The sequence below is a fragment of the Pricia mediterranea genome (genome assembly GCF_032248455.1).
Taxonomy (GTDB): domain Bacteria; phylum Bacteroidota; class Bacteroidia; order Flavobacteriales; family Flavobacteriaceae; genus Pricia; species Pricia mediterranea.
This window is the reverse complement of sequence record NZ_JAVTTP010000001.1, coordinates 1362501-1420171: the sequence shown is the minus strand read 5'-3', so window position 1 is coordinate 1420171 and position 57671 is coordinate 1362501. Positions and strand designations below refer to the sequence as shown.

The following is a 57671-nucleotide window of genomic DNA, read 5'->3' as shown; positions in this document are numbered from 1 at the left end:
TGTGCACATCGGTTAACCTTTATTTGAAGATGTTGGATTCCACTTGAAGCTTTCACCTTTCCTTTCGACCTTTCCAATACCTGGAAATGGCAAATGACATGAAAATAAGGTCAAGTTTTCCTTTACCGCCCTGTTTAAGGTTTCCTTTCTCACTTGAACCGCATTTTCCTTTGAATATTCATGGCTCATAGCCCAATCGGGGTATTCGAAATGTAATTCGTGACCAAAAGTATCTCCGACATATAACATTTCTTCACCATCGGATCGAATCATTAAATGGATGTGCCCAGGCGTATGCCCGTAAGCTTTTAGAACTTTTATGCCCTTTGAGATTTCTTGCCCATCCTGGGTCGTTTCTAATTTTTCCTCGATGCTTTTCAGTCTTTGGGCCTCCCATCCGGATGCCTCTTTCAGTGATTCATATTCCTTGCGATCCATATAAAAAGTTGCATTCGGATAGCGAATTTCACCATTTTCATTGCACACTCCCCCAAAATGATCAAAGTGCTGGTGGGAAATGACCACTTTTTTTATGTCGTTGGGGTCAATCCCCATTTCGATCAATTTATGCCTTAGTCTTCCTGCCTGGTCGCCTTGTTCCTTGGCCATATCGCCGGCACCGGTATCGACCAATATCAATTCTTCCCCCGTATCGATCAAGAGGAAATGTAAGGAAACCTTGATATTCGTCGGGCTAAGGTTAAACTCTTTCGCTTTTTGGTTAAGGACAGCAGTAGGGGCCCCGTGGAACAGAAGTTCCAAGGAGGCATAGGGCCAAATGCCATCAATTATTGAATAGCACTTGAACTTTCCGACCTTGAACGGGAATATTCCTTCAATAAAGTGGGGAAGGCTTGCGCCGAATAGTTGAAACGGCACGAAAAGTGCGCCTCCGAAAAAGGATATGTTGGTTATGAAAGTTCTTCTCTTCATTTTGCATCTGTTTTGCGTTGGTGATCAACCGGTCATATGTTAAAATCTTGTCTGCCAACAATACAGGATCGGTAGCGGGGGTAATTATCCATTCTGTCTCATGTTTTTGATTTTTATGTTACATATTGTCCGTAATCATTCATATCATACTGTCGCCGTGAGCGTAGTCGAGAGGTTATTAGATAATATCTATCTAAAATGAGGTCTCGACTGCGCTCGACCTAACATCGAAATTGTTTAGTCGACAGATTGCGTACATTCAATTATTATTCTTTCATTTTATAAAGTGGCACACTAAATTGCGAATCCATCGTTCCATCGTTTTTATACCGCATGATTGGCAATTCTTGAGGCGGACTTTTTTTTCAACCCAAGCCTCAAGTGCCGTTAACGGATCCACGCTGTTATCGGTTATTCCAAGATTGCTAAACGCCGTACAATGGTCCATACCGGGAATGAGGAACAAACGGAAGAAATCCATAGTCTCATGTCCATAAGCCTCATAATTCTTTTTATAATAATCGACCGAAGATTGGTAAGGGATCATCGGGTCGGCCAAACCATGGTATAGCAACAATTTCCCACCCTTATCTTTAAAGGATTGCATGGAAAGATGGTTTACATTCAATAAGCTCCCCATAAACTCTAAACGCTCAGGGTCTGCGTCGAAATCAAAATCAAGTACGGAATAGCTAGCCCCTGGGTCTTCCTTGAAAATTAAATATTGGAATATTTCATTCCATGGCGTAAACTCATCAAATGGTTCCGTGGATTCCCCAAGAAACCAAAAGCCCCAAAGTGGTTCTGAACCCAGGGAAAGACCAGTAGGCAAAAGCTTTTCCCCACTCTTGTTTATGGGTCCCTCGTACCATTTTTTCAATACTTCTATTTTTTCCCTGCTCAGACAATTCGTTTTATCCTCGCAAATCAGCACTTCCGGATCAAATGCGCAATTAGAAGGATCACTGACCAGACCGTCCACTTTTCCATCCACTTTATCGCAGGCATCGTATACGGCCTTTTTGATTTTTGAAAGATCCTCCTTGGCAAGGATATCCTTGCCATCCACTCCCGTATTGGCCTGACGAAGCCAGGCAGCTAATACCGCCCAACCCGAAAAATTAAGGGCGGGCGCCTCTGAGATAATCCCATCAAAATCTTCTGGATAACGTGCGGCTTCCATAATGCCCTGCCGACCACCGCCGGAACATCCCCAGAAATAGGAAAGAAGAGGTTCTTGATTATAAAAGACCTTGATCAATTCCTTGGTAGCCCGAACCGTTTCATGAAGAGCCCTATATGCATAGTCCTTTTCTGCCTGAGGATTGTTATAGGCCCAGGTTAAATCGCGATTGCTGGATCCCCAATGACCAGAGTTCATAGTGGCCGTGGCATAGCCACGTTGCAAGGCTTTCTTTAATTTCCCCGAAATATCGGCTGGTAAGGTGCCACATCCCAATCCGCAGCCGTTCATAAATAATTTCGTGTTCCAGTCATCCACCGGAAACCGCATCAGAAAATAATTGGAGGGCATGGTATAGCCCCGTATCAATATATGTTTCGGAATGTCTTCGGAACGTTCGATCACTGCAGTAGACAGGATAACAACATCGTGTATGAAGGCCTCCTCGACCTTCGTTCTTTGTCTGTCTATTTCCTCGCCGCTCTTTTGGGCATGTAGCGGCATGAAAGTGAGAAACAGTAGTATCGGGATTAATTTTGAGATTTTCATAAGGTAGTTTTATCGGGTTATTCTTTTGAAAAAAATTACTTTATGGATTACTTTCCCCATCCTCCCTTCTTGTCTTGGCAACACTTAAAATAAAGCCTTTGATGTCGATGATGTCATCATTCGAAAGCCTATCCCCAAAATTGGGCATACCAAGACCTAGTAACGTACCATCACCTACAATTTGTTGGAAAGAATCAAAAATAGCTGGCGGGGAGTAGGTCAGGTCGGGAATAGATCCCCCGCCCGGGAACAGCATCATCTGATGACAACTGGCACAATAGCGCTGAAACAATTGTCCACCATTTTCCAATTGTTCGGGAACGGCTTCAAATTCAAGATCGACCAATTGCTTTTTTGGCTGTTCAGGAAATTCGGGCATTTCGGCATTGCCACCTAAGGAGAAGGTATACAACGTGCCTGGGTTGATCTGATCGGTGAACTTTGACCAGAGCCCCCTTACACCGCCCCATCCTACTAAAATGGATACATATTGCTTTCCATCGATTGCATAGGTCATAGGTGCTGCTATAATCCCGGAGTTCAAGGGAAACGACCATACCTTTTTGCCGGTCGCCGCATCAAACGCTATAAACTCCCCTTCCGCATTTCCCTGAAAGATCAAGTCGTTTGAGGCCAGTACGCCAGCGTTCCAAACTGACTTTTGCCAATAGTTCCACTTCTCTTTTCGGGCGATAGGATCCCAGGCTATCAATTTCCCAAAATTTCTATTTGCCATCGAGTCTATATGGGTCTCGTTGGACGGATCGAACCCTATTGCCGTATTCCATGACCTTGAGTCGTTCAAATGTTTCCAATTCGAGGGCTGGCCAAAGAACATACCTTCTTCGCTTGCCGGAATATAGACGAGTCCAGTTTTGGGATTATAGGCCATGGGCTGCCAATTATGCCCTCCGGAGGCAGTAGGGGAGATTTGGGAATTCATATTGGGATATCGTGCAAACTCCGATTCAACAGGCCGACCCGTTGTTTTGTCTATTTTCTTGGCCCAATTCGTATACACATAAGGTTCGGCCGAAATAAACGATCCATCGGTACGGTCCAATACATAGAAAAAACCGTTCTTAGGGGCCTGCATCAACACTTTCCTTTTCTGACCATCGATGGTCAGATCGGCGAGAATAATATGTTGTGTGGCGGTGTAGTCCCAAGAATCGCCAGGGGTAGTTTGATAATGCCAAAATAGCTTTCCATTGTCAGGGTTCAGGGCCAATATTGAAGATAGATACAGGTTGTCGCCTCCTTCGGGACTTCTTATATCCCTGTTCCAAGGTGAACCGTTTCCTGTTCCAATGTATAGCAAGTCTAGTTTTGGGTCGTAAGCCATGGCATCCCAAGGGGTACCGCCACCTCCGTATTTCCACCATTCACCCGTCCACGTCTTTGCAGCGGTTTCCATGGCCTCGTTTTCAAATCCATCTTCCGGATTTCCCGGTACGGTATAAAACCGCCATTGCTGCGCTCCTGTCTTTGCATCATAAGCGGTAACATATCCTCTAACACCGAAATCCGCACCGCCATTGCCAATAATAACTTTGCCCTTAACAATTCTTGGGGCTCCTGTAATGGAATAGGGTTTGTTTTGATCTACCGTTACGACCTCCCAATTTTTTTGACCGCTCTTGGCATTTAACGCAATCAACCTACCATCAAGCGTTCCCACAAAGATGTTGCCTTGGTATATGGCTACCCCTCTGTTGACAACATCGCAGCAGACCTTTTCACCATATTCTTTGGGCACTTGCGGATCGTATTCCCAAAGTATCCCCCCATTTCTGGCATCTACAGCGTACACCTTGCTCCAAGTTCCCGTAAAGTACATGATACCGTTAGCCACAATCGGTGTTGCTTCTAAACCGCGTTTGGTGCCCAGCACAAGGCTCCAGGCCAGGCTCAGACTATCGACGTTGTCAGCATTGATTTGATGTAAGGGACTATAGCGGTTTTCCGAATAATTGCGGCCGTAGGATAGCCATTCCGCGGGGCTCTCGTCGGCCTGGACCAATCGTGCATCGTCGATTGGACCCGAATCTTTATCAGTGTCAGCACAGGCAATACAGCTTAAAATTATAAGGGTACTTGCTAGAATTCGGATTGAACGTTTGGTTGATAGGTAATTCATATATAGTGGTTTTAAGCCATGGATTAGAGATAGCAAGGATGTGCAAATCCGTACTGTACTGGTTACCCAATGCATAATTTTAAGGAATTGTTATCATTAGTCGATCTAATCCAAAACCCATACATCCAAGGCTCGTCTTTCAGTCTCCGAATCAATTTTTCATGTTCCTGCGATAATAAAAAGTTTTTATTGAATACTACAGTAGCATGATTAAACCGTGGACCTGGTTTTATGGCAGAACGTTGCTCTCGACAATTATAGCCATCTTCGCTAGACCAGATTTTCAAATTTTCTTCAAAGCGCACATGAATATTATCGATTAGTTTCTCATTTGTACTGATGGTGAATGGCCCTTGCATGGCCCTGTTTCAGTTGTCATCTTGTTCGGCCATCTTTTTACCGACATGGGAGATTACTTCGTCGAATTCCTTTGATGGGTTAAAATCAATGAACTTGATGTCTTTTTGAACGATGGCCGTATGGCCGGCCGGTAAATAGAAAACATCACCTATTTCAAGTAGTTCTTCGGTTCCGTCATCATATTTTATGAGCATTGCTCCCTCGAGAACATAGCCCCAATGCGGACAATGGCAGCTGTCATTGGTTAAGCCTTTCAATAGGGGGGTGAAATCCGTTCCTTTTGGCAATTCGTTGAAACATACGGTCATACCACCATAATCGGGTAGTGCGCGCATCACGGTACCTGGCGCTTCCATGGTGACCGGAACGTCATTTTTGTTGATTTTCATACTATTTTAGTTTTAAGTGCTTTGTGTTTCATTAATCCAAAGCAATAAGAGTTAAATATAGTGAACACATCAACTTGAAATACTGTACAAATCAGCCATTAAACCGAAAACCGTTGTGTCTTCAGATAATCTTTGGTCATGGGTGAGGTGTTTTTTCTAAATGAAGAAGGTGCTAAACCAGCTTTTTCGCGAAAGTCCCTTGCAAGATGTGCAGTGTCATAATACCCGGCCTTAAACGCAATTTCATCAAGACTCGATTGAGGGTATATTTGAATTAAGCGCATGGTATGTTCGATTTTCCAAATTTTGGCATAAGCCTGCGCCGAAAGCCCTACCTTAAGAAGAAAATGGCGGTTCAAAGTACGTTCGCTCATGCAAAACCGGGAAGATAGTTCATGAATCCCGACGCATCCATCTCTATTTTTTATAAAATTGACGGCGTGATAGATAGGGTCTAGGATATACTTGGATTTTTCGGGTAGAATGGAACTAAAAAAATCCCTTAAGTGGGTATCGTTCAATGAAGTGATTTTTTCCGAAATTTCAATATTTCTTAGAAAAACCCCTTCCGTTTCAAGCAAATGACTGATTTGAACTTGTTTGTCGACCAATTCATGCATAGGAAGTTTGAGTAGGTGATAGCCGATTACCGGATGCACTTTAATGGCGTAAGCCGCACCCTTTCCGTTTTGCTGAAGTTCAAGAGCACCCTGTGAATATAGGCCTGAAATGTATAGCTTATTAGTGGTCGCCCAAGGTGTATTGTAATTAATAATCCTGTTCCTAAAACTATCCCCGACATAGAGATTTAGAATAAGGTCTCCACTTCGGGGAAAGATAGTTCTATGACAACCATGTATTTCCATTTGGCCCAGGCCGTAGGGTATTCTAAAGTCCTTTATTTTGTACACCCCCAGATTAAATACCATATTTAGTGGTGAGGCTAGTATTTGTGGCTCCATCTTCTAAATCTATTTTTAATGGTTTTCCTAAATGCTTTCGGGGATGCTGTAAGTTAAAAAATTATTCGAAGATTTGTGAGCTATTCAATTGGTTCACAGCATCTTTATTTCTGTTCTCACCTGATTGGACATCGAATTGTGTTTAGCATAGCCAATATTGTCAATAAGGCAATTACTTTTTAACGGCCGTTTTGATACACTTCCTAAAAATGGATTTAGAAAATCATTATCAGTGCCATTTTCCGTCTTCTTTAATATTTTCGGAAATAAACCTTCCACGGGTCTAAAATCTTCAGAAAATAAATTTGAGTTCCGACCTAGAATTGAGCGCCCTTTCGGGCGCTTTTTTGTGGATAGGGGGAAGGAAGAGAAAAGTGACTTCTTGCGAAGGCAGGGTGAAGAATTTTCAATACCTGTCCGAATCTACCACGAAAATCGACGGGATTGAAATTAAACTCCGTTAATTCAAGGAAACGGGATTGGCAAGATTTTTCGATGAATCCGCCGAATTGTTTTAGGTATGTTTTAGGAGGAAAATTAAAAAGGAGAAATTTTTTCTAGAATGTTCTGTCGCCATTACCGTTTTAGAAAGGATTAAAATTTTGCACTTGGGTTTCAATAGGACTTCTAAAGAGTCAAAATGTTGTACATATGTTGTACAGTAGGAATAAAAAAAGGCCCCCGATCTCTCGGAAGCCCTGTCTTTTCTAGTAGCGGGGACTGGACTCGAACCAGCGACCTTCGGGTTATGAGCCCGACGAGCTACCTACTGCTCTACCCCGCGATATGGGTTTTCTCACTTGCCTTGCGACTTCGGAACATAACCTCCGACGAGAATATCGAAAACGCCTTTTTACGCTAACGGATGACAAAGATACAACGCTTTTTCCATTTAATAAAATATGTACTTAAAATAATAAACCCTTATCCGGACTAATTGCCTAGACGTCAAAATAACATAAGTCCGTGACTAGGCCGGAGGCCCTGGATTTCGAATTCTATCTAACAATCAAGCATTTTATAAGTTTATGAGTTTATAATTAGTTAATTATATGATAATCAGCTGATTGTTCGTTTTGCTAGATGATAGACTTTAGAACTAAAAAACAAGACGGCTGATTTGGCATAAAAACGGACCGTTTTTTCAAAATTTTTCAATCCTCTGTCCTGAGTCTTATAGTCCTACGTCGGGTTTAGGTTTCGAAACGAATAGGCATACAAGATTATTCTCAGACGCCACGGTCCCTAAAACTCCTAAAATCCATATCTTCGGAGCTTACCCAAAACTATGGACACATTTAATGATGTATTGCTGAGCTCGATTTCCTTTCTCGAGGTAATCATGTTGGTCTTAGTGGTCGGAGGTGGACTCTTCTTGATGTTTTATTCCCGCTTGATTCCCTATCGTTATTTTCGGCATGCCATTGGTATTACCGCCGGCAAATATGATGATCCCGACGATCCAGGGGAGGTCAGCCATTTGCAGGCACTTTCGGCTGCCGTGGCAGCCACGGTCGGCCTGGGCAATATATCCGGGGTTGCCATTGCCATCTATAGAGGCGGTCCCGGGGTTGTTTTTTGGATATGGATGACGGCCTTGATCGGTATCTGCATTAAATTTTATTCCTGTAGTCTTGCCATTATGTATCGGGACAAAGACGAGGAGGGAAAACTTCAGGGCGGCCCCATGTATTACATCACGCAGGGAATGGGCCCTAAGGCAAAACCCTTGGCCCAGTTTTTTTGTATCGCTGGCTTAGTGGGGTTTCTAGGGGTCTTTACTGTCAACCAGTTTACCCAGACTTTCTGGAATGTAGTGGAACCTAACGAGACGATCGCCAACATCGGCGAGTTCAACTGGAAGCTCATTGTCGGAATTGTACTTTCCGTCATTACCTCGTTCGTAATCTTCGGGGGATTGAAAAAAATCGCTAATGTGGCCTCCACCATCGTGCCCTTCATGGTTATATTGTACTTTTTGGCCGTGACTATTGTTATGGCAACCAATCTAGGTGGAATTATACCCGCATTCAAACTTATTTTTTCCGAAGCTTTCAACCTAGAAACGGCAATAGAGGGCGGATTCTGGGGGCTTGTCATGCTCGGTGTCCGACGGGCGGTGTTTTCCAATGAAGCCGGTCTGGGCAGTGCGCCCATGTTTCACGGGCAATCGAAAACAAAGGAACCGGTTCAGGAAGGTCTCGTGGCCATGCTGGGTCCTTTTATCGACACTATTGTGGTATGTACGTTGACCGCAATTGTCATCTTGCTGAGCGGGGCATATCTCGAAGCCCAGAACGATGGTATTTTAATGACCTTGATCGCTTTCGAAAAAACCCTTTTCGGGTATGGTGACGTGCTCTTGATGGTCATCGTTACCGCATTTGCCCTATCGACCTTGTTCACCTATTCGTATTATGGAGTGAAGTGCCTTTCTTTCCTGACCAATTCCAGGGTTGGCAAGTGGTTTAATTATTACTACGTCGCCAGTATTACATTTGCCGCTATAGCCCCTGTGGCCGTTGTAATCAATCTAATCGATTTGGCCTATGCGTTGATGTGTATCCCCAATATGTTGGCGGTCTTATGGCTTGCTCCCAAGGTCAATGCAGCGACCAAGGTCTATTTTGCCAAAATGAAAAGCGATAGCTTATTTAGTTGATGAGGTTGTATCTTTGCGCCTATGGATAAACAACACAAAGCCGGCTTTGTAAACATTATCGGGAACCCTAACGTGGGCAAATCCACTTTAATGAATGCCTTTGTGGGCGAAAAACTCTCGATCATTACGTCCAAGGCCCAGACCACCCGCCATCGTATTTTAGGAATCGTTAATGGGGATGATTTTCAGATGATCCTTTCGGATACCCCAGGGATCATCAAACCGGCCTACGAGCTGCAATCGAGCATGATGGATTTTGTAAAATCCGCCTTTGAGGATGCCGACGTGCTGCTCTACATGGTCGAGATCGGGGAGAAGGCCCTGAAGGATGAGCGTTTTTTTGATAGGATAAAGAACAGTAAGGTCCCCGTTTTATTGCTGCTCAACAAGGTCGATACCGCCGATCAGGAACTTCTGGAAAACCAGGCGGAATATTGGCAAGAATTGCTTCCTACGGTGGAACTGCATCCCATTTCGGCGCTGACGAATTTCAATATCAAGAATGTTTTCCAGCGGATTATCGAACTGCTTCCCGAAAGTCCTGCGTACTATCCAAAGGACCAGTTGACCGATCGACCGGAACGCTTTTTCGTGAACGAGACCATCCGGGAGAAAATCCTAATACATTATAAAAAGGAAATTCCCTATGCCGTAGAAATCGAAACGGAAGAATTTTTGGAGGATGAGGATATCATCCGCATCCGCTCCGTCATCATGGTCGAGCGGGATTCCCAAAAGGGCATTATTATCGGCCATAAGGGCAGCGCCCTGAAAAGGGTAGGGGTAGAGGCCCGGAAGGACCTGGAGAAATTCTTTGGCAAACAGGTGCATATCGAACTCTACGTCAAGGTCAACAAGAACTGGCGCAGCGATGCCCGGCAGTTAAGGCGATTTGGTTACAATGGTTAACGACTGAATCTTGAAGGTATTTTGGCACACTTGAATTTTGAACCAGCCCCGACAATCATGCTTCCCTTTAACACGGATTATTCGACATCATTCAAGTAATAGTCTAACTAAACGCCGGTACTTTTCAACTCCTAAACCAATAAACCTTACATTTGTTCCCCAAAAACATCGGCCATGAGCGCAATAGTTGCCATTGTAGGACGTCCCAATGTAGGGAAATCCACTTTTTTTAATCGATTGATCCAACGGCGGGAGGCCATTGTCGATGCCGCTAGCGGGGTGACCCGGGACCGCCACTATGGCAAGAGCGACTGGAACGGAAAAGATTTCTCCTTGATCGATACCGGCGGTTACGTAGTGGGCAGTGATGATGTGTTCGAAAAGGAAATCGACAAGCAGGTCGAACTGGCCATCGAAGAGGCCGATGCAATCATTTTTATGGTGGATGTGGAGACCGGAGTGACCGGTATGGACGAAGATGTCGCCAAATTGCTGCGCCGAGTCGATAAACCTGTTCTATTGGCAATTAATAAGGTCGATAACGCCAAGCGCGCCGCCGATGCCGTGGAGTTCTATGCTTTGGGATTGGGGGAATATTATGGTATTTCAAGTATCAACGGCAGCGGTACAGGGGAGTTGTTGGATGCCTTGGTCGAGGTGCTTCCGGAAAAGAAAGCGGATGACAGCGAACTGCCCCGGTTTGCCGTGGTCGGAAGGCCCAACGCCGGAAAATCGTCGTTTATCAACGCTCTTCTCGGGCAGGAACGTTATATCGTAACCGATATTGCAGGAACTACCCGTGATAGCATGGACACCAAGTACAACCGCTTCGGGTTCGAATTTAATCTGGTCGATACGGCGGGCATCCGAAGAAAGGCGAAAGTGAAGGAAGATCTGGAGTTCTATTCCGTGATGCGTTCCGTCCGCGCTATTGAGCACAGCGACGTCTGTCTCATCCTGTTCGATGCCACCAGGGGGTTTGACGGGCAGGTCGCCAATATTTTTTGGTTGGCCCAGCGTAACAATAAGGGTGTGGTCATTTTAGTGAATAAATGGGACCTGGTTGAGAACAAGGAAACCAATACCTTAAAGCAATACACGCAAGACATTAAACAGAGTATCGAACCGTTTGTCGATGTCCCGATTATTTTTATTTCCGTACTAACGAAACAACGTATTTACAAGGCCCTGGAAACAGCCGTGGAAGTTTATAAAAATCGGTCGAAAAAAATCAAGACCCGTAAGCTGAACGATGTGATGCTGCCGATTATACAGCATACCCCTCCGCCGGCGTATAAGGATAAATACGTCAAGATCAAATACGTGACCCAGCTGCCGACGCCCTATCCGCAATTTGCGTTCTTCTGCAACCTGCCCCAGTACGTCCGGGAGCCGTATAAGCGGTTTTTAGAGAATAAACTGCGGGAAAATTTTGATTTTTCGGGAGTCCCGGTGACGGTGTTTATGCGGAAGAAGTGAATCGGCTCAGTACTGGATAACCGCTTTCTGCTTTCAAACTTTTTTACTTGGCAATCTGAGCTAACCCCTGACAGTTGCATTTCAAGATCCAGTTCTTAAGGATGTAACTTAGGACGCCGGACACCCAGCTCCAAGAACCGTCTACCGAGCACCTAACACCTAGCCCCAAAGCACCTAACAATCCTAAACCTTTGTTAACCGCCAACTAACCCTTTAGTTGTTATTGTATTTTAGTGCGGTCATTCCGAATATCCAATTACCAAGCTATTTCATGTCCAAAGTTTTACCGAGTATCCTTCTCTGTGTTTTACTTTTTTCCATTTCCCATGCCCAAGAATTCAAAGTGACGGGCACCCTTATCGATGTTCAATCGAAAGAAGCCTTGGAAGCAACTACGATTTACGCCGAATCGCCCCGGGACAGTTCTCTGATTGCCTATACGATATCGGATGGAAACGGATTTTTTGAACTGGAAGACCGCACGAATCTAAAGCAACTGAACCTTTTCTTTTCCTTCAACGGCTACAGGCCCTTGCGGATGAAGGTAGATGTAAAACCGCTTATAAAATTGGGGAAGGTTCATATGGAAGAACAGGCGCGTGAACTAAAAGGTGTAAATGTAGTAGGGGAGCGGGTGCCGATAAGCATAAAAAAGGACACGATGGAGTTCAATGCCGATTCCTTCAAGACCCGTCCCGATGCCACGGTCGAGGAAATGCTCAAAAAATTACCTGGGGTACGGGTCGATAGCGACGGCAAGATTACCGTTAACGGCAAGGAGGTCAACAAAGTATTGGTCAACGGACAAGTATTCTTCAGCAACGACCCTAAAGTGGCAACAAAAAGCCTTCCCAAAGAGGTCATCGACAAAATACAGATCACGGATACCAAGACTAAGATCCAAGAATTCACCGGCGAGGAAGGCGACGGCGAGAATAAGACCATTAACCTGACCATCAAAAAGGATAAGAATAAAGGCTACATCGGTAGACTGGCCGCCGGCTACGGCACCGATGAACGCTACCAAGTCAATGGATTGTTGAACTATTTCAACAATAAAGAAAGGGTCAGTTTTATTGCCAGTTCCAACAACATCAATAATTCGGGGTTTTCCTTTGACGAAATCTACGATATGGTCGGTAATACCCGTGGCGGGTATGACGGTGCGAGAGAAGCGGGACTTATCAACAATTTCGGCAACGGCATTACCACTTCCTCGAATCTGGGCGGCAGCTACGCCAATGCAGAAAAAGGTAAATATGAAATTGATGGTAATTACTTCTTCGGCTACAGCGATTCCTTTAACGACCAAAAGACCAGTAGGGAGAACATTCTGCCCGACCGAAGGTTCTTTTCCGAAAACGAGAGTAATTTTACGGGCTCGACCAATTCCAACAGGGGCGCTGCCAATTTGGAGTTCGATATCGACTCGACCCTTCGAATTTCCGTACAGCCTTCTATGAGCGTCAACCGGACCAACTCGCGGCGCGTCAACACATCTTCGACTACCAATGATGATGGTGAGCTGATCAACCGTAACGATAGAACACGAACGGAAGATGGCTTTCAGCGAAATTTTTCTAACCGCTTCAACCTCATCAAGAAATTCGGAACCTTGGGCAGGTTCGTAAGCGTTTCGTTCTCGAATGCCAATGTTGAAAATCAGAGCCTGTCAAACCTAAATTCATTACGGGAAGTTTTTGGGAAAAATCCCGACGAGCAAATTTTAGATCAATTATCCGAAGTAAGCAACAAAAGAAATTCCTATGAATTGGAGGTCGACTATAGACAACCGCTGATGGAAAAATGGTTCTTGGACCTGGGATACGAATATAGCAACGATAAGCGGGACAACATCAAAGATGTGATGGATTTTGACATGGACAATAAAGGGTATACCTTGTTCAATGAGGCCTTGAGTTCCGATTTTAATTTCAAGAGCGTACAGCAGACCCCTTCCGTAGGTATTCGCAGAAGAGGTGAAAAACTGAACCTGCGTTTTGGGGCTTCCTATAGATTCACAGACCTGAACAACCGTGATTTCCTGCAGAATACTTCATTTTCCAGATCCTATAAAAATTTACTCTTTAGGGGAGGACTGCGCTATACCCTGGGCAAGAACAAGCGGTTTTATGCGAGTTATCGTACACGGTTAAATCTGCCTTCGGTCAACCAATTGCAACCCGTACCCAACGTGAACAATCCCTTGAACATCGTCATTGGCAATCCCGATCTATCGCCGGCGGTCAATCATGGCATCAACTTCAATTACAACGATTATAATTGGAAGGAACGTACCGGGGTCTACGTGTATTCCAATATCGACATAGAAAGAAACCGCGTTTCGGCCGTATCCACCACCGACGAAAACTTTTTAAGAACTACCCGATATACCAACATAGATGGAAATTACAGGGGGAATGCCGGTTTTGGCTATTCCAGGGAAATAAAAAAAGATAGCGTGTTCTCGGCCAAGTTCAACTTGCGGCCCAGTCTTAGTTTCGGCCGACAGGTAAGTTTTACCAACGGGATCGAACTGAAGGCCAATAGTTTCGATGTATCGCCCTATTTTTCCACCACCCTTAATTATAGGGAATTGGTGGAGTTTGAACCGGGCTACGGTATTTCTTTCAACAGCACCAAGTACAATTTGGACAACATAGAGGATATTAAATATACTTCCCAAAATTTCAACCTTAGGTTGACCACCTACTGGCCCGAGAACCTCGTCTGGGGCAATGATATCCGATATACCTACAACGGCGACGTCGGCCCGGGTTTCAGAAAGAACGCACTGTTTTGGAACATGAGCCTCGGGCTGGATGTATTCGACAAAAAGGCCACGATCAAACTATCGGCCTATGACCTTTTGAACCAGAACACCAACGTAAGAAGAACTACAGGTGAAGATTTTATACAGGATTTTCAGGGTACTGTGCTGACCCGTTATTTTATGGGAAGCGTCACTTTTAAATTCGATCAGTTTGGCGGTAAGAAACCGGGCCGGAACAGTTCTCGAGGGAGGTAAACTGCCTTGTAATCACCACCCCCCCGACGCACCGCCGCCACCAAAACCACCGCCGCCGAAGCCACCACTGAATCCGCCCCCGCCTCCAAAGCCCCCACCACCGCCAAAGCTGCCGGAGCCACTGCTACGACCCATGTTGCTAAGAATAATCATATCCCAAATATCCAGTCCACCAGAGCGTCGCCCGCCATTTTTCCCGCCGCCCCTGCGATTTTTTCGGGATAGGATAATCAGGATAACAAAGAAGATGACAATGGGCAAGATGGAACTGAATGGAAAACCAGATCCTTTATCGTCGAAAGTCCGTTCTTCTTCGAACTGGCCGGTCAACACCTCAAATATGGCCTCGGCACCGTCGTTTAGTCCCCCGTAATAGTTGTCCTGCCTGAATTGGGGTAGAATTATTTTCTCGATAATCCGTTTGGACATGGCATCGGTCAGGTCGCCTTCCGTTCCGTAGCCTGTATTGATTGCGATACGCCTGTCATCCCTGGCCAGTAGTATTAAGACACCATTGTCCTTGTCCGCTTGGCCAATACCCCATTTCTGGCCCCATTGGGCCCCGAGGTAATTGATGTCCTCTCCTTCGGTGGAGCTAATAAGGGCCATTACAATCTGGGTAGAGGTACTGTCGGAATACCGGATGAGTTTTTGTTCCAAGGCCTCTTCCTGTTCCTGGGGAAGCAGGTCGATAAAGTCGTAAACGCTGGTTTCCTCCTTGGGCTTATCGGGAATTTGAAACTGCGCGAAAATACCTCCGCAGAACAAGGAGAAAAGAACCAAAAGCCCCCGCCTTAAGAAGGACCTCACGTAATGGGGGCCGCTTTCCGCTGCGGGGAAGAGCACCAAAAGAGCCTGTATCAAACCGTTGGCATTCCATAAATTCAAGTATGGTGGAAATGAAATTCTCATTTATGGAATTTTATGATAATGAGCGTCCCTTGGAGATTTCGTCACTGAGTTCATTTTTGTCGTCGGATTGCCAAGGGAAATGGGCCTGTAGTTCCTTGCCGGCCTTCAGGATGCCGTCGATAATGCCCTGTTTGAAGCTGTTTTTTTTGAATTGTGCCTGAATGGCATCGCGGGTGGAATCCCAAAAATCGTCGGGCACCACCTTGTCGATACCCCGATCGCCGTAGATGGAGAACTTTCGATCGTTGACCGCGACGTAGATGAGCACACCGTTCTCTTCCTTGGTGTTGCCCATTTTAAGCATCTGGAATACTTCTTTGGCCCGGTCCATAGGATCAAATTCGGTATGGGCCTCGATATGGACGCGGATTTCGCCCGAGGTTTTCCTTTCGGCCGTAAGAATGGCCTGTACGATTTCCTGTTCTTCCTCAGCCGTTAAGAAATCCTCTACTCTTGACATAAAATAGTTTCAAAAATTGACGTAAGTCGATAGGAGGTTGGATCGTTATTCAAAATCAAAGTCCACATCGGGTGCCGTTTCCGAACCGGGATCGGCACTATAGCGGGCCATTTCCTCAAAACCGAAGGTGTCGGCCAAGAGTTTGCCGGGAAACTTGGTGGTATGGATGTCGTATTCGTTGACTTCTTGGTTAAAGCGGTCCCGGGCCACGTTAATGCGGTTTTCGGTGCCTTCCAGTTGCGACTGAAGTTCGAGAAAATTTTGGTTCGCCTTAAGTTCCGGATAGCGTTCCACGACGACCATCAACCTGCTCAAAGCGCCGGTGAGTCCGCTTTGGGCCTGCTGGAAAGCTTCCATGTTCTGGGGGGTCAGATTGTCGGCATCGATTGAGGTCGAGGTGGCCTTGGCCCTGGCTTCGATAACGTCGGTCAAGGTACCGCGTTCGAAATCGGCCGCTCCCTGTACGGTCTTGACCAGGTTGCCGATCAGGTCGTTACGACGTTGATAGGCGCTTTCTACGTTCGACCAAGCGGTCTTGGCATCGGCCTCCAGTTCAACGGCGGTGTTGTTGAAGCCAACGGCCCATTGATATACGGCAAACCCGATTATGGCGAGGATAATTAATGCGATAATTCCTTTTTTCATTTCAGTGGTTTAAATTGCTAAGTTAATCGTTGTTCTAAAGCTGTTCCTTAATCTTGATCAGTTCCGACTTTACGCGCTCGAGCTTATCGATAATCTCAAATGTATGAAGCGTTTTTTGACGGTTTTCCCTTAAGTGCAGTTTGGCACCTTCGAGGGTAAAGCCGCGCTCCTTGACCAGATGATAGATAAGTTTCAGGTTTTCGATATCCTGGGGGGTGAACTTGCGGTTTCCCTTGGCGTTCTTCTTAGGCTTCAGGGCGTCGAACTCTTTCTCCCAAAAGCGGATGAGCGAGGTATTCACATCGAAGGCCCGGGCGACCTCGCCGATACCGTAATAGCGTTTTTCGGGAAGCTCTATTTGCATGGTTTAATCTAGGGATTGATTTTCTTGCTGGGCATGTTTTAACATATTCTCGAATTCTTTCGCGCTCAAACTGCCATAGTAAAAGTTAATGGGATTGATACGTTCCCCGTCTTTCCAGACTTCGTAGTGTACGTGTGGGGCCTCCGAGCGACCGGTACTGCCCACGAATCCGATGAGGTCACCGCGTTTCACCTTTTGATTGCGCTTAACATTGTAGGCGCTCATGTGGGCGTAGAGGGTCTTGTAGCCATATCCGTGGTCGATGCGTACGTGCTTGCCGTAACCGGATGAATTGTTGTCGGCCCGTATCACCTTTCCATCCCCCGTGGCGTAAATCGGTTTTCCTTTGGGGGCCGAAAAATCCATGCCTCGATGCAACTTCCGCGCCTTGGTGAAGGGGTCGGTGCGCCATCCAAAGCCTGATGCCATATGTTTTAGGTCTTCATTGCGTACGGGCTGTATCGCAGGGATGGCCATCAACAGTTTTTCCTTTTCCTCGGCCAATTTGGTGATTTGGTCGAGGGATTTGGATTGTATGGCCATCTGTTTTTTGATGATATCGAGGCGCTTCGTAGTTTCGATGATCATCTCTGAATTGTTGAAGCCCTCAAGCGATTTGTAGCGGTTCACCCCCCCGAAACCGGCAAGCCGCTGTTCTTCGGGAATAGGGTTGGCCTCAAAATATAATCGGTAGATGTTGTTGTCCCGATTGGCAATATTGGCCAGCACCTCTTCCATTTGTCCCATTTTGCGGTTTAACAGCTCGAACTGCAGTTCGTAGTTGTTGACTTCGCGCTGAAGGGACAGTTCTTGGGGCGTATTGATGAGGTTCGTGTTCATTAAAAGAATGAGCGCAAGTAATCCGAAGAAAAAAGAACCGAGAATGAAAAAGGCTATGTTTCGATAGCGCCGTGATTTTTTCGGCTCTATCTTTCGGTACGATAGCGTGTCGGGATCGTAATAGTACTTTACTTTAGACATGGTTTTTGTTTCTGCTTATCCATTTCGGAGCGTCACCTTGAGGTACAATTCTGAGGCGTAAGCCAATTCTATCGCTTGCTTTAAAGATCAATCCTAGAAAATGATGGGCCGGACTTGCTACCTCCAATTGTCCCAAGTCCACCCCGATGGTCCTGCCATTTTCCGTATCATCATTGAATTTTATCCTATTTTTGTGGCATTTCGCCGAATCACACAAATATAAAGATAGTTTCTTTTATAACGTTACTATTTGCATTACCTTATATATCGCAATGATTTCCAAACAAATCAGACAGAAATTCCTGAATTTCTTTAAAGAAAAAGACCATAAGATTGTGCCCTCGGCGCCCATGGTGACCAAAGATGATCCTACGTTGTTGTTTACAAACGCGGGCATGAACCAATTCAAGGAATTTTTCCTGGGGAACAGTATCGCGAAACATCCGCGGGTAGCCGATACCCAAAAATGCCTACGGGTCAGCGGAAAACACAATGATTTAGAAGAGGTGGGGAAGGATACGTACCATCACACCATGTTCGAGATGCTGGGCAATTGGAGTTTCGGGGACTATTTTAAGGAGGATGCGATCCGCTGGGCCTGGGAATTGCTGACAGAAGAGCTCAAGATCGATAAAGAAAGCCTGTATGTCTCCGTTTTCGAGGGCAGTACCGAGGATGGTTTGGAAGTGGATAAACAGGCTTATGAACTATGGAAGGCCATCGTACCCGAAGACCGCATCCTTTTGGGCAATAAAAAAGATAATTTTTGGGAGATGGGCGATCAAGGTCCCTGTGGCCCCTGTTCCGAAATCCATGTCGATATCCGTTCGGATGCCGAAAAGGCCAAGGTTCCCGGGGCAACTTTGGTCAATCAAGATCATCCCCAAGTGGTCGAAATTTGGAACCTGGTCTTTATGCAGTACAACCGCAAGGCCGACGGCAAACTTGAAGACCTGCCCGCCAAACACGTGGATACGGGAATGGGGTTCGAACGTTTGTGTATGGTGCTGCAAGGGAAGCAATCCAACTACGATACCGATATCTTTACGCCGATTATTAGGGAGATCGAACAGATTACCCAGTGCGAATACGGTAAGTCCGGAGCCGTGGGAGAAGAAACCGACATCGCCGTTCGGGTCATTGCTGACCACATCCGGGCGGTCGCCTTTTCAATTGCTGACGGACAGTTGCCCAGTAATACGGGTGCCGGCTATGTCATCCGTCGGATTTTACGTCGGGCGGTGCGCTACGGCTTCACATTTTTAAATACCAAAGAACCGTTCATGTTCCGGTTGGTCAACATCTTGACCGATACTATGGGCGATGCCTTCCCCGAACTGATCGAACAGCGGCAATTGATCGAGAACGTTATCAAGGAAGAAGAGCAGTCCTTTTTAAAGACCTTGGAACAGGGGCTGGTTTTGCTAGATCAGGTGGTCGCAGGAACCAAGGGAAAACAGGTCGATGGCCGAAAGGCCTTTGAGCTCTATGATACCTACGGCTTTCCCGTTGATCTTACCGCCTTGATCCTTCAGGAAAAAGGATATTCGTTGGATGAACAAAGCTTCGAGGCGGCGATGCAAGAACAGAAAAAACGTTCGAAATCGGCCTCAAAATCCACCAAGGAAGATTGGACGGTACTTTCCGACGACCCTGAGCAGGAGTTCATCGGCTATGACTATCTGGAAGCCCAGGTCAATCTGGTCAAATACCGGAAAGTAACCTCGAAAAAGGAGGGCGAGCAGTATCAATTGGTCTTTAACCTGACTCCGTTCTATCCCGAGGGCGGCGGACAGGTGGGGGATAAGGGCTATTTAGAAGCCCCCAACGGCAACGTGACCTATATTGTGGATACGAAAAGAGAAAACAACGAGATCGTACATTTCTCCAAGACCTTGCCCGAGAATACGGGCGCGACCTTTAAGGCAAGCGTGGACAAGCAACAGCGACGGCGTACACAGGCCAACCATACGGCAACGCATTTGTTGCACCAGGCCCTACGGGAAGTTTTGGGTACCCATGTGGAGCAGAAAGGCTCCGCGGTACACTCCAAATACCTGCGTTTCGATTTTTCGCACTTCGCTAAGCTCACGGATGAAGAGCTTCGATCGGTCGAGAATTTCGTCAATGCTCGTATCACAGGGCATTTGGACCTGGAGGAACAAAGAAACGTGCCGATGGAAAAGGCCATTGCAGAGGGTGCTGTGGCCCTGTTCGGCGAAAAGTACGGCGATGCGGTACGGACCGTCCGATTTGGGAAGTCCTTCGAGCTCTGCGGCGGAACCCATGTCAGGAATACGGGCGACATCTGGTATTTCAAAATACGGTCGGAAGGTGCTGTGGCGGCAGGTATCCGCCGTATAGAGGCGATCACTTCCGATGCGGTCAGGGACTATTATGAGGAAAACGACCGCAAACTTGCCGATATCAGGTGGAAACTCAATAACCCCCAAGATCCGATAAAAGCGGTAGCGACCTTACAGGAGGAAAATGCCATGCTCAAAAAAGAGGTAGAAAGCCTGTTAAGGGACAAGGCCAAAAACCTGAAAGGTGAACTACAAGCCGAGCTGGAAGACCTTAACGGGGTGCAGTTTCTAGCCAGAAAAGTGGATTTGGACGCGGCCGGCATAAAGGACCTTTGTTTTGAAATGGGCAATGCCCAAGACGACCTGTTTTTATTGTTCGGCACCGAGCAGAACGGCAAGGCCCTGCTCTCGTGCTACATTTCCAAGAACCTTGTCGCGGAAAAGAATCTGAACGCCGGAAATATCGTCCGTGAACTCGGAAAATACATTCAGGGCGGCGGCGGTGGCCAACCGTTTTTCGCCACTGCCGGTGGCAAGAACCCCGCCGGGATCGACGCCGCTTTGGAGCAGGCGCGGGGCTATTTGGATTAGCGAAATAGAAGACCCCAAAGGTTTCGGCGCTAAGGTAAATCAGTACTACTGAAACTCTCGACTAGAACTTGGCTTTATCGAAAATTTGGAAAAAACCTTTGGGGTCTTTACCTAACAAATTAGATGTTCCATCGGTTAAGTCCCCTGTCCCTTCCGGAATGAGATGACCCCCGAATCCGCGATTAAATTGTATTTTTATAGGAATATGTATCCGTTAAGCCGTAAAAGCAAATTCGATGAAGGTGTCCTTTAGAACCAAGGAAGAAAGCAACCGGGAGCAGCGAGATGAATTTCTGAAACTTCCTCCCGTAGAGCGTATCTACGCTTTTTTAGATTTGATGGACCGTCTAAAGGACTATCCTACAAAGGCCGCTCCTAAAAATAAAGATAATTTTTTGATTGAGATAACCTCGAAGAAATTTTGAATAATTGGAAGGATCAAATAGATGGGTTTATCAGGCTCTGTAATGACTGCGATGTCAGAATGTTGATGGTAGGCGGCGGGGCAGTAAATTTTCATGGTTATCAGCGGCATTCCGCCGATGTAGATTTTTGGATCGACATGAATCCTGAAAACTTAAAAAACCTGGTCCGCGTTTTTCGTGCAATGGATTATGAAATTGACGATTTTCCGAACGATGTCAAAGAACAAAGACAAAACATATCGATTAAATTTTCACCACTGGATTTAGACCTAGAGTTGATTACCAATTTCTCGGTCAACAAAACCTTTGAAGAGGCCTATCGAAACTCGGAAATCGTCTCCAAGGAAGAAAACTCGGGCTTAAAATGGAGGGTTCTTTCGTTTGACGACTTGATAACAAGTAAGATAAAATCGGGTCGCCCAAAGGATTTGCTGGATGTTCAGGAACTGCAAAAGGTGAAAAGAGGCTAACGGGAAGCCTGATTCTACCGATAAGACCGTGTCCCATCCCGGCATTACCGCGAAACGCCCCCAAACTTTATTTTTTTAATTTCACCCCATGAAGAAAATTCTGATCGGTGTTGTAGTTGCTCTAGCGGTGGTCTTCGTCGTTCGATCTTGTGCGGATGATAAAGCGGAAAATTCCATCCTCGAGGAAAACTCCATGCTGATCCAGCAACAGATCGAGAACGTGTCCAAATTGGTAGTTACCGAAGGCCATTTTGCGGAGGTTTATAATTATAAGGATTCCAAGGCCGTTTTCGGCCCCTTGGTCTCTGCCCATAAAAAGGCCTTGGTGGTCGTAAACGCCGACGTGACCGTGGCTTACGACCTGTCCAAAATCGAATTTGAAGTCGATCGGGAGACCAAGACACTGCGGATCGAGAGCATTCCCGATCCCGATATTAAAATAAGTCCCGATTTTGAATATTACGATGTGACCTCCGATTACCTGAATATGTTCGACGCTTCGGACTATAACAAAATCAAGAAAAGTGTTAGGGCGTCGTTGATGAAAAAAGTCGAGCGCTCTTCGCTCCTCAACAATGCCGACAACCGATTGATCAGCGAACTGCAGAAATTCTATATTCTGACGAGTTCAATGGGATGGACGTTGGAGTATGGCGGGCAAACCGTTAAGGACAATGTGGGGGTAGAGGGGCTGCAAGAAGTTTTCTTGAAAGATTAATGGACGCGACCGAATCGAATTTACCGAATCTAGAGTCCGGGGCCACATCTTTTAATCATTAAAATTCCCCGAGGCTCTGCCCTGGGCGTAGCATCCAGATACTTAAGTTGTGCACAAAGAGCCAGGGGCCTAGAATCATGAGTCAAGACAGAAAGTCTTGTTTCTTGGCTCTGGTAGCGCAGCGGTCTTGCTTCTGATACCTCGCGGCGAACTTGCTCCGAGGTAGTTCATTCTTCTTTCGCAACAAACTTTTTCGCCCACGAAATATACTGCTCCCAATCGTACTCGGTCACATCATGCTTTCCGGTCCGGATGTGATAGGCTACCGTATGGTGAACGGGGGAACCGGTTTGGGGCATTTTGGTCCGAGCGAGTCCTTTTTTACCGTACAGTTGGTACACGGGCGTGACATAATGTGCCGATAAATACTCCCCCCTGGGATCTGCCCATTGATCATCTTCGGCACTGGCCACATAAAGTGGTCTTGGCGCTATCTGGGCCAGCAGTCCGTGCTGATCAATGGCTAGGGCTTCTTCATTATCGTTGTACGCGGTAAAGGTGTCGCTGAACCAGTGAGGAAAACGGGCATTGATGCGGCCAACGGTCTCCCCGAATTTCCGTTTTGAAAGCGCCGCCCCGCCGCATCCGGAATTGTTGCTGATCACTGCGGCAAAACGCTGGTCGCTGGCTCCCGCCCATAGGGCCGCCTTTCCCAGACGGGAGTGCCCGAACGAAATGACGCGGTGCGCGTCGACGTCCGAATCGGTTTCCAAATAATCCAAGGCGCGGCTCATGCCAAAAGCCCAAGCCGCGATGCTGCCCCACTCGTCCGCTTTGGGATTGGTCTGGCCCTCTTCATAGAACAAGCGGTGCAGCCCGTCCGAGAAATCGTTTTTATCAGGATCGACCTCGCCGTAGTAGATGGTAGCCAGTCCGAATCCGCCATCAATTATCTTTTCGATGGCCCAGCGATGGGTACGGACTCCGCGCGATGCTTTGGTGAGGGTGTTATCGGAGATACCGAAGTCCTCGTTGTCCATCGCCCACGCATTCGATATGATGACATTGGAATCATCGGTGATTGTATGGTTTCCGTAGAAATTATAGCCGAGGAAAATTGGGGAGGCCTTCCCATTGTTCGGTAGGTAGAGGAGGATGTGGAAGCTGAGGGACTTCCCGTTTTTAAACATATCGACCTCGATTTGTTTGCGGATGGCCTTTCCGCCTAATGCCTCGGTCGATCCCTCGACCACCTCGAAGGATAAGCTATCCAGTTTCCCCGGAACTTTGCCGTATACCTGCTCCTCAAAGAAGTGATAAAGCTCCGGTCGGCGTGTGTTCTCCCATCCTGAAGTATCGTTGACCTTTTTCCCATCAAACGTGGTCAAAAGATCGGAGGCCTCGAATTTTGGGACTTTGGTTTCGTCATAATTGGGTTCGAACTGTGCAGTGGCCATACAAATGGGATAAGTTATAAGGATGTAAAATAGGATGCGCTTCATGAAAGCAAGATAGGGAAAAGTATGGGATTCTCTAGACGGAAGACCGATGACCGAAGACAGCTGGCAAAAGGTTGAAGAAGGAAGGGCGAAACATCGATGACGAAAGGAGAGAGGAGGAAGATTGTATCGGGAGAACGGAAAGTCAGCTACGGATGACAGCTGGCCGATAACCTAAGGTGGAGTAAAAAACTAGGTTACCGAAGAAGGTGCGTGACTCACGAGATTCCTACTGGTAAAAAACCCGATCGGGATGGGCTTAAGTATTCACCTTTGAATTACGAAATTATCCTCCACCAACTCCACCCCGTCATCGATCAGATGCCCGACTTTCGGATTTCCCCGTTTGACATCCTCCAAGTGACTAAGGATTTCTTCTGCAAATTCAATGTCACCGTTCGCTTTGGCGAGCTCGTAAAGCTCGACGGACAAGAGCCAATCGTTTGGATATTCGTTTTGTAGGGCGTCAAGCACTTTATGTCTTGAGATTGTAGTATTCTTCCCCTCCCTAAAATGGCGTATTTGGTCATAATATTGTTCCAAACGGGTCTGTTGCTCCGAAATCTCAGGTTTGATGGTCGTCGACGAAATCTCGTGGGTAATAAGGTCAAAGCTGTTGACGTCGGCGGGGCCGTTAAAGGCCGAAACCACGCTTTCGCCTACGGCCATGCTATAGGTTTCCTCTTTTGACTCGAATAAAAGTTCGTCATTGTGGGTAACCTTGCAATCTTTAAAGGTGACCAAGAGAATGGCCCCACTGAGGTTGCGGGTTCCGGTAACAATTTCGCCGGCTACCTTGATTCCACCTTCGAAATCCAATTCAATCTTACGTCCCTCAAATATATTGTAGGCTTTCAGGTCACGGGGGGCCATATTTTCGATGGCCAGATTGATGCCTTTTAACTTTCCTACGGGCGATCCAAAACCGGATGCGTGCTGTTCGATGCCATGGCCGACGAGCTCTTTTTCACGATAGGCGAGAGCGGTCTTTCCTTTGGTCTGAAAATAAACGGGATTGCCCTTGTGTCCGATGACGCTCTCGAAATTGCCCGAGATCTGCAAGCCCGTACTCAGTTCGATGCTGCCCAATTCCTTGGAGGCGATCAGTTTTTGAAGTCCTGATAACCCTCCGGTACGCAAGGCCATAGTATCGGCAAAATCTTCAAGTACCTGATTCAGAAAAGCAAAATCGGGAGTCACGAAAAGTTGGGGCTGCGGCTGGGTAATATCAAAGGAAGTGTAGGCCGCCTCAATGGAATAGGGCACTTTCTTGACCTTCTCCTTCATGCACCAGGCACTTTCCCCGATGGAGGAAAGCAGTCCCGCGCCATAGATTTTCGGGTGCTCGGGCGTACCGATAAGTCCGTACTCGACCGTCCACCAGTGGAGGTTACGGATCAGGGCGATTTCGCTGGGTTCGCCCATGTTATCCTGTAGCTTTTCGATACGTTTCTGGGCGGCATCGATTTCTTCCTTCGGGGTTCCGGCGGCCTCCTTGATGATGGAGAGGTGCCGCACCGCCTCGTACAGCTCAAAATCCTTGGCATTGGAGATGGCCTTACAGCCGATTTCCCCAAAGCGACGCAGGTATTCGGCGTATTCGGGATTGGCGATGATCGGCGCATGTCCGGCCCCTTCGTGAATGATATCGGGTGCGGGGGTATATTCAATATGGTCGAGCTGACGGATGTCCGAGGCGATGACCAACACGTTATAGGCCTGGAACTCCATAAAGGCCGAAGGAGGGATAAACCCGTCCACGGCCACGGCGGCCCATCCGATTTCCTTGAGAATACGGTTCATGCCGTACATATTGGGGATATGGTCTACCGATATCCCCGTTTTTTTCAATCCGTCCAGATATGACCCGTGGGCGACCTTACTGAGATAATCCACGTTCTTCCGCATGACATACCGCCACACGGCCTGGTCAATGGCCGAGTAGTCCCCGTAATTCTGGGGCTTGATATACTGCCTAAGGTGTTCGGGCAGTTTATCGAGTACGGGATTGCTTTTGTAGGACATGATATGGGATACTATCTAGCCGCTACCTGATTCGGCGGATACTGCATCAAAATTTCGGACACGAATTCGCGGATACGTTCCTCTTTCTTTTCGATATTCTCAATATTGCCCAAATTGCCGACCCCTTTGCCTTGCCAGACCAGTTCCTTACTGTCTGCGTCGATCAGGTCAATATAGAGTGACCCTTCGGTACGGGTGCTGGCATAGGCGCCACGACCGTAACCGGGACCCCAGTAATAAGGACTCCAGCCCCATCCATAATAGCCATAGCCGCCCCAATAGTTGTTGTAAATATCGACTTGCTCTTTCTCTTTTGTGAAAATACTGACCAACAGATCAGGATTTTCGGACTTCACAAAACCGCGTTGGGACATCTCCGCCTCGATGGCCCTTAAAATCCGTTTTTTATCCAGATCGGATATCTGTACTTTGTCTATGCCCGTTTTATAGAAAGCATACGACTTGTACTCGTTGAAGTTGGCCTGTCTGTCGTAATCGGAAAGCACCTTGACCGAAGAACACGCACTTAAAAAAAGTACGGCCAGCATCGGCATCACTAGCGTTTTTATAGTTTTCATACATTTGTTTTTATACGGATTAATAAAAATCAAAAATCATGCCGAATCATCCGAAATCGCTATTGGTGATTTGTTTTAGGGTCATAGCCGTAGGGGCAATGCCTACATCCGCTTTCACAGCAATAGCCGCGTTTTAAATGATATGCTTCGGTAAATACCCTGTAGCCTTTTTCAGATAGGTAAAAGTCGTCTGTCTCCATAGAATTCCTCCTTCTCATCGTTCCAAGCAATCGTACGGCAATTGGTTCTACCCTATGCATCTCCGCTATATGCTAATTAAAGATACTACAAATGTTTGTAAAAGACCATAAACCGATCATAAACCGTAACTTTCACGGGTAATTCAGACGGTTGGCCGAGGTGGTGCCATCGCTGTCGATAAGTTCGTGTTAACGATTATAGTGTGCTGTTGACAATTATCTGCGCAGACGCTCGTTTTATAGCTGGATCATGATTGTAATATTCAAACATTTATTCTATAAGAATTACGTCGGCCTGTCTCTTTGGCCCTTTATTATCTTGAAAGACGGTGCTCTAAAAGACGATATGGTGCTGATCAATCATGAGCGGATCCACCTAAAGCAACAACAAGAGCTGTTGCTTGTTTTCTTTTATCTTTTTTATTTTTCGGAATGGCTGATGCGGACGTTGTTTTATTTGGATAGCTATAAGGCCTACCAGAATATAAGCTTCGAACGGGAGGCGTACGCCAACGAAAAGAACCTCGACTACCCCCAAAATAGGAAGCTTTTCGGATTTTTAAAGTATTTTTGAGGGATAAGATAACGTCTGGGAGCCCGTGCCGGGTTAGGGTTTTCTATCTCGTCGATTTAATGGGTGCAGAAAGTTTAGAGGTGTAGGAGTCCGGAATTCAGGGAATGGGAAAGTTCAGAAATACCGATAGCATTCATGCTCCAACCTTGGAGGAAAAAGGGAAGGTCCGTAATCAAGCGGTTACGCTCCCAATACTTTCCGAGAAGCAAGTTTCCCTTACGATAAAGAGGGAAGATTTGATACATCCCCTGATTTCGGGGAACAAATTCCGAAAGCTCAAATACAATCTTATTGAGTCACATCGTAAGGGATTCGATACCGTCCTCACTTTTGGGGGTGCCTTTTCCAACCATATCGCGGCCACGGCCTATGCCGGAAAATTGCAGGGTCTGAAAACGGTGGGCATCATCCGGGGGCATGAACTGGCCGAAAAATGGGAATCCAATCCTACCTTGCGATCGGCGTCCGACCAAGGGATGCAGTTGGAATTTGTCTCTAGGGAAGCTTATCGCGACAAGGAGAATCCATCCTACTTAAAATACTTACAACACCGGTTCGGACCCTGCTACCTGTTGCCCGAGGGCGGTACCAATCCTTTGGCGGTAAAGGGATGCGAGGAGATCTTGACCCCGTCAGATGCCGATTTCGATGTAATCTGCTGCCCTGTAGGAACCGGCGGAACCCTCGCCGGAATCATCAATGCATCCCTTGAAAATCAGCAAATTTTGGGGTTTCCCGCTCTGAACGGCGGATTTTTAAGCGAAGATATTCGTAATTTTGCCCGAAAGGAGAATTGGGAATTGGTGGATGATTACCATTTTGGAGGGTATGCAAAGGTAACGGGCGAGCTTGTACACTTTATTAACGATTTCAAGAAACGTACCTGTATTCCCCTAGACCCGATATACACCGGAAAAATGGTTTTAGGGATTTTCGAGCTGATCAAAAAGGATTACTTTCCTCCTAAAACCAGAATTTTAGTCGTACATACGGGGGGATTACAAGGTATCTCGGGGATGAATATCCATTTAAAAAAGAAAAATTTACCAGCATTGGACCTATGATACGAAATCTTATTCTGCTATTTGTTCTAGGAACTGTTTTTATCGGATGTAAATCCAAAAAACGGGCAGTCGCAACGGAGAACCATCGTCCAACAGAATCCAAGGAAACCACGGTCGCCCACCAAGTTGAAAAGGTTGACGACGGCGTTTACGTGATGCCCGAGGACACGGGGGAGTTTGTTCGTTACGAAATCGATTCCCCCGAGGAATATATCGAGACCTTTGCCGAAATCGCCCAGTTCGAAATGAAGGCCTATGGGATTCCCGCTAGTATCACGCTCGCCCAGGGATTGCTCGAAAGTGGCATTGGAAGGGGAGAGCTGGCGCGTAAGACCAACAACCACTTCGGTATCAAATGCCATCGGGGCTGGCAAGGCGATTTCGACCACCACGACGACGACGTCAAAGGGGAGTGTTTCAGGAAATACAATCACCCCATGTATTCGTATCGAGATCACAGCATCTTTTTGACCGGGCGCTCGCGGTATAATTTTCTCTTCGATCTCCCGAACGACGATTATAAAAAATGGGCCAAGGGACTTCGAAAGGCCGGGTATGCCACTGACAAAAGGTATCCCGAGAAATTAATTGCCCTTATCGAACGCTATGATCTTGACAGGTTCGACACCGCCGTGGTCGAATCGGGCTATGGGCAAAAACGGAGCGGCCGATCGGCTTCCGACCCGGAATCCCCACCGATGACCGAGCGGGACCCGCGAACGGAAGCATCCGGTGCCGGATATGGAAATGACGGAAAATCAGAGGTTGCCGCTGCTGGAGCCCGATACGCCAGTCATACCGTGCAGGCGGGCGATACGCTGTACTCCATCTCAAAGCGCTACGCCGTTTCCGTAAACGATTTAAAACGCTGGAACTATCTTTACGACAACGACTTGGCCATCGGGCAGGAGCTAACCGTAAAAACGGAAAACTTTAACAAGTAATGGACACCGACAATCTTTAGACAGAAACCTACAGGGCGGTAATGATCGAGGCCGAATGCTGACCCATGTCCTGACCATCCGCTTTGGAGTTCTGGCTTCGTGCTGTAAGGACGAGTCCGAATACCTCGAAAAATCCGAATCCTCAATCGCTTTAATTAAAAACTTGACCGATTTTGACCGGGAGGATATCTTTTTTGTTTGGCAAGAACCCCGACGAAGGGGCTTTAAATTCCACCCTGAGGAAAATGCATGCCCAAATCGACAATGTCCAAAAAACACCGTTGAACGTTAGACATTACGATTTTTGAATTTTAGAGGTCAGTAGTCAAATACATACAATGAATTTTGTTTAAGTATCTGAAATTCAAAACATGCTTGATGTCCGATCGAGCGCAGTCAAGAACTTCTCGGTCCCCTCAAAACTATATTCCAACAGAGTTAGTCTCGAGCGAAGCCGAAAGGATCGACTTCGCTGAAGCTCTTGCGGGCCTGCCCCGAGATAGGTTATTGGTTCAATTCCCTCAATAGACCTTGCTCTGAAGTGGTGTTTTTAAGGTTGAATTCCAGGATCTAAAACCCCTAAATTCTCGATGAATATTTTCTAAATCGATTTCTGAATAGTAGTTTGCACTTTTCCGCTTAAACCTCAATTCTTATACTCAAATTCTATGTTATACAAAAGAAGCAGCGCCCTATTTGCCGAGGCCCAAAATTATATTCCCGGTGGGGTAAATTCCCCCGTACGTGCCTTTAAGGCGGTCGGTGGCGACCCGATTTTCGTCAAAAGTGCCAAGGGCGCCTATCTCCACGATGAAGACGGCAATCGCTTGATCGATTATATCGCTTCGTGGGGGCCCCTAATCCTGGGCCATGCCTACGAACCGGTCATCGATGCCGTCATCGAAAAGGCCAAAAAGGGCACTTCGTTCGGTATGCCCACTGAGATCGAGACCGAATTGGCCAAGTTGGCGGTTTCGATGGTTCCGAACATCGATAAGATCCGTTTTGTGAACAGTGGCACCGAGGCCTGTATGAGTGCCGTACGTTTGGCGCGTGGCTATACCGGAAAGGATAAGATCATCAAATTCGCGGGCTGCTATCACGGCCACTCCGATTCCTTTTTGATACAGGCCGGCAGTGGTGCGGTGACGTTTGGGAGTCCCAATAGCCCGGGAGTGACCCAAGGCACGGCCAAGGACACGTTGTTGGCGAAATACAACGATTTACAGAGTGTCCGTGACCTAATCGAGGCCAATCGAGGCGAAATCGCCTGCATCATTATCGAACCGGTCGCCGGTAATATGGGATGTATCGTGCCCAACCATGCTTTTATACATGGATTACGGGATATCTGTTCCGAAGAAGAAATATTGTTGGTGTTCGATGAGGTCATGACGGGGTTCCGCTTGGGCAAGGGTGGCGCTCAGGAGGCCTTGGGCGTCGATGCCGATATTCTCTGCTTCGGAAAGGTCATCGGCGGCGGATTGCCGGTCGGTGCCTTTGCGGCAAACTCCGAGATTATGGCCCATCTTGCCCCGGAAGGCCCAGTGTACCAGGCAGGAACCTTAAGTGGAAACCCTTTGGCGATGGCAGCGGGACTCGCCATGTTGACCGAGCTGAACGAACGGCATGAAGTGTTCGACAGCCTGGCAAAAAAAACGGAACACCTTCACAAAGGTTTCGAATCCGTTTTGAAGCATAAAAGCGTTCCCTATCAGATCAATCGCTTTGGAAGTATGATCTCGGTACATTTTACGGATGCCCCGGTGATCGACTTTGAGACGTCCGCCAAAGGAAACAACGAAACGTTTAAAAACTATTTCCACGGGATGTTGGACAAGGGAGTCTATCTGCCACCCAGTGCCTTTGAAAGCTACTTCTTGAACGACGCCTTGACCTACGATGATCTAGATGAAACTATCGCGGCTTTGGAGCGTCTTGAACTATAAGACGATGTTTTCACAGGCTGAAGCTCCGTAAAAGAAGGCAAATCATAAAATATTAAAAGAAATTAAACGTTGAGTTTGTTATACGATTATTAAGTTTTATTTTCATACCCCCAATTTTATTATCGTGTAAAATTTCATCCATGCGGAGCTTTAAAATTATTGTAGGCGCTCTTATCGCCATTCCCTTATTTTTTGTAGTGGCCACATTATGTGGCAACTCCTCCGCGGAAGAAGCTGAAACGAAGGCATTGGCCAAAGTACCCGAACTGGTAAAAGCTTCGGTGGACCCCAAGGAGGTAGCCTTATACTCGGAGAACAAGCGTGAACTGCAAGTGGCATTGGCCGCCTATTTCAAAAAAGCGGTCGCGTTGGGTGATATTGTCGGGGCGGGCGTAAGTATCGTAAAAGGCGATTCCATCGTAGTTTCCGAGGGCTTTGGAAAAAGAAAAAGCGGTGAAAGGGATAAGGTCGACGGAGAGACCGTTTTCAGACTGGGCTCACTGTCCAAAGGCTTTGCGGGCGTACTGGCCGCAGAACTTGAAGATGAAGGCAAACTACATTGGAGCGATAAGGTCCGTGATTTCGTTCCGGATTTCCAGTTGGGAGATATCAAAAATACCGCAAAGATTACCTTGGCCCATATTTTATCCCATACTTCCGGCACCCCGTATCACAGTTATACCAATTTGGTCGATGCCGGCATTCCAATTGGTAAAATTGCCAGCATGTTCAAGAAAGTGAATCCGATCAGCGAACCTGGCGCAATGTACAGCTATCAAAATGCCATGTTCTCCCTAAGCAGCGAAATCATGCGGGAGGCATCCGGTGAGGATTTCGCCGAAGCGCTTCAGAATCGGTTTTTTAATCCACTTGAAATGTGCAGTACGACCACGGATTTCGATATTCTGTCGCAAAATGCCAATGTCGCTATTCCACATGTGAGGGCCACAAGGGGGTGGAGGAGTACGAAGCTGACCGACAGTTACCACAACGCCATCGCCGCCGGCGGTATCAACGCCAGTGCGGGCGATATGGCCAAATGGATGCGGTTCCTATTGGGGCACAACCCCGAAATCATGAATGAAGCCGCTTTGGCGGATGCATTCGATCCCCAAATCGAAATCAAGTCCGGTAGAAAGTACTACTACCGTTGGCCGGGCCATTTAACCTCGTACTACGCCTACGGATGGCGTATCCATAAATTTCAGGAAGATGATGCTAAGGCCCCACGCACGATCTGGCACCATGGTGGAAGTGTAAATCATTTTCGAAATGAAATCGCGATTTATCCCGAATCCGATCTGGGAATCTGTGTACTTTTGAACAGCAACTCCAGACTGGCGAGTACTGTGATACCGGATCTGTACGCCATCGTCAAGGGCATATACACCAAAAATTCTCCTGTGGCCCCATCAACGGCTTCTGCTCTGAGTGACAATAGCGACTATGTCTTTGTAGAGTAGCATCTGGCAGATTTAAATTCTCTCTTCCTACATCGCTCGTTTACGTCTCCGACACAACTTTTTAAGGGATTTCCTTTATTGGACCAACTACTTCAAAAGCACGTGGCATTGCCTGTACTCATTTTGTTGTTCCTGACCACTCTGCGCCTATTGGCCAATAAAAAAGCACGGAGTAGGTCCGTGCTCTTGTTCAATAAGTAGGTGTAGTTGGTCCGGAATATGAAGACCGGTGTTTCTATTCTTCAAGGTCGATACTCGATACTTGCTCGATATCGGCCTCGACCATATCGTTCGTTTGGGGATTTTGATCGATACTAGTCTGGTTATAATAGATAACTGATGCGATGGCAAAGGCGGCTAAGTAAAGGGAACTTTTTATTCGTTGAGTCATGGGGGACGTGTTTTTTAATTCTGGTACTAAAGTAGAATAAAGTAGGTTTCCTGAAAACTTCTTGTTGTCAAATAAGGCCTTATCGTGGTCAATTGCCGTTTTCCTGTTGTCTATTCTTTTTTGAGTTAGTCTTTCCCGGTTATCGAATGGAGTTTACCCCAAGGCTAGGGTGAAGTCCTTAAATCATCGACGAACGGCACTGTTGCGGATCCATTGGACAAAGGTGGAATAAAAAGTATGAATTTATCCAAATAAAAATCTCAGGGTTTAAATGCCGCTTGGATAGACTTGTGTCTGAGAAAATAGCGATACGTCAATATCTCATACTTTGAATTGCCAATTTGATGATTCGAGGGTTATTAAGAAACGTCCCACAATGCATAATAAACAATATTTGCGGGAATGAGCGTTATACTATCTCTAACAAAGAGATAATTAATGCAATCATATAATGAATAAAAAGAACTTTATATTTTCAATCGCAACAGGTCTATTATTTACCAACGGAGTTTTCGCGGGGGACCTGCCCACCGAAAAGGACGAACAAATTGTCAAATCCGTCACCTATATAGAAGATGAATCCCAAATCGAATTGGGATTCGACACGGCCGATTATTTACCGGAAGGTTTCAATCCTTATAAAATCTATGTCAATCTAGATGCCATTATATTTTTGGAAGATGAGATCGGGGAGGAGGCTAACCTTAAAAAATATCTTCCTGCGAACTTTGACGCTTATGCTTACCCGAACGATGTTGCCGCCTTCAACTACATCGATGAAGACGATGTGGTTACGATGGATTTTGATACAGAGGCGTATCTTCCGTCAGGTTTCGATGCCTACGCTAAAACTACGAAAGACAGAGAAGGAGTGAGACGCGAGAAAACAGCGAAATAAATCCTCGTCAGACCGAAAGGTCCCGATTCAGATAAACCAAGCGTCAAGACCTCCATGCAAAATGGGGGTTTTGTCGGTTAAAACAGTAACGGCACCACAAACTGGAACACAAGTACCAGCAGGCCAACGGAAATCAGGTTGAGCACAATTCCGGCCCGTGCCATCTGATGGACCTTGATATGTCCGCTAGCAAAGACTATCGCATTCGGCGGGGTGGCCATGGGCAGCATAAACGCACAGCTGCTGGCGATGGTCACGGGAATCAATAGATGAAGAATGGGTAAGTCCAATCCAATGGCGATACCGGCGACCACGGGAATAAGTACCGCCGTCAGCGCCACGTTGCTCATCAGTTCGGTCATGAACAGCATCATGGCTATCAGAAGAATTGCGGTAAACATAATACTGATGTCACTATCGGCGATCGCCCCCGAAACTACATCTACGATTCCGCTGACCGACATGCCCTGAGCCAAAGCGAGTCCGCCTCCGAAGAGAATCAGAATACCCCAAGCGAGTTTTTGGGTGTCCTTCCAATGGATAATGAAATCTCCTTTCTTAAGGTTATACGGTATGGAAAACATGGCGATGGCACCCGTCATACTGATGATGGTATCGTTTAGTTGGACTTCGGGAAAGATGCCATTGATAACGGTTCTAAAAATCCAGAGGAAAACGGTGATGCCGAAAATAATCAACACTTGTTTTTCCTTTCCGGACATGGGACCCAATTTTTCCAGTTCGTCGTGGATAACATTTTTTGAGGCCGAGAAATTTAGGGTTCCGCTGGGATACATCCATTTCACAAGTACAAAATAGATGATGCCGATCAATACCGTGGAAAAGGGCACTCCAAGGGCCATCCACTTCACGAATGAAATTTCCATGTTGTATTCGTTCTCCAGCAGCCCGATCATCACCGAGTTGGGCGGTGTTCCAATGACAGTGGCTATCCCGCCCGCGTTGGCGGCAAAGGCGATTCCCAACATAACACTGAGGGCAAAATTTCTATCGCCCTTGGTAAATCCGTCGGCATCGTTAATGAGCAGGCCGATGACCGACATGGCGATGGGCAGCATGACCACCGCGGTGGCGGTATTGCTGATCCACATGCTCAAGGCGGCAGTGGCAATCATAAAACCGAGCACCACCTTATTGGGAGTTGTCCCGGTTATCTTAATGATATTGAGGGCGATCCGCTTATGTAAATTGACCTTTTCAAGGGCTAGGGCGAGAACAAATCCCCCAAAGAAAAGGAAGATAATCGGACTTCCGTAGTTGGCGCCCACCTCGCCGATCTCCAAAATGTTCAGCACCGGAAACAGCAACAGCGGCAACAGGGCCGTCACCGAAATGGACACGGCTTCGGTAATCCACCAGATGACCATCCAAACGGCCACGGCAATAACCGCGTCGCCCTTTTGCGAGACTATATCAAAAGGCAGGTTGATCAGGATGAAAAAGAAGATGGGGGCGAGAAAAATGCCTATTTTTTTGGTGATGGTCATGGGCGGTTATTGGTGCCTTCTAAACTATGGGATTTTTTTGGAATTTGAAAGTGGCGTTTCGGTGTAACTAGAAAAAGGTGCTGGCCTGCCCTGGGGAAGTATCCGAAACACAACCGTACCGGTTTCCCGTCCGGAATATTCCGTTTTCTCAGTAAACGATAGAGTCTGAAGCGATTGCCGGGAGATTGTAATGGCCGTAATCTACGGTAATCTGTCCTCCTTTTAAGGCTTTGGCATCCGCGGCGTCGATAGGGGTGTCGAACACGAAGACCTTCTGTAACTTTTTGAACTCCGCCAGTTTACGGAAATATGGGGCTTGCAAGTTTGTCCCCGTCAGGTTGATCGATTTGAGGTATTTGGAGGTAGCGGCCAATTTTTCGATTCCCTTTCCGGTAATTTCGGTGTGGTCTAATTTTAGAACGGTCAAATGCGGAAGGTCCGCCAATTTTTCGAACACGGCATCGGATACCTGGGTGCCGCCGAGATCAAGGACGGCAATCTGTATTTTAAGAGGTTCAAAGAGAGCGAAATCCGACTCGGAGAATGAGGGTTTATTTAGACATGATATCTTTAGGAAATTGGTAGCCTTACTGATTTGGTCGACATGGATACCCTGATCTTTAATCCGGTCGATACTGTCTTGGGAGGCCTCGGCGACTTCCACATCGGGATAATCGTTATCCACTTTTTTTGGGAAAAAGGATTGGAACAGCTCTTTTTCAAGTCCACTTTCGCCGATCGTTTCCGCGAACGGGTGTCCCGCGTCCAGCCAGGCCCCGATCAGGGCGATCTCTTCCTTGGAGGGCTGCGTTTTGCCGTCGGGCGGCATGTGGTCGTCATCGTCCAGGGGCAGGTTCATTCGCACGAACAATTCGCTATCGGCAGCATGGTTGGCCACTACGACATCGCCGTTCTCCCCGCCGGTCAAGATCCCCTCTTCGGAGTTCAATAGCAATTCGCCTTTCGTTTTTTTAGGATTGTGGCAGCTTACGCACTTGTTGTTCAATATGGGGTCGATTACATCCTTATATATAAGCGTCTCTTCCCAATTTTCTTCGTTCAGCACAATTTCTTTTTCCTCGAACGTTTCGAATCCCAAGGCAGATTTAACGGAATTGGGCAGTGGTTCCACGAGATAATCTTCGCCATGGGTGATATTGCCCCCCTGGTGGCCGGTAAAGGAGATCAGCATAAAAAATAGGACGGAAAGTACCAAGGTCGGAATGCTATCGAGAAAATCGGATAGGTCTGTTCTTGTCATTCTCTTGCTGCCGGACTTATCGATTTGCTCCTGTTCAATTATTTGGTCTTTAGGAATTTGGTGCTCGAAATTTGCAATTTTTACATCTCTGTCCGTTGAGCCGGTGGATCTTATTTTGAGATACATCACAAAGCAAAATAACGCCGTGGCGATACCCGACCACAGGTGCCATTTTACGGTGTCGAAGCCGTAGCCTTCCCCCAGATATTGTAAATATCCGGTAATACAGGCCAGTGCCGCACTGACTCCCGCCCAAAGATAAATGAGGGCGACTACCTTGGTATGCTGCCCTATTTTTCTGTCGTACCACTGCAACAACAGCCCCAGTATGATAAACCCGATAGGAAGATGCACGATCACAGGGTGCAGGCGGCCTAGAAGTTGTAGAAGGACATCCATGGGGGAAGTTGATAATTTGTTGGGAGGTTGGAATATTTGATTGCTACTGCATTTTGGAACACTACTGATATCCGGCAAGGAATGACCTTCTAACGATTACCGGCCATTCTTTTTTTCAAGGCCCTCATAATAAAAACGTTCGCCTTCCATTGGTCCGCTACCGGAACTTGGGTGTAGGGCAGTGCGGGCAAATAGGTGGGCGGACCGAATTCTGTCGTTATGCTGACCGCCCTGTCAGATTCTTGCCATCTTTTATCGATAATTTTTTCCCAAATATCCAAATGGCGTTTCAGGGCATTATGCCACTCGGGGGCTTCGGGATCGTTGACCTGTGGGCCTTCCGGATGGCCGACACGTGCATGGATGTGGTGCGTGCGATTTATCACCTGCTCCAGATCTTTCTCCTGTTCTTCCAAAAGCGATTCGTGTACGACCATCCAATGACTGATATCGAGGGTCAATCGAAGATTCGGAACCGTCCTTAAGTATTCATTCGTTTCAGGAAGGTTATAACTGAAACGGCCCCGATGGGTCTCGTGGTAGATAGGGATGTCGCTTTCCTTGGCGATCTTGTTCGCAGCATCGATAAAGGCCCTGTTCTGTTCGAAGGTAAAAAAATCGTTTCCGGTGTGGCAGTTGATGGCTACCGGGTTCAAATCGACCAATCGCATCAGATGTTCGATGTACCGCCTTAGACTGGTATCGAAATCCACACTCTTGTCCGTTCCCGCCATATAGATGACCTGAAGACCATGTTCTTGCAAGGCGTCTTTCAGTGCCAATTGGTCTTCCAATTCTTTGGGATACCAGGTCTCGACCCCGTCGTAACCCGCTGCTTTGGTCTTCTCGCAAAAAGCGTCCCACGAAACCTTCCGGCCCCAGTCGGTCTGGAAGAACAGGAGCTGTTTATTTTGTTGGGAGTAGGATGTTAGGGTGGTAAGGAGGATAATCGACAGGATCGGTATTTTCATGGTGTGGTATTATAAGGTATTGATAGCTTATAGTTTAATTCTTGGGGCATTCTTGGTCTTCGTGAACTTGCCCACCGGCTTTTAATTATCTTTAATGCTTGTCCGGGAGAACCCAATCAATCAATTTGAATTAATGATGTCACGTCGAGTACTTCGACTGCGCTCAGTACAGGCAGGCAGTCGAGCCGTTTTGGTTTGACTCTTCGACGGCGCTCAAGGGGATAAAACTCTTTTTGGGCTTCCAAGCGGACATCATCTTATCTTTTAGTTAAGCCAGTATCTCGTTGATTACCAAGCCCTCGACATCGGTCAACCGGAACGGTCTTCCCTGGAAATCGAAGGTGAACTCTTCGTGGTCGAAGCCTAGCAAGTGCAAGATGGTGGCATGTACATCGTGAACGGACACGCGTCCCTCGACGCCCGAGAAACCGATGTCGTCGGTCTGGCCGTGTACCGCGCCCTTCTTGATGCCGCCGCCGGCCATCCACATGGTAAAGGCATCCCCGTGATGGTCCCGGCCCTTGAACCCCATTTCCTTGCCTTCCCGGTTTTCCTGCATGGGCGTACGACCGAATTCGCCGCCCCACACCACCAGGGTGTCGTCCAACAATCCCCGCTGCTTCAGGTCCAGCAGCAGTGCGGTCATGGGCCGATCGATTTCCCGACATTTGTTACGGAGGCCGATGTCCACCGCGGTATCGCGGCCCGTGCCGTGGCTGTCCCATCCCCAATCGAACAGCTGTACGAAGCGCACGCCGTCCTCGACCAGCTTTCTGGCCAAAAGACAGTTGTTGGCAAAGGATTCCTTGCCTGGTTCGACCCCGTACATCTGCTTGATGTTTTCGGGTTCGTCGTTGATGTTCATCACATCCGGTACGGCAATTTGCATCCGATACGCCATTTCGTACTGGTTGATCCGGGCCAAGATCTCGGGATCGGCGTATTTGGCGTATTCCTCTTTGTTGATCTTGTTGATGGCCTCGATCGTGCTTTTTTTCAGATTTCTGGAAATACCGTCGGGATCTTCGATGTACAGTACGGGATCTCCCTTACTTCGGCATTGTACACCCTGGTACACCGAAGGTAAAAAGCCACTGCCCCAGACGCTTTTTCCGGCACTTGGGGCCTTGCCGCCCGAGGTCAATACCACAAAGCCGGGCAGGTTCCGGTTTTCGGAACCCAGGCCGTAGGTCACCCACGAACCGATACTGGGCCGCCCGAGCCGGGGGCTGCCGGTATGCATGAATAATTGCGCCGGACCGTGGTTGAACTGGTCGGTATGTACCGCTTTCAAAAAGGCGACCTCATCGACCACCTTTTTAAAATGGGGCAGGTTGTCCGAGACCCAGTTGCCGGATTCGCCCTCTTGCCTGAATGCTGCCTGTGGCCCCATCAACTTGGGCGTACCACGGATAAAGGCGAACTTTTTTCCGTTCAAAAAGGATTGCGGACACGGCTGGTCGTTCAGTTTTTGCAGCTCGGGCTTGTAATCGAACATTTCCAATTGGGAGGGGGCCCCCGCCATGTGTAGGTAGATGACGTTCTTGACCTTCGGACCGAACGGGGGCGCCAGAGTCGCCAAGGGGTTCAGGTCGCGCTCCGAAAACCCTGACTTTTTTACGGAGGTGCCCGCATCTTTACCAAAATCACCGCATCCGGCAAAGATAGAGCCCAGTGCCAGCCCCCCCGCACCCATCGCACACTGCTTGATAAAATGACGGCGTGTCTTGGCCTCCGCTTCGCGGTGTATTCTTTCCTGTAGCAGTCTCTCTATATCTCTTTTCACTTTTTCTTTCTATTTCACAGTTCTTTCTCTACGTTGACTAACGGCTAACCTCAGGCCTTGCTCAAAAACTCGTCCAAGTTCATAATCGCGTTGGCCACTACGGTCAGCGCGGCCAGTCGGGGATTGGGGCTTTCTTCCAACACAAAGAACTGGCCTTTGATGGCCTCCGTATTCTCGAACTCTGATAGGGACTCTTCGTAGAGTGCCTTCAGGGCCCCCAGTTTCTCGGGGGTGATTTTGGAATAGGTCGCTTTTTCATAGCCCTTGGCGATGATGCCATCGATGTCACCATCGTCGGTCTGGCCCTCGTCCCCTCCATTTCCGTTCGGAAATTTGGCGTTCAAAGGGTTGCCCCCCATAAACTTGGCGAGCGTATAGGCCGCTTCGAGATAGACCGGATCGTTCAGGGTCACCAAGGCCTGTAGCGGGGTGTTGGTGACGGTACGTCGGATGGTGCAGACCTCGCGGCTACCCGCATCGAAGGTGATAAAGGAGGGGTAGGGGCTCGTGCGTTTTAAATAGGTATAGACCGCCCTTCGGTACTTGTCCTCGCCCTCGCTCTCGACCCATGATTCATTGCTATAGACCGATTGCCAGACCCCGTCCGGTTGGGGCGGCATGACTCCGGGACCGTACATCTTATCGCTTAGCAGGCCCGATACGGCCAAGGCCTGATCGCGGATCTGTTCCGCCGAAAGGCGCAGCCGCGGGCCGCGGGCAAGCAGTTCGTTGTTCGGGTCTTTCTGATAGAGCTCGGGATTGTTCCGGGAGCTTTGCCTATAGGTGCCGGACATCACGATATCCTTTATCAGGGCCTTCATGTCCCAATCGTGATCGTTCATAAGCCGCAGCGACAGCCAGTCCAAGAGTTCCGGATGTGAGGGCGGGTCCGATTGCGTGCCCATATCCTCTACCGATGCCACGATGCCGCGACCGAAGAGCTGGTGCCAGACCCTGTTGACAAGGGTACGTGCGGTCAGGGGATTCTTTTTGCTGACGATCCAGTTCGAGAGTCCCAAGCGGTTCCGCTGCCAGTCGGGTTCCCAGGGGTTGAGGCTTTCCGGAACGCCGGGTTCGACCGTATCCTTTTTAATCAACCAGTTGCCCCTTTCAAAGACTTGGGTGGCGCGAGCCATATAGCTGTGGTTCTCCGCCATTATAGGCAGTTCGGGAGTGTCCGCGTTCAGCAGCTCCAGGAAGGTGCCGTTGATGTCGCGATAACCTGGTTTTGATTTTCCCGGGATATCCTCCAAAAATGCGAACCATGTGATAAAACTGGTGGATACCTGTTTTCCGATCCGGTCGTTGTTCGTCTCGAGGTAGAGGTCGATGATTTCATCGGTCCTTTTAAAGGGTATTTTCCGGATCGTATTGCCGTTGGTCTTGTCTATCGTAAATTGTGCCAGGATTTCGCCCTCCTCGTTGTTTTTTCGGATGGTCATTCGGGTACCGTCGATACCTGCCCGGTACTTCATATACATAAAACCGGCCCCTCTGGTGTAGACGTTCCTCAAGGTGCACGAGCCATCGTCCCACAGGGCCAGGTATTTGGTGTCGGCCAGTTCCCCATTGGTGAAATCCTCGGCATTATGGGCCAGATACTTGGGCTCGTTGAACCTTAGAAAATCCTCATAGACCCCGGCGACTTTCTCCGAACCGTATTTTTGGACCCAAGAGTTCACCCGCGCCACTTTTTTCTGCTGTACGCTGTCGTAAAAGCGGATATTGGGACTTTCGTCCGGGGTATCCTCGTCCCTTGAATTGTTGAAAAAGGCCATGGCCTTGTAATATTCCTCGTGCTTGAAGGGGTCATAGGTATGGCTGTGGCATTGCACACATTCCATCGTGGTACTCTGCCATACGGAGAAGGTCGTATTGACCCGGTCTATGACACTGGCCACCCGGAACTCCTCGTCCTCGGTCCCGCCCTCGTCGTTGTTCATCGTATTTCTATGGAAGGCGGTGGCGATCAACTGGTCCGTGGTCGGATCGGGAAGTAGGTCGCCCGCCAATTGCTCCGTGGTAAACCGGTCGTAGGACATGTTCTGGTTGAAGGCCTGGATTAACCAATCGCGATAGCGCCACATGCTCCGACCGCTATCTTTTTCATAGCCTTTGGTGTCCGCATACCGGGCCAGGTCGAGCCACCAACTGGCCCATTTCTCGCCGTAGTCCTTTCGGGCCAATAGGGTATCGACCATGGATTCGTAGGACAGATCGCCCTCGGTGAACGTATCGAATAGTTTTTGATCGGGCGGCAATCCGGTTATATCCAGGGCCAATCTCCGGGCGATGATGTTCTTTTCAGCGGGAGGATTGGGCCGCAGCTTTTCGTTAAGAAGCCGTGTAAGGATAAAATTGTCGATGTCGTTTCGGACAAAGTGGGATGGGATGGCTGGGCCCGATCCGCCCTCTGGAGATAATCCAGCTTGCTGCGAAGATTCCATATTGGATGAAATCGGGGGCACCTCAACCTTGTCGGGAAGCGAATAGGCCCAATGCTGTCCCCATTCGGCCCCTTGGTCGATCCAACGGGTCAGCAGGTCGATCTCCTCCTCGGACAGCGGAGGTTTTTCATAGGGCATCCGGAGCTCGGGGTCGGTTTCGTGTACCCGTCTTATGAGCTCGCTCCCCGACGCATCCCCCGGTATAATTGCCGGTTTGCCGGATTCGTTGATCGCAAAGGCGTCTTCCTCGAACAAAAGGCTAAAATCCCCGCTCTTTTTTACGCCGCCGTGGCAGGTGATGCATTTGCTGTTTAGAATTGGCTTGATCTGGGTACTGAAATCGACCGGGTCGGAATTCCCGCAGGACTGCAAAAACAATGTCACAACAATCAATAGGCTTGCCGTGAGAATTTCTAGACCCTTGCGGATGAAAGTGTACATAGCGGTCAAGATACACAATTTTCTGATTCTCGATTGCAATAAGAATTACCTATGTAAAAATAACGAGTTTTGAGCAGGTGTAAAATGGTCGATTTAATCGGTCTTGCCAAAACGAACCGGGTGCCATTGAAATCTCATTTGATAGGCAAATTTCTTTGAGAACCAGACTCAAAAAGAACCTTCCTAAAAAAATCCTATCCTATCATTTCTACCCTTTTATCAGAGCCATCGACCACAACTTTGGTCAGACCATGCCTCGCCAAGCCTTTCATCGCCTTGTTCCATTTTTTGTTACTGAGGCCTGCTTGGGCTTTAAGGTCGTTGAGGTCCATGCTACCGGCAGGTTTTAGAAGGCCTAGAACGATTTTCTCTTCCTCGGTTAGATCCAAGGGTTTTTTCTCCGGCCGCATCTGGGGAAAGAACAGCACCTCCTGTATCGAGGCATTATCGGTCATTAACATCACCAAGCGATCGATACCGATACCGATGCCCGCCGTGGGGGGCATACCGTATTCGAGGGCCCGGATAAAATCCTGATCGATGAACATGGCCTCGTCGTCTCCTTTTTCGGAAAGCTTCAGCTGCTCCTCAAAGCGCTCGCGCTGATCGATGGGGTCGTTGAGCTCGGAATAGGCGTTGGCGATTTCCTTGCCGTTGGCGAAAAGCTCGAATCGCTCCGTCAGGGACGGGTTCGTACGATGTTCTTTGGTCAGCGGACTCATCTCTTTAGGATAATCGGTTATAAATGTGGGCTGCACGTAATGTGCCTCGCATTTCTCTCCGAAGATTTCATCGATCAGCTTACCGACGCCCATGGTTTCGTCCACTTCGATGCCGAGCTCTTTGGCCGTTTGCCGAAGTTCGTTTTCGTCCATGCCGGCGAGATCGATTCCTGTATGTATTTTGATGGCTTCCAAGATGGGAACGCGGGGGTAGGGCGCCTTAAACTCGATTTCTTTATCGCCCACAGGCACCCGAGTACTTCCGGTAGCCTCCAGGGCCACTTTTTCCAAGAGTTTTTCGGTGGTGTCCATCATCCATTTGTAATCCTTGTAGGCCACATAGAGCTCTATCATTGTGAACTCGGGATTGTGGGTGCGGTCCATGCCCTCGTTGCGGAAAGCCTTCGCAAATTCATAGACTCCGTCAAAGCCGCCAACGATCAAACGTTTTAAATAGAGCTCGTTCGCTATCCGCAGATAAAGGGGTACGTTCAGCGCATTGTGATGGGTCAAAAACGGGCGTGCCGCCGCGCCACCGGGTATAGGCTGTAAAATGGGCGTTTCGACCTCTACGTAGCCTAAATTATTGTAAAATTGACGGATGCTGTTGATGATTTTCGTCCGCTTAATAAAAGTTTCCTTTACTTTAGGATTTACCACAAGGTCGACGTAGCGCTGTCGGTAGCGTTGCTCGGGGTCGTTGAACTCGTCGAATACCTTGCCTTCCGCATCCTTTTTCGGAAGGGGTAGCGGACGCAACGATTTGCTCAGCATGCTGAACTTTTTGACCATCACGGTCTTTTCGCCGACCCGGGTCGTAAAAAGTTCGCCCTCGATACCGATGATATCCCCAATATCCAACAGCTTTTTATAGACATCGTTATATAATGACTTATCCTCACCTGGACAGATTTCATCACGATTGAAATAGACCTGAATACGGCCTTCACTGTCCTGCAGTTCGGCGAACGAGGCTTTCCCTTGGATGCGACGGGACATCAAACGTCCGGCAACGGTGACTTTCTTCCCTTCCTCATAGTTCTCTTTAATACTTTTGGAAGTGGCATTTATGGGGTATAGTTCGGCTGGATACGGGTCGATATCCATGTTGCGCAATTTGTTCAATTTATCCCTTCTGATGGTTTCTTGTTCCGAGAGTTGCATGTGGTGGATTTTAATGGGAGCAAATATAATGGAATAATGTAGCAATTTGTCTAGTTGGTAATAGTTTGATCAGAAGCCGTGACCCGTTCTTGCCCCTTGTTCTTTTCGTCTTTTCTCCTTAATCCTTCACCCGTCAATTTTTTGACTGAATTTGTAACGATCAGCCTCTTAATTCGTCTTATTATTGTACCCGCCCAGACCGGATGGATACATCATCAATCAAAAAAATCAGCATAAAATGAGTTTGATACGCGTATTGCTCGCCATTCTTTTTCCACCTCTTGCCGTCCTTGGTAAGGGCTGTGGGTCTTTTATTATCGTTTTTATTCTAACGCTCTGCGGATGGGTGCCGGGAGTCATAGCCGCTTTGGTTATACTGAACAATCCGAGTTAGACTTTGTATTTTTGTAGGATGAACAAACAGGTCTTCATTCAAGATTTGGGATACAGGGATTACCGACAGACTTGGATCTACCAAGAACAGCTTTTCCAAAGTACCTTGGACATTAAAATCAAGAACCGGCGTGAAGGTGCAAATCTGGAAACCCCCAACCACTTGCTTTTCGTCGAGCACCCCCACGTCTTTACCTTGGGGAAAAGCGGAAACCTCGACAACCTACTGGTAAATGAGGCCGAGCTGGCCGCCAAGAACGCTAAATTCTATAAAATCAATAGGGGAGGGGACATCACCTACCACGGTCCGGGACAGGTCGTGGGGTATCCGATCCTCGATCTCGACAACTTTTTTACCGACATCCATAAGTACCTGCGACTTCTGGAGGAAACCGTTATCCTGACCTTGGCGGATTATGGTTTGAAAGCCGAGCGCTCCGCGGGCGAGACCGGGGTCTGGCTCGATGTCGGCACCCCTTTTGCGCGGAAAATCTGTGCTATGGGAATCCGCGCCAGCCGCTGGGTCACCATGCACGGGTTTGCATTGAATGTCAATACCGATCTCGGATTTTTTGATTTAATGGTGCCCTGTGGGATTAAGGGCAAGGCGGTTACCTCGTTAAATGTTGAATTGGGGAAACCGAGTGTAGATATGGGAGAAGTGAAACACAAACTGCTGCGACATTTCGGGATGCTATTCGAAGCTGAAATTCTTCTTCAGCAAGAGCGGACCGCAATTAAAAAAACCAAAGTCTAGCGCCTCCTCGGTTCTCCAATACTTCAAAACGAACTTAGTGTTTTGAGGTTTCGCCACATTGATAAACTCCGTCAACGCCATGCTGCTCATCAAAGTTGGGCTTTCGACCTTCGACCGGTCCCGTGAAGAAAAATTTGAGATTTGACGATTTTTACTTCCAGTTCGAACTATAATGTCAAAGCCATCTGCTCCGGCAACTGCCGAAAACTTCTTCTATGGTAGGGGGAAAGTCCGTACTCCCGGATGGCCTCACGGTGTTCTTTGGTCGGATACCCCTTGTTCTTCTTCCAGTTGTACACCGGATATTTCTCGTGGAGTTCGGCCATGTAGGCATCCCGATGGGTCTTAGCGAGCACGGAGGCTGCTGCAATGCTCATGTATTTGCTGTCCCCTTTAACGATGCATTCATACGGAATTTCTCTATAAGGACGGAATTTATTTCCATCTACGATAACGAATTTTGGGAAAATAGTCAATCGGTCGATGGCTTGGTGCATGGCGAGGATAGCCGCATTGAGAATATTGATTTCATCGATTTTTTCAGGATGGATATGGGCGACCCCGAACCCGGCGCATCCCGTTTCGATTAACGGTCTAAGAATAGTACGATTGTTATGGGAAAGCAATTTTGAATCATTGAGCATGTCGTTGGCAAAACCTTCCGGCAAAATGACCGCTGCGGCGGTTACCGGTCCTGCCAAACAACCCCGCCCGGCCTCATCGGTGCCGGCTTCCCCAAGCATGGTGGTGTGATATTTCTTAAGCATAGAAGGTAGCGTTCGCGACAAAATTATCGTTTAATCTGAATAACATCATGGAAACCTTTTGAATAATCCTTATTTATTATGCCTGCATAGTAAATTAATCGTAAAAACGCCTGTTTTTTTAACAAATCGACCCTGGCTTTGTTATATTTTTTTGTTTTGTTAACGGAAATTTAAGATTTTTGCGGGGCTAATTCAAAAATCTACTTAAATGAGACAGAAATCCAAATGGATCATAGCATCTGTATTGATGTTGTGTGTGGGCTTTACCTATGCCCAGGAGAAAACGGTTACTGGTAAAGTGACCGACCAGAACGAGTTGCCGTTACCAGGGGTTTCCGTGGTTGTGACAGGCACGACGACCGGAACCCAGACCGATTTTGATGGCAACTATTCCATCGATGTCGAAGAAGGCCAAACCCTTCGATTCAGTTATATTGGTCAGGCCACCGTAGAACGAACGGTAGGCGAAGACGATACGATAAATGTCCAGATGCAAGAAGATACGCAGGCTCTGGAAGAGGTGGTGGTCATTGCATACGGTCAACAAAGTAGAGAAAAACTGGTACAAAGTGTTTCTACGGTCAGCAATGAGAACATTCGTGATATTCCAGCCGTTTCACCACAGGAATTACTTCAGGGTCAGGCCTCTGGTGTTCAGGTGGTTAATTCCTCGGGTATTCTAGGCGCGGCGCCAGTTATCAAAATTAGGGGGGTTGCCTCGATTTCATCAGGGGGCCGACCTCTTTTTGTTGTCGATGGGGTTCCATTGAACGATCAGGTGGTAACCGAAGCCCAAGGAGGTCAGGGACTAAATCCATTGGCCGATATCAACCCTAATGATATCGAATCTTTTTCGGTTCTAAAAGATGCGGCGGCGACTGCCGTATATGGTTCTAGAGGTTCTAACGGTGTGGTATTGATTACCACTAAATCCGGTAGAAAAAATCAGGACACCAAGGTTACATTGGAACTCAATACTTCCTGGTCTAAAAGTACGGATGTTTTTGAGATGATGAACGCCGATCAGTTTAGAAACTATCTTGTCGAAAATGGTACTGGTGCGGCTGTGACCGATTTTCCACAAGGTTCTTTCGATTGGCCTTCTAATGTTGTAAGAACGGGACTCTCAAGCGACCTCAATGTAGGCGTGACCGGGGGTAGCGAAAAAACCACTTTCTTCTTAGGCCTTACCCATAAAGATCAACAGGGTTTTATTATTGGAAATAATTTGAACAGATTAAGCGGAAGGTTCAACTTGGCCCACGACGTAAGTGATAAAATGAGGGTCGGCGTCAATCTTGGTGTTTCGGAAACCAGAAACGATAGGGTTGGAGCGGAAAATTCTACCTTTGCACCCATGACTTCGGCGTTCCTCCAACAACCATGGGTGGAACCTTTCGATGAAAATGGAGATTACGTAAATACAGGGTTTATTGCCAACGTAATTGCAATAGAAGATCTGGATATAACCGATGCCAATAGTTTTAGAACCACCGGTAACATATACGGGGAATTCGACATCGTCGATAATCTTACTTTTAGAACGGATTTCGGTATTGATCGCGTCACATTAGAAGAATTTAGTAGATCATTTGAAATAAATTCTCCGGATGGTTTTGCTGAAGATATCGTCAACCAACAGAATAAATACATCTTTACCAACACCTTGAATTATAACAAGACGTTTGCCGGTGTTCATGATTTGAGTGCTGTAGCGGGAATGTCTTACGAACAGACCGAGGTGCGGAATATCGAGGTGGACGCGACCGGGTTTTTATCGGATCAGCAAATAAATACTATCTCTGCCTCAACACCGGGTACTACCAATAATGAGGTGACCGGAAGCAGATTGGTAGGTTATTTTGGCAGGGCCAACTATTCTTTTGATAATAGATATATTCTTGAAGGCTCGGTCAGAAGAGATGGTTCTTCACGTTTTGGTGCTAATAACAAGTACGGAACATTTTGGGCAGTTGGTGGCGCATGGCTGTTGTCCAGTGAAGCGTTTATGGAGAATGCAGATTGGATCAATACGCTTAAAATACGAGGAAATTATGGTACTTCAGGTAACGATAGAATTGGGGATTTTGCTGCTTTGGAGCGCTTTGAGGGCGATGTAGTATCAAACTATAACGGTGCTTCAGGGCTAAGACAACTTGGGGCGGGTAACCCCGACTTGCAATGGGAAAGGTCTGAATCATACGATATAGGTTTCGAAGCGGCATTTATGGAAAATCGAGTCCGACTAAATGTGGATTACTATAACAAGAAAACAACTGATTTGATTTTGGAAGTGCCCATACCCCAAACTAACGGAGGACTGAACTTTATCATTGACAACGTGGGCGAAATGGAAAACCGTGGCTTCGATGTGGACCTATCTGCGGATATAATCAGAGGGGAAGACTTTAGTTGGACGTCTTCATTGAATGTAGGTATCAACAAAAATGAAGTGCTTTCACTTCCGGGAGCCAATTTAGACGATCAGGGGAGAAGGTTTATTTCAGCCACGACGGTACAACGGGCAGTCGAAGGCTCTTCGGTAAACAGCTTTTATCTTGTTCGCTATAAAGGGGTTGATCCCCAGACCGGCGATGCGGAATGGCTTGATATTGACGGGAATCCAACAACTACCCCGACTTCGGCCGATAGGGTGCTCGCCGGTGATGCCAATCCGGATTTTGTCGGCGGATTTAGAAATAGCTTGAGATATAAGGATTTTGACCTTAATTTTTTCTTCAATTTCAGTTACGGGAATGATATCTACGTATCCGGTCTCCGATTTACCGATAATCCGGCCAGTACCTTTAATAACAGAACGGCCTTGTTGGATGTATGGAGAAATCCGGGAGATAACGCATATGTTCCCTCCTTTGACAGTCCAACCTTTGATACCTTCGCCCAAAGATCAACCCTGCAGCTAAGGGATGGATCGTTTGCGAGGTTGAAAAATATTACGCTAGGATATACCATACCGGCTAGATATGCCGATCAGTTCGGAATAATAAAAGGTGTCAGACTCTACGCTACCGCCAACAACGTCTTTACTATAAAAGCCGATGATTTGGAAGGAATTGACCCGGAAGTAACGGATTCTATCGACAACGGAAGACAGGGAGAGACCTTTTTTACCGCACCTCAATCAAGGACCTACCTTTTAGGTCTTAGACTAACATTTTAAAAAAAAAAGAGATGAAACATACAATTTTAACCATAGCATCAGTGCTGGGCCTTGTGGTCCTATCCTGTGATAGCCAATTGGACCTTGCCCCCGAAGATAGGCTTACGCAAGAGGTAGCTTTCTCGAACAAGACTACTGCACTTGGAGTATTGACCGGGGTTTATAGTGCGGCACAACAAGACGATGTTCTAAATGGAACATGGCAATTAGCTGGAGACTGGCAATCGGATAATATCGACTTTGTGGGATCTTTTCCAACGTTCAACGAAGTAAAGAACTATTCCACTCTAGCCGATAATACTTCAATCAGTGCCCTGTGGGACGATAGCTACGAAACTATTGGCACAGCCAACTTGGTCATTAAAAACGTTCCCTTAGTGGATGATCCCGAGTTTACCGAGTCTGAAAGAAATAACGCCATTGCACAAGCGAAGTTTATGAGGGCGTTAATTTACTTCAACCTATCCAACTGGTATTCGCAACCAATTCAGGTTTCAGGGGGAACTACACCGGCTGTTCCTTTGGTCTTGGAGCCTTTCGAACTGGGTGAGCCTGACTTTCCTTCTCGGGCTACCTTGAACGAAGTGCAGGCACAAATAGAACAAGATTTGTTGGACGCTATACCCAGTTTGGACGATACGGATAAAAGTAAAGCCACAAAAGGTGCGGCCCATGCTCTTTTGGCAAGACTTTATCTGTATCAGGATAAATTTGGTCCGGCCGCTGATTACGCCAACCGAGCTATCCAGAATGCTGCGTACGAGCTTGCGCCCGATTACCAGTTCTTCAATTCCTTGGACAACGAATTCTATTTCACCCTTGTTAATACCGCCGCAGATGGCCAGGATAGCAATGAAGGCTTTTCTGGGCTTACCAATCCAACTCCAGACGGTAGGGGCGATGCACCATACTCCGATAATTTGTTGGCCGCATTCGCGGAAGAGGCGGGAGATCTTCGATTTTCTGCTCTCACACAAATAGGAGCCGATGCCTTGGGAACAGAACGTGAATTTACAAGTAAATTTCCCGATGGGGTTACCAACACCGACAACGCTCCCGTGTTGAGGGTTACCGAAATGTATTTAACCAGGGCCGAGGCAAATTTAAGGGGGGGCACCGCTATCGGTGATACTCCCGTTAACGATATCAATGCATTGAGGCAGCGTGCCGGTTTGACAGATCTGGCTAGTGTTGATTTGGATCAGATTCTTACCGAAAGAAGAAAAGAATTGGCATTTGAAGGCCATAGAAGAATGGACCTGCTTCGAAACGAAATGAACCTAAGGCGTGAGGGAATGCCAAAAGTATCCGAGTCGGCTCCCGGTCAGGACAAGGTCATTTTTCCGATTCCTGTTAATGAATTGGACTTGAATGAAAATCTAGTTCAGAATCCCGGATACTAAACCATCGGAAATAACTTTACCAAACCCCTACCAATTCGGCGGGGGTTTTTTGATGGCAAAACTTTTGCATTTAGTTAGCAACAAAAAAATTAACTTTGCCCGCGAGGTGGTTTTCCGGCTTTAAGGAAAATGGCCCTGTAAACCTTTTCGGGATTTCTCGTGTTGTCGCAACCGTTTCGGCATGTTGCGGGCCCGTTATAATTTTTGTTGGAATTTGGAATTTGGAATTTGGAGTTTGAAATTTGAAACCGGGACCCGAGCCATCGAAGGGCGGTCGCGAGGCATCCTCGGGGCATGTGTTCCTGAAATTGGCTCTTGGAAGGACTATTTGCCCATCCTTGCCCTTTTCCTAAGCTTTCCGATTTTGGCCCAGGAAGATTCCATTCCCCCGTCGCGAACAACGGATTCCGTTCCATCGATTCGTGTCAAGGATACGTCCGCGGTCAAGAACAAGCTTCCGATCTTGATCCGCGAAGATACTATCCCATCCGCTCAAAAGGCGGATTCATCCCTCGTAAACCAAAAGGTTCCATTGACCATCCCAAAAGATTCCGTTCCATCCTATAAAAAAATGGATGTCCCCTTGTTGGGCATCAGTGATTTGCCATCGGTTCGCGGAGACTCCCTTCGCCAACTTCAAGCGCAGGCCGGGTCCGCCTCTAAAAAAAGAAGACGGAAATTTCCTAGGGAAAAAATAATATCTCCCGAAGCGATTACTATTAGGGACTACAAGATTATTTCGTATGCCCGCGATACCACCTATCTCGACACTACCCTGACCATCCAAAAGGAATTTAAGTATAATTATCTGAGGCGCGATAATTTTGAGCTTATGCCATTTGCCAACGTGGGGCAACCCTATAACAAATTGGGCGTCGATCTACAGGCAGATGTCTTTTATCCGAAGTTGGGTGCGACCGCATTGAATTACAATTATATGGAAGTCCGGGATATTGACTACTACAATGTAGCCACCCCGATGAGCGATCTTTTCTTCAAGACTACCTTTGAGGAGGGGCAGCTGTTGGATGCGACCTTGACTTTTAATACCTCTCCGCGGTTGAACTTTTCACTGGCCTACAAAGGTTTTCGATCTTTGGGCAAATACCTTTCCGATCAGGCCGAATCAGGAAATTTCCGTACCACCACAAATTATGGCACTAGAAATGGAAGATATCGAATACGGGCCCATATCGCCGCCCAGGATATCGAAACCCAAGCAAACGGGGGTCTGATCAATAAAGAAGAGCAGTTCGAAGCGGGCGATCCCGAGTTCAATGAGCGCAACAAGGTCGATGTTCGATTCAATGATGCCGATAACAAGATTTTGGGGAAGCGTTATTATTTCGACCATTCGTATAAGCTGCTGAAGCGAAATCAAGATTCGAGCCTCGTCGAAAAAACATCATTGGGAATCGGGCATGTTTTCAATTATGAGACCAAATATTACACCTTTGGCCAATCCCAACAGAGTTTCTATTTTGGCGATCGATTGGTGCCGGCCATTGAAGATAAGGCCAGATTGAAGACCATGTACAACCAGGTCAATGTCGAGTTTTATAACGCTACCTTGGGCAGGTTGCAAGGAAATCTTTCCGCCTATGACTACAATTACTTTTTTAACAGCATTCTGATTACCGAAGACGGTAGACGCATTCCGAACCGGCTAAAGGGAACCGAAATAGCCATCGGAGCCCAGTACGAAAAAAAGATTCGGGGCCTTGAGCTTGAAGGGGAGGTCAAGTATAATGTATCCGGTAAACTTGGGGGCGACCTGTTGAAGGCATCCGTCGGATATCGATTGAACGATGGGTTCGAGATAAGCGCATCGGCCCATGCTTCTACCCGTATGCCGAACTTTAATTATTTGTTGTATCAAAGTGATTATACGGAATACAACTGGTCGAACCTTGACAGCTTCGATAAGGAGCAGGTGTGTGGTCTAGGGTTTGCTATGGGCTCCGATATTTGGGGAGACCTGACACTCGATTATACGACCGTCGACAATTACTCTTATTTTGGTACCGATCCGAATTTCGTGCCAGGGGAAGGCGTCCAGACTTCGATTGTGAAGCCCTATCAAGAAGACAACGTAATTAACCATACGAAGCTTACCTATACAAAAGAATTCCGGTTGGGGAAATTCGCACTCCACAATACCTTAATGTACCAGAATGTATCGCAGAACGAAGAGGTGCTGAACCTGCCCGAACTGGTGACCCGGAATACCTTATACTTTTCTTCGGATGTTTTTAAAAAGGCCATGTTCCTGCAGACGGGTATCACGTTCAAATATTTTACCGCGTATACTATGGATGCCTATAATCCGCTTTTGGGAGAGTTCTATATCCAGAACGAAGAAAAGCTCGGGGCATTTCCTATGCTCGATTTCTTCATCAACGCCAAAGTGCAGCAAACTAGGATATATCTTAAGGCCGAACATTTTAATACCTTTTTTGGGGAAACCAAGAATTATTACGCCGCGCCGAATTACCCGTACCGGGATTTTGTAATCCGGTTCGGTCTGGTCTGGAACTTTTTTTCATAATATTTTCTGCCCTATGTTCTTGGTAAGCTATTGAAGGATATAGGGTTATGGAATGGCCCTCAAGTTTGGATGAAATTTTGGGCGAATTTTTAGAAAATTTTTTCTGTTAGGGGTTGTGCAAACTAAAAAACCCTCTTATATTTGCACCCGCTTTGAGAGACACAGGAGGAACATTCGGTTCTTTCGGGGCGGATTTGAGATAGGAAGTTCATTGACATACTGTGGAGACAATACAGAACGACCCCTGGCCGAAAGGCCCGGGGAAGGAACCATATAATATCCGGGCCGTTTTTTCATTTGCGGTCCGGGACAGAGAATTTTAGGAACGATGAGGAGCGACGGGCCCGGTTCGGGCTCTTCGGTCGGCGGTGCGCGAATACATTTAACGCACAACGATGAAGAGTTTGATCCTGGCTCAGGATGAACGCTAGCGGCAGGCCTAACACATGCAAGTCGAGGGGCAGCGATCTGTGCTTGCACAGAGTCGGCGACCGGCGCACGGGTGAGCACCGCGTATGGAACCTGCCCGCTACCGGGGAATAGCCCGGGGAAACCCGGATTAATGCCCCATACGGGCGCCTTGCGGCATCGCATCGCGCCCAAAGCCTTCGGGCGGTAGCGGATGGCCATGCGTACCATTAGCTTGCAGGTAGGGTAACGGCCTACCTGGGCTACGATGGTTAGGGGCCCTGAGAGGGGGGTCCCCCACACTGGTACTGAGACACGGACCAGACTCCTACGGGAGGCAGCAGTGAGGAATATTGGACAATGGGCGCAAGCCTGATCCAGCCATGCCGCGTGCGGGAAGAAGGCCCTATGGGTCGTAAACCGCTTTTACATGGGAAGAACCGGCGCCACGTGTGGCGCCTTGACGGTACCATGGGAATAAGGACCGGCTAACTCCGTGCCAGCAGCCGCGGTAATACGGAGGGTCCGAGCGTTATCCGGAATTATTGGGTTTAAAGGGTCCGTAGGCGGGCCGTTAAGTCAGGGGTGAAAGTCTGCGGCTCAACCGTAGAAATGCCCTTGATACTGGCGGTCTTGAATTATGGCGGAGTGGGCGGAATATGTAGTGTAGCGGTGAAATGCATAGATATTACATAGAACACCGATCGCGAAGGCAGCTCACTAGCCGTATATTGACGCTGATGGACGAAAGCGTGGGGAGCGAACGGGATTAGATACCCCGGTAGTCCACGCCGTAAACGATGGATACTAGCTGTCCGGGCCCTTGAGGTCTGGGCGGCCCAGCGAAAGTGATAAGTATCCCACCTGGGGAGTACGTTCGCAAGAATGAAACTCAAAGGAATTGACGGGGGCCCGCACAAGCGGTGGAGCATGTGGTTTAATTCGATGATACGCGAGGAACCTTACCAGGGCTTAAATGCATTATGACAGGCGTGGAGACACGTTTTCCTTCGGGCATTTTGCAAGGTGCTGCATGGTTGTCGTCAGCTCGTGCCGTGAGGTGTCAGGTTAAGTCCTATAACGAGCGCAACCCCTACCGCTAGTTGCCAGCATGTCATGATGGGGACTCTAGCGGGACTGCCGGTGCAAACCGCGAGGAAGGTGGGGACGACGTCAAATCATCACGGCCCTTACGTCCTGGGCCACACACGTGCTACAATGGCCGGTACAGCGGGAAGCCACGCAGCGATGCGGAGCGGATCCACAAAACCGGTCACAGTTCGGATCGGGGTCTGCAACCCGACCCCGTGAAGCTGGAATCGCTAGTAATCGGATATCAGCCATGATCCGGTGAATACGTTCCCGGGCCTTGTACACACCGCCCGTCAAGCCATGGAAGCCGGGAGTGCCTGAAGTCCGTCACCGCAAGGAGCGGCCTAGGGCAAGATCGGTAACTAGGGCTAAGTCGTAACAAGGTAGCCGTACCGGAAGGTGCGGCTGGAACACCTCCTTTCTAGAGCTTTCCCCCCGAGCGCGGGGGGAGGGGCGCAGTCCGCCCCGAGGGGCCCGTCCGCGGCCCGTCGCGCCCTCATTTTTCTTTTTTTTTCTGTTTCATTGCCGGTTCCCCCGTAACGAGAGGAACGCGTCTCCATGGTATTACGTTATATAGCGGGGCCTGGCGTCCCGGGCGCGGCCTGCGCGAGCACGGCCACCATGCGCCGCAAAGGCCACGGAGTCTCATAGCTCAGCTGGTTAGAGCGCTACACTGATAATGTAGAGGTCGGCAGTTCGAGTCTGCCTGAGACTACGCAAGGAATGTACGGGGTGCCGTTCACGGCGCGCGGTACGAGGTTCTTTACAATAAGGTATTGGAAATTCTAGGGGTCGGGCGGTAGTTGTACTAACTACTAACTACTATGTACTAACTACTAGTATATGGGGGATTAGCTCAGCTGGCTAGAGCGCCTGCCTTGCACGCAGGAGGTCATCGGTTCGACTCCGATATTCTCCACAGGCCCCAACGGGCAAAAGGTTCATTGACATATTGGGACAGGGCGCACCTGCCTTGCGGCAGGTGCGCATACTGAAAGCAAGAAACACGAATTTTAAGTAAAGAGTACTAGAGCAAGAACACGCATACGTCTTCCGCGGGCCTGGCCCGCGGGAGGCCCAAAAGGTGGCGACAAGCCAGATAAGGGCGTATGGGGGATGCCTAGGCTCCCAGAGGCGACGAAGGACGCGATAAGCTGCGAAAATCCGCGGGGATCGGCACATACGATATGATCCGCGGGTGTCCGAATGGGGCAACCCGCCGTGCTGAAGGCACGGCACCGTGCAAACGGGGCTAACCCGGCGAACTGAAACATCTAAGTAGCCGGAGGAAGAGAAAACAAGAGTGATTCCGGTAGTAGCGGCGAGCGAAACCGGAGGAGTCCAAACCGGACATGTCTCGGCATGTCCGGGGTTGTAGGACCGCGATATCCGATCAGAGACGAACTAGAGCCCGTTGGAAAGCGGGGCCGAAGACGGTGACAGCCCGGTATAGGCAAGTCAGCTGTAAGGTAGCGGTATCCTGAGTAGTGCGGGGCACGTGAAACCCTGCATGAACCCGGCGGGACCATCCGCCAAGACTAAATACTCCTGGGAGACCGATAGTGTACCAGTACCGTGAGGGAAAGGTGAAAAGAACCCCGAACAGGGGAGTGAAACAGATCCTGAAACCGTACGCCTACAAGCGGTCGGAGCCCTTCGGGGTGACGGCGTGCCTTTTGCATAATGAGCCTACGAGTTACTTTCACCGGCAAGGTTAAGCCCTTCAGGGGCGGAGCCGCAGCGAAAGCGAGTCCTAACAGGGCGCCTGAGTCGGTGGCAGTAGACGCGAAACCGTGCGATCTACCCATGGGCAGGGTGAAGCAGTGGTAACACACTGTGGAGGCCCGAACCCGTTGACGTTGAAAAGTCTTGGGATGACCTGTGGGTAGGGGTGAAAGGCCAATCAAGCTCGGAAATAGCTCGTACTCCCCGAAATGCATTTAGGTGCAGCGTGTTATTAGTTTTATAGAGGTAGAGCTACTGATTGGATGCGGGGGCTTCACCGCCTACCAATTCCCGACAAACTCCGAATGCTATAAAACGATGTAACGCAGTGAGGGCATGGGTGCTAAGGTCCATGTCCGAGAGGGAAAGAACCCGGACCATCGGCTAAGGTCCCCAAATATATGCTAAGTTGAACAAACGCGGTAGGACTGCATTGACAGCCAGGATGTTGGCTTGGAAGCAGCCATTCATTTAAAGAGTGCGTAACAGCTCACTGGTCGAGCGGTCCCGCATGGATAATGATCGGGCATAAGCATATTACCGAAGCCATGGCCTTGTAGACTCGGTCTACAAGGGGTAGGGGAGCATCGAGACGGCGCGGAAGCCGCACCTGCGAGGGGCGGTGGAGCGGTCTCGAACGAAAATGT

41 protein-coding genes, 3 tRNA genes and 2 rRNA genes (1 of these 46 only partly in view) are annotated in these 57671 nt (G+C 47.9%); 23 read left to right on the top strand and 23 right to left on the bottom strand.

Going from position 1 to position 57671, the window contains the following annotated elements; genetic code table 11:
* Positions 1 to 12: 12 nt before the first annotated feature.
* The 6 genes from RQM65_RS06035 to RQM65_RS06010 all read right to left on the bottom strand — a co-directional run bounded on the left by RQM65_RS06035 (position 13) and on the right by RQM65_RS06010 (position 7300).
* A complete protein-coding gene (locus RQM65_RS06035; protein WP_314013409.1) occupies positions 13 to 933 on the bottom strand; it encodes an MBL fold metallo-hydrolase in 921 nt (306 codons plus the stop codon).
* Positions 934 to 1207: 274 nt separating this feature from the next.
* A complete protein-coding gene (locus RQM65_RS06030) occupies positions 1208 to 2665 on the bottom strand; it encodes a tannase/feruloyl esterase family alpha/beta hydrolase (RefSeq protein WP_314013407.1) in 1458 nt (485 codons plus the stop codon).
* 40 nt (positions 2666 to 2705) lie between these two features.
* Entirely contained in the window at positions 2706 to 4805 is a 2100-nt protein-coding gene (locus RQM65_RS06025; RefSeq protein WP_314013405.1) for a PQQ-dependent dehydrogenase, methanol/ethanol family, read from the bottom strand.
* Positions 4806 to 5173: 368 nt separating this feature from the next.
* Complete coding sequence (locus RQM65_RS06020) at positions 5174 to 5554, bottom strand: cupin domain-containing protein (RefSeq protein WP_314013403.1); 381 nt, start codon at positions 5552 to 5554, stop codon at positions 5174 to 5176.
* Between the two features lie 98 nt (positions 5555 to 5652).
* Positions 5653 to 6483, bottom strand: a complete 831-nt coding sequence (locus RQM65_RS06015) for a helix-turn-helix domain-containing protein (protein WP_314013401.1) — start codon at positions 6481 to 6483, stop codon at positions 5653 to 5655.
* A gap of 744 nt (positions 6484 to 7227) precedes the next feature.
* A tRNA-Met gene (locus RQM65_RS06010) sits at positions 7228 to 7300 on the bottom strand.
* 504 nt (positions 7301 to 7804) lie between these two features.
* Between RQM65_RS06010 and RQM65_RS06005 the strand changes: the two genes are divergently transcribed.
* From RQM65_RS06005 to RQM65_RS05990, 4 genes are all read left to right on the top strand, one after another.
* Entirely contained in the window at positions 7805 to 9178 is a 1374-nt protein-coding gene (locus RQM65_RS06005) for an alanine/glycine:cation symporter family protein (RefSeq protein ID WP_314013399.1), read from the top strand.
* Positions 9179 to 9199: 21 nt separating this feature from the next.
* Positions 9200 to 10087, top strand: a complete 888-nt coding sequence (gene era / locus RQM65_RS06000; RefSeq protein ID WP_314013397.1) for a GTPase Era — start codon at positions 9200 to 9202, stop codon at positions 10085 to 10087.
* A 174-nt stretch (positions 10088 to 10261) separates the two neighbouring features.
* Positions 10262 to 11566: a ribosome biogenesis GTPase Der gene (gene der / locus RQM65_RS05995; protein WP_314013395.1), complete on the top strand. Its 1305-nt coding sequence runs from the start codon at positions 10262 to 10264 to the stop codon at positions 11564 to 11566.
* A gap of 271 nt (positions 11567 to 11837) precedes the next feature.
* Entirely contained in the window at positions 11838 to 14594 is a 2757-nt protein-coding gene (locus RQM65_RS05990; protein ID WP_314013393.1) for an outer membrane beta-barrel protein, read from the top strand.
* 12 nt (positions 14595 to 14606) lie between these two features.
* Here the strand turns inward: RQM65_RS05990 and RQM65_RS05985 are convergent, their stop codons facing one another.
* From RQM65_RS05985 to RQM65_RS05965, 5 genes are read right to left on the bottom strand one after another with little or no spacing between them, the layout of a single operon-like run.
* Entirely contained in the window at positions 14607 to 15506 is a 900-nt protein-coding gene (locus RQM65_RS05985) for a TPM domain-containing protein (protein WP_314013392.1), read from the bottom strand.
* 10 nt (positions 15507 to 15516) lie between these two features.
* The gene (locus tag RQM65_RS05980; protein WP_314013391.1) at positions 15517 to 15966 is read right to left on the bottom strand and encodes a TPM domain-containing protein; all 450 of its coding nucleotides are present in this window, start codon (positions 15964 to 15966) and stop codon (positions 15517 to 15519) included.
* Positions 15967 to 16011: 45 nt separating this feature from the next.
* A complete protein-coding gene (locus RQM65_RS05975) occupies positions 16012 to 16611 on the bottom strand; it encodes a LemA family protein (RefSeq protein WP_314013390.1) in 600 nt (199 codons plus the stop codon).
* 34 nt (positions 16612 to 16645) lie between these two features.
* Positions 16646 to 16975 carry a MerR family transcriptional regulator gene (locus RQM65_RS05970; protein ID WP_314013389.1) on the bottom strand — a complete coding sequence of 110 codons (330 nt, stop codon included), beginning with the start codon at positions 16973 to 16975 and terminating at the stop codon, positions 16646 to 16648.
* 3 nt (positions 16976 to 16978) lie between these two features.
* Entirely contained in the window at positions 16979 to 17956 is a 978-nt protein-coding gene (locus RQM65_RS05965) for a M23 family metallopeptidase (protein WP_314013387.1), read from the bottom strand.
* A 272-nt stretch (positions 17957 to 18228) separates the two neighbouring features.
* Here RQM65_RS05965 and alaS point away from each other — a divergent pair, with 272 nt between their 5' ends.
* The 4 genes from alaS (at position 18229) to RQM65_RS05945 (ending at position 22466) form a co-directional block, all read left to right on the top strand.
* Positions 18229 to 20853, top strand: coding sequence for an alanine--tRNA ligase (gene alaS / locus RQM65_RS05960; protein ID WP_314013386.1), 2625 nt, complete (start codon positions 18229 to 18231; stop codon positions 20851 to 20853).
* 236 nt (positions 20854 to 21089) lie between these two features.
* Positions 21090 to 21278 carry a hypothetical protein gene (locus RQM65_RS05955; protein ID WP_314013385.1) on the top strand — a complete coding sequence of 63 codons (189 nt, stop codon included), beginning with the start codon at positions 21090 to 21092 and terminating at the stop codon, positions 21276 to 21278.
* Positions 21275 to 21748 (top strand): DUF6036 family nucleotidyltransferase, encoded by a 474-nt coding sequence (locus RQM65_RS05950; protein WP_314013383.1) that lies wholly within the window; start codon positions 21275 to 21277, stop codon positions 21746 to 21748. Before RQM65_RS05955 ends, RQM65_RS05950 begins: the two co-directional genes overlap by 4 nt.
* A gap of 88 nt (positions 21749 to 21836) precedes the next feature.
* Positions 21837 to 22466: a DUF4230 domain-containing protein gene (locus RQM65_RS05945; RefSeq protein WP_314013381.1), complete on the top strand. Its 630-nt coding sequence runs from the start codon at positions 21837 to 21839 to the stop codon at positions 22464 to 22466.
* A 227-nt stretch (positions 22467 to 22693) separates the two neighbouring features.
* On the opposite strand, the gene RQM65_RS05940 is transcribed toward RQM65_RS05945, so the two are convergent.
* From RQM65_RS05940 to RQM65_RS05925, 4 genes are all read right to left on the bottom strand, one after another.
* Positions 22694 to 23968, bottom strand: a complete 1275-nt coding sequence (locus tag RQM65_RS05940; RefSeq protein WP_314013379.1) for a glucuronyl esterase domain-containing protein — start codon at positions 23966 to 23968, stop codon at positions 22694 to 22696.
* Between the two features lie 264 nt (positions 23969 to 24232).
* A complete protein-coding gene (locus RQM65_RS05935; RefSeq protein WP_314013377.1) occupies positions 24233 to 25990 on the bottom strand; it encodes an aromatic amino acid hydroxylase in 1758 nt (585 codons plus the stop codon).
* Positions 25991 to 26001: 11 nt separating this feature from the next.
* Positions 26002 to 26568 carry a DUF4136 domain-containing protein gene (locus RQM65_RS05930; RefSeq protein ID WP_314013376.1) on the bottom strand — a complete coding sequence of 189 codons (567 nt, stop codon included), beginning with the start codon at positions 26566 to 26568 and terminating at the stop codon, positions 26002 to 26004.
* A gap of 59 nt (positions 26569 to 26627) precedes the next feature.
* The gene (locus tag RQM65_RS05925; RefSeq protein ID WP_314013374.1) at positions 26628 to 26786 is read right to left on the bottom strand and encodes a C1orf53 family protein; all 159 of its coding nucleotides are present in this window, start codon (positions 26784 to 26786) and stop codon (positions 26628 to 26630) included.
* A gap of 232 nt (positions 26787 to 27018) precedes the next feature.
* On the opposite strand from RQM65_RS05925, the gene RQM65_RS05920 reads away from it, so the two are divergent.
* The 5 genes from RQM65_RS05920 to RQM65_RS05900 all read left to right on the top strand — a co-directional run bounded on the left by RQM65_RS05920 (position 27019) and on the right by RQM65_RS05900 (position 32762).
* On the top strand, positions 27019 to 27342 hold the full coding sequence (locus RQM65_RS05920) for a hypothetical protein (RefSeq protein ID WP_314013373.1): 324 nt from the start codon (positions 27019 to 27021) through the stop codon (positions 27340 to 27342).
* A 104-nt stretch (positions 27343 to 27446) separates the two neighbouring features.
* Positions 27447 to 28406: a 1-aminocyclopropane-1-carboxylate deaminase/D-cysteine desulfhydrase gene (locus RQM65_RS05915; RefSeq protein ID WP_314013372.1), complete on the top strand. Its 960-nt coding sequence runs from the start codon at positions 27447 to 27449 to the stop codon at positions 28404 to 28406.
* Complete coding sequence (locus RQM65_RS05910) at positions 28403 to 29350, top strand: glucosaminidase domain-containing protein (protein WP_314013370.1); 948 nt, start codon at positions 28403 to 28405, stop codon at positions 29348 to 29350. Before RQM65_RS05915 ends, RQM65_RS05910 begins: the two co-directional genes overlap by 4 nt.
* A 668-nt stretch (positions 29351 to 30018) precedes the next feature.
* Positions 30019 to 31299: a glutamate-1-semialdehyde 2,1-aminomutase gene (gene hemL / locus RQM65_RS05905; RefSeq protein WP_314013368.1), complete on the top strand. Its 1281-nt coding sequence runs from the start codon at positions 30019 to 30021 to the stop codon at positions 31297 to 31299.
* Positions 31300 to 31439: 140 nt separating this feature from the next.
* Positions 31440 to 32762 carry a serine hydrolase domain-containing protein gene (locus RQM65_RS05900; protein WP_314013367.1) on the top strand — a complete coding sequence of 441 codons (1323 nt, stop codon included), beginning with the start codon at positions 31440 to 31442 and terminating at the stop codon, positions 32760 to 32762.
* Between the two features lie 235 nt (positions 32763 to 32997).
* Here the strand turns inward: RQM65_RS05900 and RQM65_RS05895 are convergent, their stop codons facing one another.
* Entirely contained in the window at positions 32998 to 33153 is a 156-nt protein-coding gene (locus tag RQM65_RS05895; protein WP_314013366.1) for a hypothetical protein, read from the bottom strand.
* A gap of 451 nt (positions 33154 to 33604) precedes the next feature.
* Between RQM65_RS05895 and RQM65_RS05890 the strand changes: the two genes are divergently transcribed.
* On the top strand, positions 33605 to 34051 hold the full coding sequence (locus RQM65_RS05890; RefSeq protein WP_314013365.1) for a hypothetical protein: 447 nt from the start codon (positions 33605 to 33607) through the stop codon (positions 34049 to 34051).
* A 77-nt stretch (positions 34052 to 34128) separates the two neighbouring features.
* Here the strand turns inward: RQM65_RS05890 and RQM65_RS05885 are convergent, their stop codons facing one another.
* The 6 genes from RQM65_RS05885 to lysS form a co-directional block, all read right to left on the bottom strand.
* Complete coding sequence (locus tag RQM65_RS05885) at positions 34129 to 35559, bottom strand: SLC13 family permease (RefSeq protein ID WP_314013364.1); 1431 nt, start codon at positions 35557 to 35559, stop codon at positions 34129 to 34131.
* Positions 35560 to 35707: 148 nt separating this feature from the next.
* Positions 35708 to 37219 carry a c-type cytochrome domain-containing protein gene (locus RQM65_RS05880; protein WP_314013362.1) on the bottom strand — a complete coding sequence of 504 codons (1512 nt, stop codon included), beginning with the start codon at positions 37217 to 37219 and terminating at the stop codon, positions 35708 to 35710.
* A gap of 89 nt (positions 37220 to 37308) precedes the next feature.
* The gene (locus tag RQM65_RS05875) at positions 37309 to 38190 is read right to left on the bottom strand and encodes a sugar phosphate isomerase/epimerase family protein (RefSeq protein WP_314013360.1); all 882 of its coding nucleotides are present in this window, start codon (positions 38188 to 38190) and stop codon (positions 37309 to 37311) included.
* Positions 38191 to 38458: 268 nt separating this feature from the next.
* Positions 38459 to 39976 carry a DUF1501 domain-containing protein gene (locus tag RQM65_RS05870; RefSeq protein ID WP_314013358.1) on the bottom strand — a complete coding sequence of 506 codons (1518 nt, stop codon included), beginning with the start codon at positions 39974 to 39976 and terminating at the stop codon, positions 38459 to 38461.
* Positions 39977 to 40026: 50 nt separating this feature from the next.
* On the bottom strand, positions 40027 to 42864 hold the full coding sequence (locus RQM65_RS05865; RefSeq protein ID WP_314013356.1) for a PSD1 and planctomycete cytochrome C domain-containing protein: 2838 nt from the start codon (positions 42862 to 42864) through the stop codon (positions 40027 to 40029).
* 194 nt (positions 42865 to 43058) lie between these two features.
* A complete protein-coding gene (gene lysS, locus RQM65_RS05860) occupies positions 43059 to 44750 on the bottom strand; it encodes a lysine--tRNA ligase (RefSeq protein WP_314013354.1) in 1692 nt (563 codons plus the stop codon).
* Positions 44751 to 44988: 238 nt separating this feature from the next.
* Between lysS and RQM65_RS05855 the strand changes: the two genes are divergently transcribed.
* Positions 44989 to 45144, top strand: a complete 156-nt coding sequence (locus RQM65_RS05855) for a YqaE/Pmp3 family membrane protein (RefSeq protein WP_314013353.1) — start codon at positions 44989 to 44991, stop codon at positions 45142 to 45144.
* A gap of 18 nt (positions 45145 to 45162) precedes the next feature.
* A complete protein-coding gene (gene lipB, locus RQM65_RS05850; protein WP_314013352.1) occupies positions 45163 to 45900 on the top strand; it encodes a lipoyl(octanoyl) transferase LipB in 738 nt (245 codons plus the stop codon).
* A gap of 167 nt (positions 45901 to 46067) precedes the next feature.
* Here the strand turns inward: lipB and rnhB are convergent, their stop codons facing one another.
* Complete coding sequence (gene rnhB, locus RQM65_RS05845; RefSeq protein ID WP_314013350.1) at positions 46068 to 46667, bottom strand: ribonuclease HII; 600 nt, start codon at positions 46665 to 46667, stop codon at positions 46068 to 46070.
* 208 nt (positions 46668 to 46875) lie between these two features.
* Between rnhB and RQM65_RS05840 the strand changes: the two genes are divergently transcribed.
* The 7 genes from RQM65_RS05840 to RQM65_RS05810 form a co-directional block, all read left to right on the top strand.
* A complete protein-coding gene (locus RQM65_RS05840) occupies positions 46876 to 49848 on the top strand; it encodes a SusC/RagA family TonB-linked outer membrane protein (RefSeq protein ID WP_314013348.1) in 2973 nt (990 codons plus the stop codon).
* 11 nt (positions 49849 to 49859) lie between these two features.
* Positions 49860 to 51251: a RagB/SusD family nutrient uptake outer membrane protein gene (locus tag RQM65_RS05835; protein WP_314013346.1), complete on the top strand. Its 1392-nt coding sequence runs from the start codon at positions 49860 to 49862 to the stop codon at positions 51249 to 51251.
* Between the two features lie 235 nt (positions 51252 to 51486).
* Positions 51487 to 53799: a putative porin gene (locus RQM65_RS05830; RefSeq protein ID WP_314013344.1), complete on the top strand. Its 2313-nt coding sequence runs from the start codon at positions 51487 to 51489 to the stop codon at positions 53797 to 53799.
* A 392-nt stretch (positions 53800 to 54191) separates the two neighbouring features.
* Positions 54192 to 55720 (top strand): 16S ribosomal RNA (locus tag RQM65_RS05825).
* Positions 55721 to 55940: 220 nt separating this feature from the next.
* Positions 55941 to 56014 (top strand) — tRNA-Ile (locus RQM65_RS05820).
* Between the two features lie 130 nt (positions 56015 to 56144).
* A tRNA-Ala gene (locus tag RQM65_RS05815) sits at positions 56145 to 56218 on the top strand.
* Between the two features lie 168 nt (positions 56219 to 56386).
* Positions 56387 to 57671: ribosomal RNA gene (locus RQM65_RS05810) — 23S ribosomal RNA — on the top strand (it continues 1563 nt past the right edge of the window).
* The 16S and 23S rRNA genes sit together here with 2 tRNA genes alongside, the layout of an rRNA operon.

Excerpts from the sequence above, each read along its gene's own strand:
- RQM65_RS06035 (WP_314013409.1), bottom strand. The coding sequence starts at position 933 with ATGAAGAGAAGAACTTTCATAACCAACATATCCTTTTTCGGAGGCGCA.
- RQM65_RS06030 (WP_314013407.1), bottom strand. The coding sequence starts at position 2,665 with ATGAAAATCTCAAAATTAATCCCGATACTACTGTTTCTCACTTTCATG.
- RQM65_RS06025 (WP_314013405.1), bottom strand. The coding sequence starts at position 4,805 with ATGAATTACCTATCAACCAAACGTTCAATCCGAATTCTAGCAAGTACC.
- RQM65_RS06020 (WP_314013403.1), bottom strand. The coding sequence starts at position 5,554 with ATGAAAATCAACAAAAATGACGTTCCGGTCACCATGGAAGCGCCAGGT.
- RQM65_RS06015 (WP_314013401.1), bottom strand. The coding sequence starts at position 6,483 with ATGGTATTTAATCTGGGGGTGTACAAAATAAAGGACTTTAGAATACCC.
- RQM65_RS06005 (WP_314013399.1), top strand. The coding sequence starts at position 7,805 with ATGGACACATTTAATGATGTATTGCTGAGCTCGATTTCCTTTCTCGAG.
- era (WP_314013397.1), top strand. The coding sequence starts at position 9,200 with ATGGATAAACAACACAAAGCCGGCTTTGTAAACATTATCGGGAACCCT.
- der (WP_314013395.1), top strand. The coding sequence starts at position 10,262 with ATGAGCGCAATAGTTGCCATTGTAGGACGTCCCAATGTAGGGAAATCC.
- RQM65_RS05990 (WP_314013393.1), top strand. The coding sequence starts at position 11,838 with ATGTCCAAAGTTTTACCGAGTATCCTTCTCTGTGTTTTACTTTTTTCC.
- RQM65_RS05985 (WP_314013392.1), bottom strand. The coding sequence starts at position 15,506 with ATGAGAATTTCATTTCCACCATACTTGAATTTATGGAATGCCAACGGT.
- RQM65_RS05980 (WP_314013391.1), bottom strand. The coding sequence starts at position 15,966 with ATGTCAAGAGTAGAGGATTTCTTAACGGCTGAGGAAGAACAGGAAATC.
- RQM65_RS05975 (WP_314013390.1), bottom strand. The coding sequence starts at position 16,611 with ATGAAAAAAGGAATTATCGCATTAATTATCCTCGCCATAATCGGGTTT.
- RQM65_RS05970 (WP_314013389.1), bottom strand. The coding sequence starts at position 16,975 with ATGCAAATAGAGCTTCCCGAAAAACGCTATTACGGTATCGGCGAGGTC.
- RQM65_RS05965 (WP_314013387.1), bottom strand. The coding sequence starts at position 17,956 with ATGTCTAAAGTAAAGTACTATTACGATCCCGACACGCTATCGTACCGA.
- alaS (WP_314013386.1), top strand. The coding sequence starts at position 18,229 with ATGATTTCCAAACAAATCAGACAGAAATTCCTGAATTTCTTTAAAGAA.
- RQM65_RS05955 (WP_314013385.1), top strand. The coding sequence starts at position 21,090 with ATGAAGGTGTCCTTTAGAACCAAGGAAGAAAGCAACCGGGAGCAGCGA.
- RQM65_RS05945 (WP_314013381.1), top strand. The coding sequence starts at position 21,837 with ATGAAGAAAATTCTGATCGGTGTTGTAGTTGCTCTAGCGGTGGTCTTC.
- RQM65_RS05940 (WP_314013379.1), bottom strand. The coding sequence starts at position 23,968 with ATGAAGCGCATCCTATTTTACATCCTTATAACTTATCCCATTTGTATG.
- RQM65_RS05935 (WP_314013377.1), bottom strand. The coding sequence starts at position 25,990 with ATGTCCTACAAAAGCAATCCCGTACTCGATAAACTGCCCGAACACCTT.
- RQM65_RS05930 (WP_314013376.1), bottom strand. The coding sequence starts at position 26,568 with ATGAAAACTATAAAAACGCTAGTGATGCCGATGCTGGCCGTACTTTTT.
- RQM65_RS05925 (WP_314013374.1), bottom strand. The coding sequence starts at position 26,786 with ATGAGAAGGAGGAATTCTATGGAGACAGACGACTTTTACCTATCTGAA.
- RQM65_RS05920 (WP_314013373.1), top strand. The coding sequence starts at position 27,019 with ATGATTGTAATATTCAAACATTTATTCTATAAGAATTACGTCGGCCTG.
- RQM65_RS05915 (WP_314013372.1), top strand. The coding sequence starts at position 27,447 with ATGGGAAAGTTCAGAAATACCGATAGCATTCATGCTCCAACCTTGGAG.
- RQM65_RS05910 (WP_314013370.1), top strand. The coding sequence starts at position 28,403 with ATGATACGAAATCTTATTCTGCTATTTGTTCTAGGAACTGTTTTTATC.
- hemL (WP_314013368.1), top strand. The coding sequence starts at position 30,019 with ATGTTATACAAAAGAAGCAGCGCCCTATTTGCCGAGGCCCAAAATTAT.
- RQM65_RS05900 (WP_314013367.1), top strand. The coding sequence starts at position 31,440 with ATGCGGAGCTTTAAAATTATTGTAGGCGCTCTTATCGCCATTCCCTTA.
- RQM65_RS05895 (WP_314013366.1), bottom strand. The coding sequence starts at position 33,153 with ATGACTCAACGAATAAAAAGTTCCCTTTACTTAGCCGCCTTTGCCATC.
- RQM65_RS05890 (WP_314013365.1), top strand. The coding sequence starts at position 33,605 with ATGAATAAAAAGAACTTTATATTTTCAATCGCAACAGGTCTATTATTT.
- RQM65_RS05885 (WP_314013364.1), bottom strand. The coding sequence starts at position 35,559 with ATGACCATCACCAAAAAAATAGGCATTTTTCTCGCCCCCATCTTCTTT.
- RQM65_RS05880 (WP_314013362.1), bottom strand. The coding sequence starts at position 37,219 with ATGGATGTCCTTCTACAACTTCTAGGCCGCCTGCACCCTGTGATCGTG.
- RQM65_RS05875 (WP_314013360.1), bottom strand. The coding sequence starts at position 38,190 with ATGAAAATACCGATCCTGTCGATTATCCTCCTTACCACCCTAACATCC.
- RQM65_RS05865 (WP_314013356.1), bottom strand. The coding sequence starts at position 42,864 with ATGTACACTTTCATCCGCAAGGGTCTAGAAATTCTCACGGCAAGCCTA.
- lysS (WP_314013354.1), bottom strand. The coding sequence starts at position 44,750 with ATGCAACTCTCGGAACAAGAAACCATCAGAAGGGATAAATTGAACAAA.
- RQM65_RS05855 (WP_314013353.1), top strand. The coding sequence starts at position 44,989 with ATGAGTTTGATACGCGTATTGCTCGCCATTCTTTTTCCACCTCTTGCC.
- lipB (WP_314013352.1), top strand. The coding sequence starts at position 45,163 with ATGAACAAACAGGTCTTCATTCAAGATTTGGGATACAGGGATTACCGA.
- rnhB (WP_314013350.1), bottom strand. The coding sequence starts at position 46,667 with ATGCTTAAGAAATATCACACCACCATGCTTGGGGAAGCCGGCACCGAT.
- RQM65_RS05840 (WP_314013348.1), top strand. The coding sequence starts at position 46,876 with ATGAGACAGAAATCCAAATGGATCATAGCATCTGTATTGATGTTGTGT.
- RQM65_RS05835 (WP_314013346.1), top strand. The coding sequence starts at position 49,860 with ATGAAACATACAATTTTAACCATAGCATCAGTGCTGGGCCTTGTGGTC.